We start from the raw sequence: 57,037 nt of genomic DNA, 5'->3' as shown, positions 1-57,037 counted from the left end.
CGACGAGGGCCGCGACCAGCTTCGCATGCTCGGTTTCAACGTCTGACCGGCCGACCGGGCCCGGTCCTGTCACCGCCCCGTGCGTCCGGGGCCTCACACCCCGGACGGACGCGTTCCGGCGGTCGTTCCCCGAGTGCTCACGACGCGGCTTTCGCGACGTGGCTTTCAGGACGCGGTGCTCGTGACATGATGCTCTCGACGCGGCGCATTCGCCGCCTTCCCTCCGCGGAACCGCCGTAGCGGTGCGGGAATGCCGTACAGTTGTTCTTTGCTTCGCTTTGCGCGACGTGAGTGTCGGGCGTCCGTGGGATGCCGCCACCCGGCGGCCTCCACTTCTGCGGGACGCGCTCACGGCATCACCCGGGCGCAGGCCGCTTCAATCTCCGGCCCGCGGCGCCCCGATCGGTACGGCTCGGCTGCCGTATGTGTTCAGGCTCGTCCTTTCGCAGAAGTGACGCGCCCACGTGTTCCGGCACGTTTCTTTCTACGAAAGGCACGATTTCGTGACCATGCTTGACCTCGGTGAGGGCACCGAGACCCGCGCCGAGTTCGCACTGCTGGGTCTGCCCAAGCCGCTCGTGGCGGGGCTGACCCGGCAGGGCATCAACGCGCCGTTCCCCATCCAGCGGGCGGCCATTCCCGACATCCTCGCCGGGCACGACGTCCTCGGCCGGGGCCAGACCGGCTCCGGCAAGACGCTCGCCTTCGGCCTGCCGACCCTGACCAGGATCGCGGGGGAGAAGGCACGCCCCGGACGGCCCCGGGCCCTCGTCCTGGTGCCCACCCGTGAACTGGCCCTGCAGGTGGCCGACGCCCTCGAACCGCTCGGCCGCGGGCTGTCGCTGCGCACCCGCACGGTCGTCGGCGGCATGTCCATGGGCCGCCAGATCGAGGACCTGCGCCGGGGGGTCGACCTCGTCGTCGCCACGCCCGGCCGCCTCGTCGACCTCATCGAGCAGGGCGAGTGCGCGCTGGACGACGTCCAGATCACCGTCCTTGACGAGGCCGACCACATGTGCGACCTCGGGTTCCTGCCCGTGGTCAGCGCGCTTCTTGCCCGCACGCCCGCGGACGGGCAGCGCCTGCTGTTCTCCGCGACGCTCGACGGCGACGTGGACACGCTCGTCAAGCGCTTCCTGACCGACCCGGTGATCCACTCCCTGGACCCGGCCACCTCCTCCGTGGAGACGATGGAGCACCATCTGCTCCAGGTGCACCGCGACGACAAGGCGGACGTGACGGCGGAGATCGCCAACCGGGCCGGCCGTACGATCATGTTCGTGCGTACCCAGCACGGCGTGGACCGCGTAGTGAAGCAGCTCGCCCGGTCGGGGGTCCGCGCGGGCGGTCTGCACGGCGGCAAGCGGCAGAACCAGCGCACCCGCATCCTCGACGGGTTCCGCGAGGGCACCATCGGGGTGCTCGTCTGCACGGACGTCGCCGCCCGCGGCATCCACGTCGACGACGTGAGCCTCGTGCTGCACGTGGACCCGCCGGCCGACCACAAGAGCTATCTGCACCGGGGCGGCCGTACGGCCCGCGCGGGCGAGCGCGGCGTGGTGCTGACGCTGGTCCTGCCGAGCGAGCGCCGCGCCACCGACTCGATGACCCGTAAGGCGGGGGTGACCCCGTCCCGTCACCGGGTGACGCCGGGCGACCCGGTCCTGGCCGAGATCGCCGGGGCCCGGCGGCCGAGCGGCGCGGCCGTGCCGGTGTGGGAGCCCGACGTGCGCAGGCCGCTGCGGCCCGCGCGGGACGACCGGGCGCCCGGCCGCCGACGGCACAACGGGGAGCGTCATCGCGGCGACAGCCGCACCGAGCCCGGCGCCGGCCACCGCCGTGGCCGCGCGGGCGGGCACAGCGGCCAGGCCGGGCACGGTCAGGCCGGATTCGGGAGCCAGGGCGGCGGTCAGGCCGGGCACGGTCAGGCCGGGTACGGGAGCCAGGGCGGCGGTCAGGCCGAATACGGAAGCCAGGCCGGCCGCGGAGGTTACGGCGGCGACGGCGGCCAGGGCGGCCGCGGAGGTTACAGCGGGCGCCGCGGGCGCGGAAGCCGCTTCACCGGCCGCTGAGTCCTCCTCGCCACATCGTCTTGAGCACCACTTCCACCGGGCCGTCCGTACGGGCGGCCCGGTGGCATGTGGGGGGCCGGCTTTGCCGTTCGGCCCTTCAGGTCAGCCGCCCAGATCAGCCCCCCAGGTCAGCCCCTCAGACCGCTCAGCGCGATCCCGCGGGTGTAGTAGCGCCGGCGCATCCCGCCGCGCGTCGAATTCGCGCAGAGACCGGCACTAAACCGGATCAGTTTCTAGAGGCTGTTTCATCCTGCCGGTTCGGAGGCCGCGCCGTACGGGGCATGTTGCCCCAGTTCAACTGGGTGAACGGTGATGAGGTGGATCGAGTGGATGGCCCTTAACCGGGTCAGAAGTCTGAAACAAGGCACTTGTGTAACCTTGCGGCGTAACACGAGCCAGGCCCACCACTTCACGGGAGCCCCCATGTTCGTCGATCTGCCCCTCGACCAGCTGCGTGCGTACCTGCCCGAGCGCCGGGAGCCCGCCGACTTCGACGCCTTCTGGGACCGCACGCTCGCCGAGGCGCGTGTGCACGACCTGAACCCCGTCTTCGAGCCGTACGAGGCCGACCTCGCGCTGGTTGACGTGGCCGACGTGACGTTCGCGGGGTTCGGCGGGCATCCGATCAAGGGGTGGTTCATCGCGCCCGCGGGCGCGTCGGGCCCGCTGCCGTGCGTGATGGAGTTCATCGGGTACGGCGGCGGCCGCGGCCGGCCGCACGACTGGCTGCTGTGGCCGGCCGCCGGATACGCGACGTTCGTGATGGACACCCGTGGGCAGGGCGGCACCTGGCGCTCGGGCGACACACCCGACCCGGTGGGCGGCAACGGCGCGCAGATCCCCGGCAAGCTCACCCAGGGGGTGTTCGACCGGGACGACTACTACTACCGGCGGCTCTACACCGACGTCGTGCGTGCGGTCGAGGCGGCCAGGTCGCATCCCCTGGTGGACGCCGGGCGGGTCGTGGTGACCGGCGGCAGCCAGGGCGGCGGCATGGCGCTGGCCGCCGCCGCGCTCGTGCCGGACCTCGCCTACGCGTTCGTCAACGTGCCGTTCATGTGCGACATCCGGCGCGCGGTCGAGATCACCGACGAGGACCCGTACGGCGAGCTGGGCCGGTTCTGCGGGATCCACAGGACCCGGGTCGAGGACATCTTCGCGACCCTCGACTACTTCGACGGCCTGCACTTCGCGGCGCGGGCCCGCACGCCCGCCCGGTTCTCCGTCGCCCTGCGCGACGGCGTCACCCCGGCCTCGACCGTGTTCGGGGCCTACAACCACTACGCCGGCCCCAAGGACATCACGGTCTGGCCGTTCAACGGCCACGAGGGCGGGGAGTCCCAGCAGGCGCTGGAGCAGCTCAGGCTGGCCAGGAAGATCCTCGGCTGACCCCTGATCCCGCCGCGTCCGGGCAGGTGCCGATCTCGCAGGGTGGACGCGGGGCGCGGCGGCCCGCCCCCCGCGACTACCCTGGGGCCGATACCCTGAACGCGCAGGCCCACGACCTGAGAGAGACCATGAAGACCTTCGAAGAGCTGTACGCCGAGCTGGCAGAGAAGGCGCGCACCCGGCCCGCGGGGTCCGGCACCGTGGCCGCCCTGGACGCCGGCGTCCATGCCATCGGCAAGAAGGTCGTCGAAGAGGCCGCGGAGAGCTGGATGGCGGCCGAGCACGAGTCGGCGGACCGGGCGGCCGAGGAGATCTCGCAGCTGCTCTACCACGTCCAGGTCCTGATGCTGGCGCGTGGAATCGGGCTGGACGAGGTCTACAAGCATCTGTAGCCGCCGCGGCGGCCGCAGATCGACCAACGACCTCGTTCTTCCCGAAAGGATCTTCCACTCATGCTGCGCATCGCCGTACCGAACAAGGGCGCGCTCTCCGAGGCCGCCCAGACCATGCTGAAGGAGGCGGGCTACCGCCGGCGCAGGGACAGCAAGGAACTCGTGCTCGTCGACTCCGAGAACTCCTGTGAGCTGTTCTTCCTCCGCCCGCGCGACATCGCCGTCTACGTCGGCGAGGGCACCCTGGACGCCGGAATCACCGGGCGCGACATGCTGTTCGACTCCGGCGCCCCGGCCGAGGAGGTCGTGCCCCTCGGATTCGGCCAGTCGACGTTCCGCTTCGCCTCCACGCCGGGCGCCTACTCCGGCGTCGCCGGCCTGTCCGGGCTGCGCATCGCCACCTCCTACCCCGGGCTGCTCGGCAAGTACCTCGCAGACCAGGGCGTGGACGCCCGGGTCATCAAGCTCGACGGCGCGGTCGAGACGGCGATCAGGCTCGGCGTCGCCGACGCGGTCGCCGATGTGGTGGAGACCGGCACGACGCTGCGCAACGTCGGCCTTGAGGTGTTCGGCGACCCGATCGCGCACTCCGAGGCCATCTTGATCAAGCGGGCCGGCGCCCCCGAGGCCAACGGGTTCCAGCAGCTCATCCGCCGTCTGCAGGGCGTGATCGTGGCTCGCGACTTCGTGATGATCGATTACGACATCCGGGCCGAGCGCATCGACGAGGCCATCGCCATCACCCCCGGCATGGAGGGGCCGACCGTCTCCCCGCTCCACCGCGAGGGCTGGGTGGCCGTGCGGGCGATGGTCCCGCGTAAGGGCCACCAGTTGGTGATGGACCAGCTCTGGGAGATCGGCGCCAAGGCGATCCTCGTCACCGCCATCTTCGCCTGCCGCCTCTGACCTGCCGCCTCTGACCTGCCGCGTCTGAGCCGCCGCCTCTGACCTGCCGCCTCTGAGCCGCCGAGCCGGCCGGGTGAGGTCACCCGGCGGGGCCGGGGAGCCGCCCGCGCCTTCCGGCCGGGCGGTGGCGGCCGTCTCCGCCCGCCTGTCCGTCCCTTCGTTTCCACTCGGTTCCACGCGTGAACCCGTGGCCTCCCTGTGCGGGAGGTCCCGGGCGGGGACCGTTTGACACTTCTAATGGCTAACCGCTATCCATTGGATAACCGTTAGAGGGGGTCGCATGCAGGACGCGGTGCTGGCGATGCTCGCCAAAGAGCCGTCGCACGGGTACGACCTGCGTGCCCGGCTGCGGCGCAGTCTCGGCCCGCTCGGCGAGTCGATGAACCCCGGCCAGATCTACGTGACCTTGACCCGGCTGGAGAAGGCCGGGCTCATCGTCTCCGAGCGGGCGAGCGGCCTGCCCGAGCGGCCGGAGCGGAAGGTCTACGCGCTGACGCCGGCCGGGCAGGAGCGGGTGGCCGCCTGGCTGACCGAGGTGGGCTGGCCGAAACCGGACCTGGCGGAGTTTCATCTCAAGCTCGTTGTGGCGGCCGCGGCCAGGCTCGCCGACCCGGTCGAGCTCGTGGCGGCGCAGCGCCGTGAGCTGCTGCGCCGTCTGCGTGAGGCGCAGCACGCCGCTCTGGCCGAGCCGGAGGGCTCTGCCGCCGTCCTGCTGCTGGAGGGGGTCGTGCTGCGGCTGCAGGCTGACCTGCGCTGGCTGGAGGCCTGTGAGCGGGCCTGGTCCCCGGTGTCCGCGGTCGACGACGAAGCTGAGGATGCATGAACGCGCTGATCGGGGTTCGCGGCCTGGTGAAGGAGCACGGCGAGGGACGGAGCCGGGTCCGCGCGGTCGACGCGGTCGACCTGGAGGTCCCCGAAGGGCAGACGCTGGCGGTGATGGGGCCCAGCGGCTGCGGGAAGTCGACTCTGCTGCATCTACTGGGCGGCCTTGAGCGGCCGACCGACGGGGAGGTGTGGCTGGCCGGGCGGCGCGTCGACACTCTGAGCGAGCGGGCTCTGGCGCGGCTGCGGCGCCGGTCGGTGGGATTCGTCTTCCAGGCCTTCCACCTCATGGAGGAGCTGTCGGCGGCCGAGAACGTGGAGTTGCCCGCGTTGCTGGCCGGGCGCTCACGGCGCGAGGCGAGGCGGCGCGCGAGCCTGCTGCTGGAGCGGGTCGGGCTCACCGGCCGCGCCCGGCATCTGCCTTCGCAGCTGTCCGGCGGACAACGCCAGCGGGTCGCCATCGCCCGCGCGCTGGCCAACGATCCCTTGGTCGTCCTGGCCGACGAGCCGACCGGAAACCTCGACACCGCGGCGACGCACGACGTGCTGAGGATCTTCGAGGAACTGCGCTCCGCGGGGCAGACCCTCGTGATCGTCACGCACGACGAGCGAGTCGCGGCCACCGCGGACCGGCTCGTGTCCATGCGCGACGGGATGTTCGTCGACGACACCCGGCTGGCCGGCACCGGCACCGGGTGGCTCGGCGGCCTGATCGGGCTGGACGGCTGACCGCGATGGGCAGCGCCGTGATCGTGTTCCGGCTCGTCCTGGCCGACATCCGCCGGCACCGGGCCCAGGCCGCGATGCTCCTGCTCGCGGTGACCGTGGCCACCGCCGCCTACGCCCTGGGCCTGTCGCTGCAGGGGGTGAGCCAGGCCTTGTACCAGCAGACCCGGGAGGCCACCGCCGGCCCCGACGTGGTGGCGCTCGCCCCCGATCCCGGTCCCGCCGTCGCCCCCACCCTGACCTCGCTGGCGCGCGCCCCCGAGGTCGTCGCCCACAACGGTCCCTACCGCATCGTCTACGCCACTCTCGTCGCGGGCGACGCCACCTCCAAGGTGGTGGTGCACGGCGCCGCGAACAAGCCCGGCGCGGTCGACCGCCCGCTGGTGACCTCGGGCCGCTGGGTGCGTTCCGGCGGCGCGGTGCTCGAACGGGGTTTCGCCGCCGCGCTCGGTGTGCGCGTCGGCGACCGGGTGACCATCGAGGGCCGCGCGTACCCCGTCGTCGGAATCGCCGTCACCGCGGCCACCTCCATCTATCCGTGGGCGGCGCAGATCGGCCCTGGCGGCGGCCCCAGCGACCCGACCGGACTGGCCTGGCTCACCCGATCGGACGCCCGCGCACTGGCCGCCGGAAACGATCTGCCGGTGACCACGGCCATGGACCTCAAGCTGCGCGACCCCGACGCCACCCAGGCCTTCGTCGACGCCCACCACCACCCCACCGTCAGGGTCACCTTCCACACCTGGCAGTTCAAGGCCGAGCAGGACGCCGTCATGCTCCGCGACAGTCAGCCGATCCTGGTCGTCGGCAGCTGGCTGCTCGGGTTCCTGGCCGTCACCGGAGTGGCGGCTCTGGCCGCGGGACGCGCCGGGGAGCAGTCACGGCGGGCGGGACTGCTCAAGGCCGTCGGCGCCGGCCCCGGCCTGATCGCCGCGGTCCTGCTCACCGAATATCTGGCGCTGGCGCTGCTGGCCGAAGCGCTGGGTCTGGTGCTCGCCCGCCTGGCCGAGCCCGCCATCGCGAGCCCCACCGCCAGCCGGATCGGCGACGTCGCCGGCCCGGCCGGAGCCACCGTCGTCGCGACGACCGCTCTCGCCGTGGCGGTGGCGGGGCTGTCCACCCTGCGTCCCACGCTGCGCGCACTGCGCACCGCGACCGTCACCGCACTGGGCGGCGCCGCCCGCCGCCCCCGTCACCACCCCCTGCTGACTGCGCTGTCCGGGCTGCTGCCCGCCCCGCTTCTGCTCGGGCTACGGCTGACCGCACGGCGGCCCGGCCGCGCCGTGCTGCAGGCGTGTTCCACGGCCACCACGCTGATCGCGGTCGTCGCCTTGCTGGCCGTCCACGCCCAGCCCGCGCGGGAGTACGGCCTGGGCTCCTCCGCCCTGCCCAACCTGCGAGACGTCCACGACCGCCGGCTGCTGCTGGCGGTCACCGTCCTGCTGATCGCGCTCGCCGCCGTGAACACCCTCGCGCTCACCTGGACCACCGCGACGGAGGCCCGGGTGAACATGGCCGTCGCGCGTACGCTCGGCGCCACCCCGGGGCAGGTCTGCGCGGGGCTGTCCACCGCCCAGCTTCTGCCCGCCCTGCTCGGCGCCGTCGCCGGCGTACCCCTGGGCGTCTTCGTGTACTGGCTGTTCAGCGCCGGGGAGACGACCGCGCCTCCCATGTCCTGGATGATCTCCGCCGCGCTCGCGGTCCTCCTGGCGACGGCGGCGCTCACCGCCCTCCCCGCACGCCTGGCGGCCCGCCGTCCCGTGGCGCCGACCCTCAGTGCCGAGGCGGCCTGACCCCCGGGGCCCGTGGATGACAAATGTCACCGCGAAGGCCGGAGACGCGGCACTGATGACCGGACCCGCCCGATCCCTACCGTGAGGGCATGAACGCCATCGCCTTCACCGACGTCACCAAGAGATACGGGGACGTGCTCGCGGTCGACGGCCTCGACCTGGAGATCCCGGCCGGCGCCACGGTCGCCCTCCTCGGGCCGAACGGGGCCGGGAAGTCCACCTCGCTCAACATGCTGCTGGGCCTGCTGCGGCCCAGCTCCGGCGAGATCCGGGTCTTCGGCGAGGCGCCGGAGACGGCGGTCGCCAACGGGGAGATCGGCGCGATGCTCCAGGAGGGCGCGCTGATCCCCGAGCTGACCGTGGCCGAGACCGTGGACTTCGTCCGGCGGCTCTACCCGCGTCCGCTGCCGCTGGAGGAGATCCTCCGGCTCGCCGACCTCACCGAACTCGCCCGGCGGCGGGCCGACCGGCTGTCCGGCGGCCAGACCCAGCGGGTCCGGTTCGCGCTGGCCGTCGCGGGCGGGCCGAGGCTGCTGTTGCTCGACGAGCCCACCGCGGCCATGGACGTCGAGTCCCGCCGTACGTTCTGGGACAACATGCGGGCGTACGCCGCAGGGGGCCGGACGATCCTGTTCGCCACCCACTATCTGGAGGAGGCCGACGAGAACGCCGACCGGGTCGTCGTGATCGCCCGCGGCCGGGTCGTCGCCGACGGCAGCGCCGCCGAGATCAAGGCCGGGGTCGCCGGCCAGGCGGTGAGCTTCCTGCTGGGCGACCAGCCGGTCGCCGGGCTCGACGCCCTGCCCGGCACGACCGGCGTGGAACTCCAGGGCGGCCGGGTCACGCTGCGCACCACCGACCTCGACGCCACCGTCGCCGCCCTGTATCGCAAGACCACCCTCGACATCCGCGACCTCCAGGTCCACGGGGCCGACCTGGAGGACGCCTTCCTCGCCCTCACCAAGGAGGCCTGACGATGCGGCACTACATCAAGGTCGAAATGCTGCGGATGCTGCGCAACAAGCGCTACATCATCTTCGTGGTCGCCTTCCCCGTCGGGTTCTACCTCCTCTACTCCAACCTCTGGGGGGCGGAGTCCGACCAGGCGACCGGGCTGCGCGGCAGCGTCCTGCTGATGGTCTCGATGGCCGCGTACGGCGCGCTGGCCGCCGCCATGATGTCGACGGCCGTGCCCTGGTCGCAGGAGCGGCACAGCGGCTGGCTGCGGCAGCTCCAGATCACTCCGCTGCCGGGCCGGGCGATCATCCTGACGAAGCTGGCCTCCTCGATGCTGCTGGTGCTGCCGTCGCTGCTGCTGGTCGGCCTGGCCGCGGTGCTGACCCAGCACGTCTCGCTGCCGCCGTTGCAGTGGGTGGAGCTGATCCTGGCGATGTGGGCAGGCACGATCCCCTTCGCCGCGCTGGGCCTGGCGATCGGGTCCCTGCTGCCGCCGGACACCGCGCAGCCCGTCGCGATGATCGGCATGTTCGGGCTGGCCCTGCTCGGCGGGCTCTGGTTCCCCGAGAGCATGATGCCCGCGGCCATGAAGAGCATCGCCCACGTGACCCCGTCGTACGACTACGCGCGCGTGGGATGGCAGATCGCGGCGGGCGAGGCCCCGCACGCGGCCGACGCGGCCGGCATCCTCGCCTGGGGGGTGGCCCTGGTGGCGCTGGCACTCGTCGCCTACCGTCGTGCCACGGTGCGCGCCTGATCGGACACGGCGCCACGGTGCGCGCCTGATCGGACACGGCGCCACGGTGCGCGCCTGATATCCGCCACGTTCGGAGGGACAGAGAGATGAGCCGGCTGGCCAGCGTGTTCACCTTCGGCGGGATGGACGACCGTCCCCTCCGCCTGAGGCGCCTGATGGGCATGTCGCTGGGTCTGACCTACCTCTTCTACCCGGTGTCCGAGGTGACCGACGGCACGGTGAGCGGCGCGCGGGCGGTCTGGTGGATGGTCTCGCTCGCGGCCTTCGTGGCCGTCTACCTGGCGGTCGTGCTGGGGCCGCGCGATCTCGAGCACCATCCAAGGTGGATGTTCCCCCTGCTCGGCGTCGCGACGGTGATGGGGGCCGTCTTCCCGTTGATCTTCCAGAGCACTTCCTGGCTGGCCCTGCCGGTCTACCTGGTGGTCGTCTATGCGATGGGTCTGCCGCCCCGCCGCGCCCTGCTGGGTCTCGCGACCATGGCCGTGCTCGTCGTCGCCGAGGGCAAGCTCATGGGCGCCGACGACGGCACGGTGTGGGCGCTCGTGCTGCAGATCGCCACACTCGGCGTGCTGTTCATGAGCGTCCGCAACACTCGCGTCCTCGTCGTCCAGCTCAGGCAGGCGCAGAGCGAGGTCGCCAGGCTGGCCGCCACGGAGGAGCGGCTGCGGATCGCCCGAGACCTGCACGACCTGCTGGGACACAGCCTCTCGCTCATCGTGCTCAAGAGCGAGCTGGCCCGCCGCCTGGGCGAGCAGGGCTCGCCGAAGGCGGCCGGGGAGGTGGCCGACATCGAGTCGGTGGCGCGGCAGGCGCTGGCCCAGGTGCGCGAGGCCGTCAGCGGATACCGCCGGCGCCGCCTGTCGGAGGAGATCGACGGCGCCAGGTCGGCGCTGGGCGCCGCCGGCGTCGCCCTCACCGTGCGCACCCGCGGCACCCCGCTGCCCGAGGACCTCGACGGCCTGTTCGCCTGGGCCGTACGCGAGGCCACCACCAACGTCGTCCGGCACTCCGGGGCCACCCACTGCGAGATCGACGTGGTGTACGGCGAGGAGGGCGCGGTGCTGGAGATCGCCGACAACGGCGGCGGCGCGTACGAGCCGGGCAACGGCCTCACCGGGCTCGGCGAGCGGGTGCGTGCGGCGGGCGGGAGCCTGGAGGTCGAGGCCGGCAAGTGGGGGTTCAGGGTGCGGGTCGCGGTTCCGCCGCCCCTGGGCCGTACGGCGGAGCTGATCGCGGATAGGTTGGGCGAGTGATCAGGGTCGTACTGGCGGAGGACCAGAGCATGGTGCGGGGAGCGCTCGCCTCCCTGCTCGGCCTGGAGCCCGACATCGAGGTGGTCGGAGAGGCGGCGGACGGGGACGAGGTGATCGCCGTCGCCGAGGCGACCCGGCCGGACATCGCGCTGCTCGACATCGAGATGCCCGGCAGGGACGGAATCTCCGCCGCGCAGGAGCTGCGCCGCCGGGTCCCCGGGTGCCGGGTGGTGATCCTCACGACGTTCGGCAGGCCCGGTTACCTACGCCGCGCGATGGAGGCCGGGGCGGTGGCCTTCCTGGTGAAGGACAGTCCCGCGAGCGAACTGGCCGCCGCGATCAGGCGGGTGCTGCGGGGCGAGCGCGTGATCGACCCGGGTCTGGCCGCTGCCGCGCTCAGCGCCGGGCCGAACCCGCTGTCGACACGCGAGCGCGACGTGCTGTCCGCGGCCGCGGACGGCTCCACGATCAACGACATCTCGCTGCGGCTGCACCTGTCGGAGGGCACGGTGCGCAACTACCTCTCGGCGGCCATCCACAAGACCGATGCGCGCAACCGGATCGAGGCGGTCCAGAAGGCCCAGGCGCAGGGCTGGCTCTGACCGGCGAGGCGGGCTCAGCGGGCCGGCTGCGCCTGGAGGGCGGCGGCGTGTCGCAGCAGGTCGCCGACCCGCACCACGCCCATGCACCTGCCGACTTCGTCGACCACCACGAGGTCGTCGTACACGCGGGCGTTGTCCTGCCCCGCCACCTGCATGGCCGCGATCACCGGGGTCGTCTTCGCCACGATCTTCGCGGTGTCCGCCAGACGGGCGGCGGACTTCTTCGCGTGCAGCGCGTGGCCGTACGCCCCGGCCATGAAGAGCAGGAACCGGCTGCGGTCGATGCTGCCCTGCGGCCGCTGGTATTCGTCCACCAGGATCACGCTCGTGATCGAGGGCTCGGCGCTCAGCACGGCGACCACCTCCTCGGCCGTCGACCCGGCCGGCAGCGTCACCGCGGGAAGCAGGAGCTCCTGCACCCTGGGGCCCAGCGACGCGGTGACCGCGGCCGCCTCCGGCACCGGCAGCGGCACGTGGACACGGTTGTAGCCGTGGGAGGGCCGCCAGTCGGACGGCGCGAGCAGGGGGCCCTGCGTGAGCCTGATGCCCCAGCCGCGTATGGCCGCCAGCTCCGTCTCGTCCCGCACGCCCGGGGCGAGCACGTGCGCGCCGACGCCGCGCGCGAGCCGGACCAGCGATTCCGCGAGCGCGCCGCGCCGGGGGTCGCGTGGCCCCCGCCTCACCAGGTCGGAGGACAGCGCGATCACGTACGGCGAGGCGTCGGCGAGCAGGTCGAGCGGCAGCGCGGTGGTGCCGACCCCGCCGAACGCGATGAGGTAGCCCACCGCGCGCAGGCCGTCGATCCCGGACAGCAGGGCCGTGCGCTCCACGGGCCCGGGATCGCCCTCGATCACGAGGATGACCTCGCGGGGACGCCGGTTGCACACGCGCATGGCCTCGTGCAGGGGTGCGAGGCCGGCCGTGCCCCCGGCGACGGCGGCGGCGGAGATCGGCAGGACCAGCGGCAGCAGGGCCTCCTCGCGGGCGGCGGCCAGCAGGCCGTTCACCGTGCCCGCGACGCCCGCGACGCCCGGGCCACCCGGGCCGCCGGAGGAGGCCCGCTCGGCGGTCACCTCGATGGCCACGGCGCCGCCGGTGTCGAGGTCGACCACCGGGAGGAAGCGCGGAGTGGCCGGGCCGGGGAGGCCGGGCTGGTGACCCTCGGGCGGGTACACGCGCTGGTCGTATGGCGGGGCGGCCGCCGCCGGGGTGTATCTGCGCACCATGGTGGCCGGGTCGTGGTCCCCCGTCATGTCCGCGGGGCCGTGTTCTCGCACGCTGTCCCGGGGGAACGGGGTCGCCGGGGCCGGACCGGACGCCGGGGTGCGTTGCGAAGCCGCGGCGAGCGGCGCCGTCGGAGGGGAGGGGAGCGACACAATTGAATTGTGGGACGCCCAATCCCCGCACTTGCCGTCTACGGGGGGAAATTCACCTATATTTCCTCGTCAGTTGGACGGAATCCTACAGACGGGGCACGAGTAGGCTGATCAGCCATGACGGCAGGGCCCGCCGCTGGAGGCGGCAGATGGATCTCGGTCGCCCCTGAGAGGCTCGCCCGATGGATCGCGAGCTTCGCCGGGCGGCACGGCACGATCGAGGCCGTCGTCCTGCCCGACCTGGTCCGTCTCGACGCCGCCGACGGCGCGATCGCCGAGTGCCACATGCCGTTCCCGCCGCTGCGCCCCTCCCGCGACGGTGAAGGTGACGGTGGGCACGAGGACGAGCCGCGCCTGCCCCCGCCCGCGGCGGCGCTGGTGGCCCACGTGCGCCGTGAGCGGACCGTCGGCGTGCTGCTGGCCCGGCTCGGCGGGCACGCCGCCGGCGTCTTCACCGGCGCCCGCCTCGTCACGGGCAAGGTCGGCTCGCGCCAGGTCCACGGGCGCAGCGCGGCCGGCGGGTGGTCGCAGCAGCGCTTCGCGCGGCGCAGGGACAAGCAGTCGGCCGAGGCGCTGGGGGCCGCCGCCGAGGTGGCCGCCCGCGTCCTCCTGCCGAGGCTCGCGGACCTGGAGGCCGTCGTCCTCGGCGGGGACCGGCGCTCGATCGACGAGATCAGGCGCGACCGGCGCCTCGCGCCGCTGTTCGCCCTGGAGACCGGCCCCTTCCTCACCGTCCCCGATCCCCGGCTGGCGGTCCTGGAGGGCGCCCCCGCGTTGTTCCGCGCCGTACGGATCCGCCTGATCGACCCCTGACCGGCCGTGCGGCGGCGGGGCGGCGGCGGAGCGAGGGCGGGGTTTCACCGCAGACGGCGGTGGACACGGCGGCACTACACTTGAGCCCATGCGCGCTCCCGACTGATCGCTCCCGGTGCCGACGCCGACCTCATCACCTACGGGAGTGTCCCCTTAACCATGATCATCGCTACCGACATCGAACTTCGCGCCGGCTCGCGCCTGCTCATCGAGGGCGCCTCGTTCCGGGTGAACCCGGGCGACAAGATCGGCCTGGTGGGCCGCAACGGAGCCGGCAAGACCACCCTCACCAAGGTCCTGGCGGGAGAGGGCCTGTCCGCCGCGGGCACGGTCACGATCTCCGGCAGCGTGGGCTACCTGCCGCAGGACCCCCGCACCGGCGACCTGAGCGTGCTGGCGCGCGACCGCATCCTGGCGGCCCGCGGCCTCGACGAGGTGCTCCGCGAGCTGCGCGAGGCCGAGGCCGGGATGGCGTCCGACGACCAGCGCGTACGCGACCGCGCGGTGCGCGCCTACGGCCGCCTGGAGGACCGCCTGCACGTCCTCGGAGGCTACGCGGCGGAGTCGGAGGCGGCCTCGATCGCCTCCAGCCTCGGGCTGCCCGACCGCGTCCTCGGCCAGCCGCTGCAGACCCTGTCCGGCGGCCAGCGACGGCGGGTGGAACTTGCCCGGATTTTGTTCTCCGGAGCGGAGACTCTCCTGCTTGACGAGCCGACAAACCACCTCGATGCGGACTCGATCGGCTGGCTTCGTGAGTTTTTGCGCTCGCACCAGGGCGGCTTGGTGATCATCAGCCATGATGTGAACCTTCTTGAAGCGACGGTAAACCGGGTGCTCCACCTCGACGCGAACCGCTGCGTGATCGACACCTACAACGTCGGCTGGAAGGCCTACCTCGCCCAGCGGGAGACCGACGAGAAGCGGCGCAAGCGTGAGCGGGCCAACGCCGAGCGGCAGGCGTCGGCCCTGCTGACCCAGGCCGACCGCATGCGGGCGAAGGCCACCAAGGCCAAGGCGGCCCAGGACATGGAGCGGCGCGCCCGGCGGCTGCTGTCCGGCGTCGAGGGCGAGCGGCGCTCCGACCGCGTCGCCAAGCTGCGCTTCCCCGACCCCGCACCCTGCGGGAAGACCCCGCTGACGGCCCGCGGCCTGTCCAAGTCGTACGGCTCGCTGGAGGTGTTCACCGACGTCGACGCCGCGGTCGACCGGGGCTCGCGGATCGTCATCCTGGGCCTGAACGGCGCGGGCAAGACCACCCTGCTGCGGCTGTTCGGGGGCATCGAGAAGCCCGACACGGGCGAGGTGATGCCCGGTCACGGGCTCAAGCTCGGCTACTACGCGCAGGAGCACGAGACGCTCGACCCCGGGCGTACGGTCCTGGAGAACATGCGCTCGGCCGGGCCCGACCTGGCCGACGTCGACCTGCGCAAGGTGCTGGGGTCGTTCCTGTTCACCGGCGACGACGTGGACAAGCCCGCCGGGGTCCTTTCCGGCGGCGAGAAGACCCGTCTCGCCCTCGCGACGCTGGTGCTGTCGAGCGCCAACGTGCTGCTGCTCGACGAGCCCACCAACAACCTCGATCCGGCCTCCCGCGATCAGGTGCTGGCGGCCCTCGGCTCCTACACGGGCGCGATCGTGCTGGTCACGCACGACGAGGGGGCCGTGGAGGCGCTGCAGCCCGATAGGGTGATTCTGTTGCCAGACGGAGTAGAAGACGCATGGAGTGACGAATTTTCCGATCTTGTGGCGCTTGCCTGATCTTAATTTGAGCGGGTAGGGATCTTTTCCCGCGGAGTAGGTAGCCGATCCCGTCGAAATGACTGATCATGGGCTGAAGTAACGCTGCGGAAGTCTGGCACTACAGGAGGTACTCGTGGCCGAGACTCTGAAGAAGGGCACCCGGGTGACCGGGGCCGACCGGGAAAAGCTGGCCGCCGATCTCAAGAAGCGCTATTCCGCGGGTGAGAGCATCCGCGCCCTGGCTGCTTCCACCGGCCGCTCGTACGGGTTCATCCACCGCATCCTGAGCGAGTCCGGGGTGACTCTGCGCGGGCGCGGCGGCGCGACCCGGGGCAAGTCCAAGCGCTAGAGATCCACCTCAAGACGCGCGACCGCAGCCGCTCGTTCCTGCAGGAGGGGCGGTCGTGTCCGATCAGCCAGAACGATATTCGGTAAGCTCGGGCGCGACCGCGAGATGAACAGGAGGGCGGACGCCCGGCACGGACGGTGCGCCGCACCGGACCGGCCGTGCGAGGCGACGTCTTCCGCACTGAAGCAGGAGCGGGGCATGGCGGAAGCGGCAATGGGGGGATATCCGGAGCACGCCCGTGTGACGGGCGACGGCTCCGATGCGTCGACGATCTCGGCGGCCGCGCCGGCCGGGGTCGGACTGCGTTTCGAGGTGGACGGCGAGATCGCGACCGTCACTTTGGACCGGCCGGACAAGCGCAACGCTCAGACGTTCGCGACATGGTCGGCCCTGGCCCGGATCGGGGAGACCCTTCCGGAGCAGGTGAGAGTGGTCGTGGTCAGAGGCGAGGGGCCGTCCTTCTCAGCCGGGATCGACCTGCGCATGTTCACGCCCGAGGGGGTGCCCGGACAGGAATCGTTCGCGAGCGCCGCGGCGCTCGCCGACACCGAGTTCGAGCAGCGCATCGCCGAGGCTCAGAAGGGTTTTCTGTGGCTGCGCAGGCCGGAGATCGTGTCGATCGCGGCCGTGCAGGGCCACGCGATCGGGGCGGGCTTCCAGCTCGCACTCGCGTGCGACCTGCGTGTCGTCGCGGACGATGTGAAGTTCTGCATGAAAGAGCCCGCGCTGGGGCTGGTTCCCGACCTGACCGGGACCAAGCCCCTGGCCGACATCGTGGGGGTTCCCCGGGCCATCGAGATGTGCCTGACCGCGCGTACCGTTGGTGCCGCCGAGGCCGTACGCCTCGGTCTGGCCGAGATCGCGGTGCCCGCGTCCGAGCTGGCCCAGGCCGTAGAGGACCTGGCCGCGGCGCTGCTGGGGACCGACCGCGCCGCCGCGGCCGCCACGAAGCGGCTGCTGCAGGCCGCGCCGGGACGCACACTGGAGGAGCAGGCGGCCGCCGAGCGGGCCGAGCAGGTGGTGCGCATCCGGGCGCTGTTCGGGGCGAACGGATAGGTGCTGCCGGAGTCGGACGGACAAATGCTGTTCGCTTCGAGCTGACCGGGGAATCGGGGGAGTCCTCTCACTGCTGCACGGCTGGGAGGATGTACGACATATGTCGATGATGAACGGGGGCTACGGCCTTCAGGTGATGCGGTCCTTACGGCGTGACAGCTCCGTGACGAAGGAGCGGATCGCGCCGGGGACCGTCCGGCGCATCGCCGGATACGCCCGGCCGTTCCGCACACAGATCGCCGGTTTCCTCGCGCTGGTCATGGTCGACGCGGTCATCGTGGTCGCCAACCCGCTGTTGATGAAGGCGATCATCGACTACGGCATCACCCCTGGGCGGGTCGACGTCGTGATGTGGCTCGCCGTGGTGATCGGGGGGCTGGCGGTGCTGGACGCCGGGCTCGGCCTGCTCCAGCGGTGGTATTCCGCCCGGATCGGCGAGGGCCTGATCTACAACCTGCGCACCGAGGTCTTCGACCACGTGCAGCGGATGCCGGTCGCGTTCTTCATGCGCGCCCAGACCGGCGCGCTGGTGTCCCGGCTGAACACCGACGTCATCGGGGCGCAGCGCGCCCTCACCAGCACGCTGTCGTCGGTGGTGTCCAACGTCATCAGCCTGGTCATGGTGCTCGTCACCATGCTCGTGCTGTCGTGGCAGGTCACGCTGGTCGCGCTGGTCCTGTTGCCGATCTTCGTCTTCCCGGCGAAGTGGGTCGGCCGCCGAATGTCCACGCTGACCCGCGAGCAGATGCAGCTCGACGCCGAGATGAGCTCGGTGATGACCGAGCGGTTCAACGTGGCCGGCGCCATGGTCGCCAAGCTGTACGGCAGGCCGGACGACGAGGCGGCCCACTTCGCGGACCGCGCGGGACGGGTCCGCGACGTGGGCGTGATCGTCGCCATGTACGGCGCGGTGTTCCGCATCGCGCTCGGCCTGGTCGCCGCGCTGGCGACCGCCCTCGTCTACGGTCTCGGCGGCGTGCTCGCGATCTCCGGGGCCTTCGCGCTCGGCACCCTGGTCGCCCAGTCGTCCCTGCTGATGCGGCTCTACGGCCCGCTGACCAGCCTGTCGAACGTCCACGTGGACGTGATGACCGCGCTGGTGAGCTTCGACCGCGTCTTCGAGGTGCTCGACCTCAAGCCGATGGTGGCCGAGAAGCCGGACGCGGGACCGATCCCCGAAGGACCGGTCACGATCGAGTTCGACGACGTCCGCTTCCGCTACCCGGCCGCCTCCGATGTCTCGCTGGCGTCGCTGGAGTCGGTGGCCCGCCCGGACACCGGGCCCTCGCAGGAGGTGCTCAAGGGCGTGTCGTTCACCGCGCACCCGGGCGAGCTGGTGGCGCTCGTCGGTCACTCGGGCGCGGGCAAGACGACCATCACCTCACTGGTGTCCCGGCTGTACGACGTGGACGAGGGGGCCGTCCGGATCAACGGCGTCGACGTCCGCGACGCCACCCTGGACGGCATCAGGGACACGGTGGGAGTGGTCATGCAGGACGCCCACCTGTTCCACGACACGATCGGCAGCAACCTCCGCTACGCCCGTCCCGAGGCGACCGACGAGGAGATCTGGGAGGCCCTGCGCGCGGCCCAGATCGCCGACCTGGTGAAGAACCTGCCGGAGGAACTGGAGACGGTCGTCGGCGACCGCGGCTACCGGCTGTCGGGAGGGGAGAAGCAGCGCATCGCGCTGGCGCGGCTCCTGCTGAAGGCGCCGCGGGTGGTGGTGCTGGACGAGGCGACCGCCCATCTGGACTCGGAGTCCGAGGCCGCGGTGCAGCAGGCGCTCAAGACCGCCCTGCGGGGGAGGACGTCGCTGGTGATCGCCCACCGGCTGTCGACCATCCGCGAGGCCGACACGATCCTGGTGGTCGACGACGGCCGGGTCGTCGAACGCGGCCGGCACGAGGAGTTGCTGGAGCGGGCCGGCGCCTACGCCGAGCTGTACCGCACGCAGTTCACCGGCTCCGGCCCGGGCGGCGCCTGAGGCGCACCCGAGACGCCTGGCCTGACACACAGCTCGGCGTCAGCGGCGCCTCAGATACGGCTCGGCGTCAGCGGCGCCTGAGACACGGCTCAGCGGTAGCCGAGGCGGGCGAGCTCGTCCCTGGTTACTTTCTCCACCAGTTCGGCGTCCTCGGCCGACAGCCGCCTGCGCCAGCTTCCCGGCCGGGGGATCGTCCTGCCGTACAGCGCGATCGTGGAGATCTTCGATTCCAGGAAGGACGACACCGCGTCGATCGCCTCTCCCGGCGAGGCCACCATGTCCTCGTACCGCAGGGTGAGCAGATGCTCGCCGGGCAGTTCGCGGCGCAGGGCGGCGCTCAGCCGCACGGCGCCGCGCCAGCGCAGGGCGCACTTGCCCGCGGGCGGCATGCCGGCCCAGCGCTCGCGGTGCTCGGCCGAGCGCACGCCGAGGAACGGGTTGGGAAACTCGGCGTCCTCGCTCAGCATGTGGGGCTTGACCCAGGTCATGCAGGCGGGGTCGGCGAGCATGTCGGCAACGACGTCGCGGCCGTCGCGGATGATCTGGATGAGCCGGGCGTCGGGGAACGCCCGCAGCAGCACCGGCACGCTGTAGAGCAGGTCGGGGCTGGCGTCGCCGAAGCGAGACAGCGCGCCCGGCCCGACGCACGGCCCCGCGCCGACGATGCCGCCCGCCTCCCGGCAGGTGGCCGTGCACTCCGCGCACGCCGCCGGCACCACCTGCCACGCCTCGGCCAGCACGTCGCGCAGCACCTGCGGGGCGCCGCCGCTGCGGGCGATCGACGGCCTCCTGGCGAAGGCGTGGACGACCCGTGCCACCGGGCCCCTGCCCATGGTCACGTGGAAACCCGGCGAGCGCTTGAGGGCACGGCTCAGCAGGTCCGCGCCGGAGTGCGGCGCCGCGACAACGAACACCGGACGACGGACCTTGACACCGTTGACCACGAGGATGTGCGTCGGAGGTCGCATAGATACCGCTAAGTCTGACACCCTTTGAAGGGTGAGCGAGCGCTTCCGCGGCGGGGCGGACGGTGACGCCTCGGTAACGGTCCCGAGCCTGCCCCGGCGGCTGCGGCCCGGCGACACCGTCGCGCTGGTCGCGCCGGCCGGCCCCGTCGATCCCGTACGGCTCGAGCGCGGCACGGAGGTCCTGTCCGGGCTCGGACTGCGGGTCGTGCACGGGGCGTCGATCCTCGCGCGGGAGGGCTACCTGGCCGGGCCGGACGCCGCACGGGCGGCCGACCTCCAGGACGCGTGGTGCGATCCCGGGGTGGCGGCGGTCATCTGCGCCAGGGGCGGCTACGGCACCACCCGGCTGCTGGGGTTGCTCGACTGGGACGCCATGACGGCGGCCGGTCCGAAGATCCTGCTCGGGTCGAGCGACATCACCGCGCTGCACCGGGCCTTCGCCGACCGGCTGGGCCTGGCGACGCTGTTCGGGCCGATGCCGGCGGGCGCGACGATCAGCGACCCGGAGGGGCCCGAGCCGGTCACCTTCGCCCACCTGCGCGAGGCCCTGTTCGAAGGCGGCACGCCCGCGCCGGTCACGGGCGACCGGGTGATCGTGCCCGGCCGGGCCGAGGGCCGGCTCACCGGGGGAAACCTCGCTCTGCTGGCCGCCCTGTGCGGCACGCCGTACGCGCTGCGTGCGCGGGACCGCATCGTCCTGCTGGAGGACGTCACCGAGGAGCCGTATCGGATCGACCGCATGGTGACGCAACTGCTGCAGGCCGGGTGTCTCGACGGCGCGGCGGGCATCGTGCTGGGATCGTGGGTCGACTGCGGCGACCCGCTGCCCGTGCTGACGGAACTCCTGGTCCCGCTGGGCGTCCCGGTCGTCGCGGGCCTGCCTGTCGGCCATGGCACACCACAGATGGCGATGTGGTTAGAGACGAATGTGGCTATTGTGACCGAATCGTGCTCTGTCGCGGGCACCTTCCGCGACTCTGACGCGGCAACCTGAGACGCGCCCGGATATGCCCGGGCCGTGGTGAAGGGATGGTGCGTTGGGACTCCTGCGGCGACTGCTTAGCCGGACGCGACCGGACCATCCCGCTCTGAGAGCCGTCGAGGACGTCGATCTCGACTCCCTGCTGGCCCTGGTCGCCGAGACCATGGGCTACACCTGCGCGTTCGCGGCCGACGGCACGTCGCTGACCCTGACCTCGCCTGAGCGTGAGCGGGCGGTGAACCTCGTCGGCCTGCGCAGAGAGGCCGGTCGCCGCGCCCGCGAGGACTGGCCGATGCTGGTCTCCGAGCACCTGGCCCACGCGGTGTCGGGCGAGCCGTTCGACGCCTGCAACCTCACGCCCATCAAGCCGCTGCTGCGCACGCGGGTCCACGCCGCGGACGACCCCGCCTTCCCCGACCCCTCCCGGATCATCGGCCGCCACCTCAGCGCCGACCTGATCGAGGTGCTGACCATCGGCGCTCGTCCGGTGCGCCCGGAGGAGGCCTTCTGCTGGCCGATCCCGCCGGCCGAGGCGCTCGACGTGGCGATCGGCAACGCCCTGACCGACGAGCGGCCGACCGTGTCGCAGCTCGACCTCGCGGGGACCGAGGTCTCGCTGCTGTCCGCGCCAAGCGCGGCGGCCCACCTGCGCCGCCTCACGGCGTACATGGACGTGCCCGAGGACGGCACGCTCGCCGTGCTGCCGCATCGAGGCATGGTCGCGGTGCACCCGGTGGCCGGCATCGGCGTGGTCCGCGCGATCGAGCGCCTGCGCATCTTCGCCCACCGGGAGCACGCCGGCCGGACCGACGGGCTCAGCCCCCACGTGTACTGGTGGCGCCGGGGCAAGCTGACCCGCATCCAGGCCGACCTCATCAGTCACGACGGGCAGACCCGGCTGGTCGTCGCGCCGCCGCCGGAGTTCGCCCGGCTGCTCGCCCGCATCGCCGGCCAGTCGTAGCCGGCGAGCCGTGAACCGGGTGCGGGGGCACGCCGGCCGGGAGCACGAGTGGCCCACCATGCTCTGGGACGCCGGCGGCGTGAGCCCGCGCGGCGACGACGCCTATCCGGTGCCCACCCGGCTGTATCGGTCGCTCGGGTTCCGTGAGTGCGCGAGGAGCCTTGGCTACCGCTGCCCGGCGTAGCCCGCAAGCGCCTGGGCGGTGCGGATGAGGTGGATGTGGGTGAAGGCCTGGGGGAAGTTGCCGAGTTGGCGGCCTGTTCTGGGGTCGTATTCCTCGGCGAGGAGGCCGACGTCGTTGGTGAGGGCGATGAGGCGTTCGAAGAGTTCGACGGCGTCGTCGTGGCGGCCGATCATGGCTCTGGCCTCGGCGAGCCAGAAGCTGCAGGCGAGGAAGGCGCCTTCGCCGCCGGGGAGGCCGTCGACGGGGTTGTCTTCGGCGAGGGGGTAGCGCAGGACGAAGCCGTCGGTCATGAGTTCGCGTTCGATGGCCTCGACGGTGCCGATGACGCGGGGGTCGTCGGATGGGAGGAAGCCGACGATGGGGATCTGCAGCAGGGCGGCGTCGAGTTCGCGGGAGCCGTAGGACTGGGTGAAGGTGTTGCGTTCGGGGTCGTAGCCCTTGTCGCAGACCTCGGCGTGGATGCGGTCGCGCAGGGCACGCCAGCGCTCCACGTCGCCCCTCCGGCCCAGCTCCTCGATGACACGGACCATGCGGTCGGCCGCGACCCAGGCCATAACCTTGGAGTGGACGAAGTGCCGGCGGGGGCCGCGCACCTCCCACAGTCCCTCGTCCGGCTGGTCCCAGTTGTGCTCGAAGAACTCCATGATCTTCGTGACCAGGGCCCAGGCGTGGTCGTCCGGCGGCATGCCCTGCTTGCGCGCCTGAAAGAGGGCGTCGACGAACTCCCCGTAGATGTCGAGCTGGAGCTGGGTCGCCGCGCCGTTGCCGATCCGCACCGGCGTCGAGTTCTCGTAGCCCGACAGCCAGTCGAGGGTCATCTCCGGCAGGCGGCGTTCGCCGGCCACGCCGTACAGGACCTGGACGTCCTCGGGGCGGCCGGCGATGGCGCGCAGCAGCCAGGAACGCCAGGCGTCCGCCTCCTCGACGTAACCGGCGCCGGTCAGCGCGTCGAGCGTCATGGAGGCGTCGCGCAGCCAGCAGTAGCGGTAGTCCCAGTTGCGCACCCCGCCCAGGTGCTCGGGCAGCGACGTGGTCGGCGCGGCCACGATGCCGCCGGTCGGGCTGTAGGTGAGCGCCTTGAGTGTGATCAGCGAGCGGACCACGGCGTCGCGCCAGCGACCCCGGTGACCGCATCGGGAGACCCACTCCTCCCACAGGAGCCTCGTCTCCGCTAGCTGCTCCAGCGGGTCGATCCGCTCCGGCTGCGGCTGGTGGGAGGGGTGCCAGGTGAACACGAACGGCAATCGCTGCCCGGCGGTGACGGTGAACGTCGCCTCGTGCCGGTAGTCGCCGCCGCGCAGCGGGACGGGTGAGTGGATCCAGACCGAGTCGGGGCCGCCGATGGCGTGCAGGTGCCCGTTCCTGCGGCGCACCCAGGGGACGATGCGGCCGTAGTCGAAGCGGATGCGGATCTCCGTCGTCATCTCCACGGTGCCGGACAGGCCCTCCACGATCCGGACGAGATCGGGGTTGGCGTGCCGCGGCGGCATGAAGTCGATGACCTTGACCGCGCCCGTGGGCGTCTCCCAGACGGTCTCGAGGATGAGCGTGTCCTCGACGTACGCGCGGCGCGTGGCCTGCTCGTGTCCGGCGGGGGCCAGGCGCCAGAAGCCGTTGTGCTCGTCGCCGAGCAGCCGGGTGAAGCAGGAGGGGGAGTCGAACCGCGGCAGGCACAACCAGTCGATCGAACCGTCCCGGCCGACGAGGGCGGCCGACTGCATGTCACCCACCAGGGCGTAGTCCTCGATCCGCATGCCCGTCACGCTACCGGGCGCGGGCCGTCCGCTCATCCGCGGGCGGATTGCCCTGTCGATCGGATGGATTCACTGATGCAGGACGCGAACGGATCCTGCGTCTGCCACTTGGCGCCGATCGTGCTGGAGTCCGCTGTTCTCATGATCGCGGTGGTCGTGAGAGTCGGTGTAGCGGTCATGGCCGAGCGTACGACTGTGCTTCGGTCCGTCCAAAAATGAGTGCTTCCTGGCCGCATGGAGGCGGCATGGGGTGCCGCCGGTCGGGCAAATTGGAGGCGGACATAAAGGCCATAACAGACATATATCGGCGCGCCGGTGGACTGGCGTCGCTGCGACCACGGGTCCGCGTACCCCGGGAAGCCCGGCCGGAGTTCCTCGCCTCGGTCCCCGCCATCGTCGCGGGGTGGTCCGTGATGGCGGGGGCCGGGGGCCACGGCCTGCCTCTACATCGCGTTCGCGGAGTGCTCTCCGTGATCGCCGGAGTTGACGCCGGGCGTCCGCGGGCTCACGAGCGCACCCGCGACGGGCGGTCCGCGACCTCGGCGGTGGGGAGCCGTCACCACCAGCGCACAGGCGGACCCAGTCGCGCCACAGGCGGACCCCCGTATTGAGCCGCCCGCAACCAATCCGGGACGAAAGGATCAAAGATGCGAGCAATCACCGTGCGTGATCGTGACGCTGATGTCGGCGGTCTCACCCTGACCGACATGCCGTACCCGCACGCCGCGGAGAACGACGTCATCGTGCGCGTGCACGCCGCGGGCTTCACCCCCGGAGAGCTCGACTGGCCGGCGACGTGGACCGATCGCGCCGGCCGCGACCGGACACCCACCATTCCGGGGCACGAGCTGTCCGGAGTCGTGGTCGAGCTCGGCTACGGAACCACGGGCCTGACCGTGGGCCAGCGGGTCTTCGGACTGACCGACTGGGCTCGCAACGGATCCCTGGCGGAATACACCGCGGTGGAGGCGCGCAACCTCGCCCCCCTCGCGGCCGACGTCGACCACACCGTGGCCGCCGCGCTGCCCATTTCCGGACTGACCGCGTGGCAGGCCCTGTTCGACCACGCCCACCTCACGACCGGCCAGACCGTCCTGATCCATGGCGCCGCGGGCGGCGTCGGCTCGATCGCCGTCCAACTCGCGCGAGAGGTAGGCGCCCGGGTGATCGGCGCCGGCCGGGCCGACGACCGCGATGTCGTGCTCGGCCTCGGCGCGCGGACCTTCCTCGACCTGGACGCCGACGACCTGCGGGGCGTCGGCGAGGTGGACGTGGTGCTCGACGTGATCGGCGGCGACATCCTCGCACGATCGACCGAGCTGGTACGTCCGGGCGGCACCCTCGTCACCATCGCCATGCCGCCCACCGTGCAGCCCAAGGACGGGCGAGCCGTCTTCTTCGTCGTCGAGCCCGACCGCGCCCGGCTGACCGACCTGGCCGAGCGCCTGCGGGCCGGACGACTCAACCCCATCGTCGGCGACGTGCGACCGCTGGCCGAAACGGCCGCGGCGTTCGCCCGTCACCGCCGCACACCAGGCAAGACCATCATCCAGGTCACGGACGAACAAGGAGCACAACACTCATGATCAGAGAGCGAATCGCCGGCGGAGTGCTGATCGCCGGCGCTGCTGCCGCGATCCTCGGTTGCGCCCCCGGGACGGAGCAACCGGCCGCGCAGGCCATCCGGGCGTCACAGGCCCAGGTCACCACCGTCACCCAGGCGACACACGCGACACAGGAACACGCCGGCGCGGCGATGGCTACGGGACACCCTTCGGAGAGCCTCAAAGTCCTGATCCAGAAGGCGCTCCCGAACGTCCCCGGCAAGACCTTCACCTCGGCGATCGTGACCCTGCCGCCGGACGCCCGAGCCATGCCGCACCGGCACGGCGACGCGTTCGTCTACGCCTATGTGCTCAAGGGCACGGTACGCAGCCGGCTTGACGGCGCACCGATGCGGACATACCACCAGGGCGAGAACTGGACCGAGCAGCCAGGAGCCCACCACGTCGCCACGGAGAACGTCAGCAACAAGGAGCCGGCCGAGCTCCTCGTCGTCTTCGTCTCCACAACCGGGGATCCGCTCAAGGTCGACGACCCGCACAAGTAGCCCGTCGCGACACTCCCCGGTGCATGAGTCACCGACGCCCGGGCCGGTTGTCCTGGCTGGGGCGGACTCCTGACCGGCACTCTTCGCCGGTGCTGCTCGGCCACCGTCGGCTTGGAGGTGTGGGTCGACGGGCAGCGCCGCGCGAGCAGGGTCGATGCCGCTTCAGGACCTCCCGAGAACGACGTCCTTGAGCTCACCGCGCGCTGGTGCGGGTGCGGGCCACGGCCGGTGCGGGTGGTGCCGATGTTCGTGCTCCGCTCAGCGCCTGGGCGGTGTGGATCAGGTGGACGTGGCTGAAGGCCTGGGGGAAGTTGCCGAGTTGGCGGCCTGTTCTGGGGTCGTATTCCTCGGCGAGGAGGCCGACGTCATTCGACAGGGCGATGAGGCGTTCGAACAGCTCGACGGCGTCGTCGTGGCGGCCGATCATGGCTCTGGCCTCGGCGAGCCAGAAGCTGCAGGCGAGGAAGGCGCCTTCGCCGCCGGGAAGGCCGTCGACGGGGTTGTCTTCGGCGAGGGGGTAGCGCAGGACCAAGCCGTCGGTCATGAGTTCGCGTTCGATGGCCTCGACGGTGCCGATGACGCGGGGGTCGTCGGGGGGCAGGAAGCCGACGATGGGGATCCGCAGCAGGGCGGCGTCCAGTTCACGGGAGCCGTAGGACTGGGTGAAGGTGTTGCGTTCGGGGTCGTAGCCCTTGTCGCAGACCTGCGCGTGGATGCGGTCGCGCAGGGCGCTCCACCGGTCGAACGGCCCGGTGCGGCCCAGCTCCGCGGCCCCCCGGGTCACGCGGTCCAGAGCGAGCCACGCCATGATCTTGGAGTGGACGAAGTGCCGGCGGGGGCCGCGCACCTCCCACAGTCCCTCGTCGGGCCGGTCCCAGTTGTGTTCGAGGAACTCGGCCCCTTTCATCACCAGTGACCAGGTGTAGTCGTCGGGCGGCATGCCCTGCTTGCGCGCCCTGTAGAGGGCGTTGACCACCTGACCGTAGACGTCGAGCTGGAACTGGCCGGCGGCGCCGTTGCCGATCCGGACGGGGCGTGAGCCCTCGTAGCCGGACAGCCAGTCGAGCGTCGTCTCCGGCAGGCGGCGCTCGCCGGCCACGCCGTACATGATCTGGTGGTCCTCGGGGCGGCCGGCGATGGCGCGCAGCAGCCACACGCGCCAGGCGTCCGCCTCCTCGACGTATCCGCATCGCAGGAGCGCGTCGAGTGCCATCGCCGCGTCGCGCAGCCAGCAGTAGCGGTAGTCCCAGTTGCGCACTCCGCCGAGGTGCTCGGGCAGCGAGGTGGTCGGCGCCGCGATGATCCCGCCGGTCGGGCTGTAGGTGAGCGCCTTGAGCGTGATCAGCGATCGGACGACGGCGTCCCGCCAGGGACCCCGGTAACCGCAACGGGAGATCCACTCCCGCCACACGGCGACGGTGAGGCCGAGCTCGCGCAAAGGGTCGATGCGCTCCGGCTGGGGCCGGTGGGAGGGGTGCCAGGTGAAGACGAACGGCACCCGCTCGCCGGCGGCGACCGTGAACGTCGCCTCGTGCCGGTAGTCGCCGCCCTCCAGGCAGATCGGGGAGTGCACCCAGACCGAGTCCGGGCCGCCTACGGCGTGCAGGTGACCGCCGATCCGGCGGGCCCACGGCACGATGCGGCCGTAGTCGAATCGGATGCGGATCTCGGTCGTCATCTCCACGGCGCCGGACAGGCCCTCCACGATCCGCACGAGGTCGGGATTGCCGGAGCGGGGCGGCATGAAGTCGACGACCCTGGCCGTCCCGGTGGAGGTCTCCCAGTCGGTCGCGAGCACCAGCGAGTCCTCGACGTACGCCCGCCGGGTGGCCCTGTCGCGTTCCGCGGCGGCCAGCCGCCAGAAGCCGTTGTGTTCGTCGCCGAGCAGCCGGGAGAAGCAGGAGGGAGAGTCGAACCTCGGCAGGCACAGCCAGTCGATCGAGCCGTCCATGCCGATGAGGGCGGCCGACTGCGTGTCCCCGATCAGGGCGTAGTCCTCGATCCGCACCCGCTCGCCTCCCCGCGCTCGCCTCCCCCTGCGTACGGCGTGTCCCCCTCAGCGCCGGGTGTGGGCCTCCTCCCTCGGCAGCGGGCCCACGCCGGCCCGCCGGCCCGGGCGCATCCGTGCGTGCCGTTGCCCGGGGCCCGGTCCGGTACGGCCGGCCAGGGCGTCGGCCACGACCCCGGTGGCGAAGGCGTATACGGCCTTGTGGAGCACATCAACGCCGAGTTCGAGACGGGGCCAGGTGGGGGGCGGCGCGCCGACCCCGGTGGCGTTCTCCAGGATCTGGTCGTTGGTGAGCCGCACCACGGCGAACTTGGCCGACGACCACGGGCCCCTCAGCCCGGCGTGGGCCATGACGGAGCGCAGGACCCCCAGCAGCGCGCCCTCGCCGTAGTGCATGGCCCAGTTCACGGCGTCGGACGCGCGACCGGACCGCTCGGCCATGCCGGTCAGGCGTTCCAGGACCCGCGCCGGGACGTAGGAGCCGGGCCGCCCGGTCAGGCGCTGCTCCACCTTCTCGCCGAGGGTCATCACCGCCGCCCCGGCCGCTCCGGCGACCAGGCCTTCCCAGAGCGCTCGCCTCATCATGACCGCTACGTACCCGGTGGCCGGGCGGTGTCCCCGGCGGGAGCCCACAGCTTCATGAAGACCTGCGTCACCGGGCCGATCGTCACCGCGAACACCACCGTGCCGATCCCGACCGTGCCGCCGAGCAGCCAGCCCACGGCGAGCACGCCGATCTCGACGACCGTGCGGGCGAGCCGGATGGACAGCCCGAGCCGGTTGAGGCCCGTCATCAGGCCGTCGCGCGGCCCCGGACCGAAGCCGGCGTGGATGTAGAGGCCCGAGGCGGCGGCGATGGCGACGATGCCGCCCAGGAGGAAGGCCCACTGGACCGGCCAGGCCGTGGGCGCGGGCACCAGCGCCATCACCCCGTCGGCGCTGGTGCCGACCACCAGGACGTTGCTGATCGTGCCGAGGCCGGGGCGTTGCCGCAGGGGGATCCACAGCAGCAGCACCAGCGCGCCCACCAGGTTGATGCACAGGCCGATCGACCACCCGGTGCGCACCGACATGCCCTGGTGGAAGACCTCCCAGGGGTCGAGGCCCAGCCCGGACCTGACGAGCAGGGCGATTCCGGCGCCGTACAGCGCCAGGCCGGTGTAGAGGCGGATGAGCCGCAACGGGAGCGAACGGGGGCTGGGGAGGGAGAGTTCGGTCATAGTCGGCCCATCGTGTACGCGGCCGGGGTTGCGGGAAAAGGGCCAATCAGAGAAATTGGCCTTTATGGACCGGCACCTCAGCGCTCCCCAACTGGCCAGGCTCGTCCGGAGCGGCATCGGCGACGGCACAGGGAAAGGCATCGGGAAAGGCGCGGGCGACGCGCGGGAAGCCCGGCCCTACTACCGGGCGCTCGCGGAGGCCGTACGCGGCCTGGTCCTCGACGGCAGGCTCGCCGTGGGGGTGCGGCTGCCGGCCGAGCGGCACCTGGCCGAGTGCCTCGGAGTGAGCCGCACCACCGTGACCGCCGCGTACGACCGGCTGCGCGAGCAGGGCTATCTGGAGAGCCGGCAGGGGTCCGGCAGCCGGGCGGCCCTGCCCGACGCGGGCGCGCTCGGGACCGACAATCCGTGGCTGGCGTCGGACGACGGGCTGCTGCCGCTGCACGCGGCCGCGCCCGCGGCGACCGCGCTGCTCGGCGAGGCCATCGAGGAGGCGGGCCGGGCCTACCATCGGTACGCGCTGGGGATGGGTTACCACCCGGCGGGGCTCGCGCCGCTGCGCGAGGCGATCGCCCGCAGGTACGGCGAGCGGGGGCTGCCGACCCGGCCCGAGCAGATCCTCGTCACGGCCGGGGCCCAGCAGGCGATTCACCTGCTGATGTCGGTGTTCGCCGGGCCGGGGGACCCGGTGCTGGTCGAGTCGCCGACCTATCCGCACGCGCTCGACGCGGCCCGGATGCGGGCAGCCCGGCTGGTGCCGGTCGGCGTGGAGGAGGACGGCTGGTATCTCGACCTGGTGAGCGGCGCGATGCGCCAGTCGGCGGCCCGCCTGGCCTACGTCATCCCCGACTTCCAGAACCCGACCGGCCACCTCATGGCCGACGGCACCCGCGCCGAACTGGTGGAGGCGGCCCGCCGGCACGGCGTCACGCTGATCGCCGACGAGAGCTGGGCGGAGATCGTGCTGGACGAGACGGCGCGTGCGGCGCCGCTCGCCGCCTTCGACACCGACGGCCGGGTGATCAGCGTGGGCTCGGCCTCGAAGCTGTGGTGGGGCGGCCTGCGGGTCGGCTGGATCCGGGCGAGCGCCGCGACCGTCCGCCGCCTGGCCGTGCTGCGGGCCGCCGTGGACATCGCGGGCGCGGTCTTCGAGCAGCTCGTGGTCGCGCGCCTGTTCGAGCGGATCGAGGAGGCGCGTGCGGAGCGCCGCCGCACCCTCGGCGCCTCGTGCGCGGCGCTCGCCGCGGTCCTGCGCGAGGAACTGCCCGGCTGGGCGTTCAGGGTGCCGCGCGGCGGCGGCTCGCTGTGGGTGCGGCTCGACGGGCCGGTGGCGAGCTCGGTCGCCGGGGCCGCCGCCGCCCGTGGCGTACGGCTGGCTCCCGGACCGTGGTTCGGGGTGGACGGCACGCTGGAGGGCTACCTGCGGCTGCCGTTCACCCAGCCGCCGGCCGTGCTGGAGGAGGCGGTGCGCCGCATCGCCCGCGACCCCGCCGGCTATCGCCCGTCCGAGCCGCTCACGCCGACCCTGTGAGCGCCGCGTTCAGCCCTGTCTCCCGTTCAGTGCTGTCTCCGCTTCAGCCGGGCGCGGGCACCGACGGCATGTGGTGCTCGGCCATCAGGGTGCGGAGCCTGCGCACGAACAGCAGCATGACGAGCCCTGCCGCTATCGCGGCGAGCGCGAGGACGAGGTAGTAGACGGGCATCGGCACGACCGTGGTCAGCCGGTAGGCCTGGCCGCCGACGGAGTCGCCGAGGGCCATGGAGAGGAACCACAGGCCCATGAGCTGGTTCTCGAACGCCCGGGGGGCGAGCTTGTTGGTGACCGACAGCCCGGCCGGGCTGAGAAACAGCTCGCCGACGGTCTGGATCAGGTAGACCGACAGCAGCCACATGATCGAGACCTTCACCCCGCCGGAGGCGGCGCCGGCCGCGACCGACATGACGACGAAGCTCACCCCGACGCACACCAGGCCGACCGCGAACTTGAGCGGCGTGCTGATGCGGGTGCCCGCCTTGAGGAACATCTCCGCGAAGAGGGGGGCGACGAGGATGATCGCCAGCGAGTTGACGTTGCCCACCCAGCCCGGGGGGATCGTGAAGCCCAGCACGTTCAGGTCGGTGTCGTTCTTCGCGAACAGCAGCAGGGCGCTGCCTGCCTGGTCGTAGACGAGCCAGAAGATCGCGGCGGCCAGGAACAGCCAGACGTACGCGAACAGCCCCCTCCGCTCCTGCTCGGTGACCTCCCGCGAGGAGAACAGGAAGGCGAAGTACGCCACCGGCACGGCCGCCGTCACGACCGTGAGCACGAGGGCGAAGCGGTCCACGGTGAGCGTGCCGCTGAGCGCCCACAGGGCCAGCGCCCCCGCGCCGGCGGCGAGGCAGACGCCCGCGACGACCTTGAAACGCCGCTCCTCGTCCGGGGTCAGGCGGTGGTCCGGCTCCTCGCCGGCGCCGCACAGGGTGGCCCGGCCCCGGACGTACTGCGTCAGGCCCACGGCCATGCCCAGCGCCGCCGCGCCGAAGGCGAGGTGCCAGCGGTCGCCCGTCTGGAGCCAGGGCACGATCATGATGCCGAGGAACGCGCCCAGGTTGATGCCCATGTAGAAGATCGTGTAGCCGGAATCGCGCCGGGCGTCGTCCTCGTGCCGGTACAGCTCGCCCACCAGCGCCGACATGTTCGGCTTGAGCAGCCCGCTGCCCAGCGCGATCAGCACGAGGCCGAGCCAGACGAACCCGCCGCCCATGGGCATCGCCATGCTGACGTGGCCGCCCATGATGACCAGGGCGCCGCACAGCACGGTCCTGCGCGCCCCGAGCAGCCGGTCGGCGAGCCAGCCGCCCGCGATGGCGAGCAGGTAGACCGAGGCGATGTAGACGCCGTAGATGCCGACCGCGGTGGTCTCGGGCAGGCCCATGCCGCCGCGCGTGACGGGCGCGGTCAGGAACAGCACGAGGACGGCGCGCATGCCGTAGTAGCTGAAGCGCTCCCACATCTCCGTGCCGAACAGCGTGGCCAGCCCCCGTGGATGGCCGAAGAACGTCTGCTCGCCCGGCGGCGGGCCCGATCTTCCGGATGCCATGCGATCCCCCCGATCACGCACCATCCTGTGTACCTTACCTGGCTTTATGTCCCTTTTGTCCGATTGTGATGGCGTCGTGAGGGGCACGGCAGCAGCGGGGTCACACCAGGATCGCACCGCCGTCCACGGTGAGGACCGTGCCGGTGACCCACCCCTGGGTCATGCAGTAGAGGTAGGCGGGCGCGACGTCGCCCACCTCGCCGACCCGTCCCGCGGGGACGGCCGCGCCGACACCCTCATACATCGCCTGCCGGTCGGTCTCGCTCATCGACGCCCACAGGGGCGACCGTACGACCCCGGGCGAGACGGCGTTGACGCGGACGGGGGCGAGCTCGACGGCGAGGGCGCGGACCAGCGACTCGATCGCCCCGCAGATGCTCGCCGCGACGGCCCAGCCGGGGCCGGGCCGGTCCTTGGCGACGCCGGTGGTGAGGGTGATCGAGCCGCCGGCGCGGATCAGGGGGACGGCGGCCTGGACGGCGGCCAGGGCGCCGAAGTAGCGCACGGCGAAGAAGTCCCGGGCCGCGGCCAGGTCGAGCGTGGCGACAGGCATGAGGTCCAGTGCCTCCCCGGCGGTGAACACCAGGTGGTCGAGCTCGCCGATCTCCTGGAGCACCGCCCGCACGCGGGAGGGGTCTGCGAGGTCGGCGACCTTGCCCACGGTCCCGCCGGGGAGGGCGGCCAGCGCCCGGTCGACGCCGGCACGCCTGCTGGACACCACCGCGACCTCCGCGCCCCGGGCGGCGGCGGCCTCGGCGGTGGCGAAGCCGATGCCGGAGGTGCCGCCGAGGACGACGACGCGCTGTCCCTTGAGGTTCATGAGACGGGCCTTTCCATAAGTGCCGTTCTGTCCCCTTCACGATGCCGCCGCACCGGCCCCGCCGTCCAAGACCCTTCCGGGCCGCTGTAATACCCTGAGGGCATCACGGAGCGGAGGAGATGCCGGTGGACGTCGACCTGCGCAAGCTGCGCTACTTCGTCGAGGTCGCCGAGCGGCTGCACTTCGGCCGCGCCGCGCAGGCGCTGCACATCGCGCAGCCCGTGCTGTCCCGGCAGATCCGCGCACTGGAGAGCGAGCTCGGGGCTCAGCTGTTCGTCCGGGACAGGCGGGCGAGCGAGCTGACCCCGGCGGGCCGGCAGCTGCTGGAGGACGCCCGGCCCTTGCTGGCCTCCGCCGAGGCGCTGCGCCGTCGCGTGGGCCGGGCCGCCCGCGGCCCGCGCGTGTTCGCCGTGGGGTTCATGCCGGGCCTGATCGTGACGCCCGCGGTCCGCGCGCTGTCGGCCCGCCACCCCGGCCTGACCGTCGAGGTGCTGCGCATGAGCTGGGACGACCAGGCCGAGCTGATCCGCGACGGCCATGTTGACGTGGGCTACGTCCGCCTGCCGATCGATCGACGGGGCCTTCGGACGCGCCACCTGCTGTCCGAGCCCCGCGTCGTCAGCCTGCCCGCCGACCACCGCCTCGCGGGCAAGGACGTGATCAACGCGGCCGACCTCGCCGACGAGCACCTGCTGCAGGACCCGGACGCCGTCCCCGAGTGGCGGGACGTCGCCACCGAGATGGCCACCGGTTCCCGCGGCGCGGGGCCGCAGATCCGCACGGTCGAGGAGAAGCTCGAACACGTCGCGGCCGGACGCGGGATCGTCATCCTCCCGCTGTCCACGGCGACCTTCTACACCCGTCCCGACGTCGTCCACGTCTCCGTGTGCGACCTTCCGCCCAACCAGGTGCACCTGGCCTGGGACGCCACCCGCCGCAGTCCGCTGATCCAGGAGTTCGTCGGCGTGGCCGTCGCTTCACAGGGCTGAATCTCGCTCGCGCCGGCTCTCCGCCGGGGTCTTGCCGACGGTGATCTCATGTGGTGCGATGCATGCCACGCGTGCGAAATGCCCGTTGGGAGGCGCGATGACCGGCGTGCTGGAAGAACGGGCCGCGATCGAGCGGGAGATAGCGGGCAGGACGATCTGCGAGCAGCTCAGGTGGGCCGCGCAGGGGCATCCGGACTCGCCGGCCTACTCCGATCCGGCCGGGGACGGCTGGACGACCCTGACCTACGCCGAGGCGCGCAGGAGGGTGCTGCAGATCGCCGCGGGCTACGCCGCGCTGGGCGTGCGGCCGGGCGACGCCGTCGCGCTGATGCTGGTCAACCGCAGCGAGCACGTGCTGGCCGACCTCGGGGCCGTCCACGCGGGCGCCGTCCCCTGCTCGATCTACGCGACCTTCGCCCCCGAGCAGGTCGCGTACGTCGCCCGCGACGTGGGGGCGCGCATCGCGGTGCTCGGCGGCCCGGCCGACCTGGCCCGCTGGGAGCCGGTCCTCGGTGAGCTGCCCGCGCTCACGAAGGTCGTCATGCTGGAGGGCGCGCCCGAAGGCGACGAGCGCTTCCTGAGCTGGGAGGCGTTCTTGAAGCTCGGCGCCGGCGCGCTGGCCGCCGACCCGGCCGCGGTGGACGCGCGCTGGCGCGCGGTGACCGCGGAGGACACGCTGACCGTCCTGTACACCTCGGGGACGACGGGCACCCCCAAGGGCGTCCCGCTGACGCACGCCAACGTGCTGTTCGAGATCGCCTCCACCCAGCGGATGATCCAACTGCCCACCCACGGCACGCAAATCTCCTACCTCACCTACGCCCACATCGCCGAGCGGGTGCTCAGCCTGTACCTGCCGCTGGTCAAGGTCAACCACGTCCACTTCTGCACGGACATGGCGAACCTCGGCGCCACGCTCGGCCGGGTGCGTCCCGTGCTGTTCTTCGGCGTTCCCCGCGTCTGGGAGAAGATGACGTCCCGTCTGCAGGCGCTGCTGGCCACCCAGCCGCCCGAGCAGCAGGAGAGCGTGCGCGCGGCGATGGCCGCCGGGCTCGCGTACGTCGAGGGGCTGCAGCACGGCCGCACGGTCACCCCCGAGGTGCGCGAGGCGTACGAGCGGGCCGACGCCGCGCTGCTGTCGGTCGTGCGCGGCCTGATCGGGCTCGACCAGGCCCGCTGGTGCGCGACCGCCGCCGCGCCGATGCCGGTCGAGGTGCAGCGGTTCTTCGCCGGCCTCGGCCTGAAGGTCATCGACGTATACGGCATGACCGAGACGACCGGCGCCTTCACCGTCAACTCGCCGGACGTCTTCAAACTCGGCACGGTGGGCCGGGCCGAGCCGGGCGTCGAGGTGCGGATCGCCGAGGACGGCGAGATCCTCACCCGCAGCCCGCTCAACACCCGGGGCTACCTCGGCCTGCCCGAGGCGACCGCCGAGCTCCTCGACGACGACGGCTGGCTGCACACCGGCGACGTGGGGTCGGTCGACGAGGACGGCTTCGTCCGCATCGTCGACCGCAAGAAGGAGCTGTTCATCACCTCGGGCGGCGAGAACGTCTCCCCGGCCGCCATCGAGGGCCATCTGACGGAGCATCCGCTCATCGGGCAGGCCCTCGCGTACGGGGACCGCCGGCCCTACCCGGTGGCGATCCTCACCCTGGACGGCGAGGTGGCGCCCGAGTGGGCGCGGGCGCGCGGCATCGCCTTCGGCTCCCTGGCCGACCTGGCCGCGCATCCGGACGTGCTCAAGGAGGTCGAGGCGGCGGTCGAGTCCGCGAACCGCAAGCTCGCCCGGGTGCAGCAGGTCAAACGGTGGCGGCTGCTGCCCGTCGAGTGGACGGCCGAGACCGCCGAGCTCACCCCCAGCCTGAAGCTCAAGCGCCGGGTCGTCCACGCCAGGTACGCCGAGGTGATCGAGGAGCTGTACGCGACCGGCTGATCCCGGGGCGGGCTCTCCCCGGGGCGAATCTTTACCGGCCCGGGAGTGTGTCGGGGGCCGGGGGCCCGGCGGGTGTGCGTACGGTCACGGGGCATGATGAGACCTCTGCTCGCGACGCTGGTCCTCGCGACCGCGACGACGGCGGCGGCCGCGCCGGCCCCCGCCTCCGGTGACCTGGCCGTCCGCTCGGTCGAAGTGCGCCCGTCCAACCCCGTGGTCGGCCCGAGCGGGTCGGTGCGGCTGGTCGTCGACGTGGTGGCGCGCGGAGCGGACCGCGTCTCCGTCGTCCTGGAACCGGGCCGCGCCCCCTCGGAAGGCGACGAGCCCGGAGGAGAGCCAGGCAAGGAGCCGGAGCCGGCCGTGACGCCCTCGCCGCCGTCCGGCGACGCGGTGCCGGTGCCGGTGCCGGTGCCGCCCGCCTCACCGGACCCGGTGGTCCCCCCGGGTGCCGCCCTGCCCGCGACCGTGCCCCTGCCGGGCCTGGGCGGGCTGGCGTCCGCCGCGATGCCCCGCGTGATGGGCGCGTCGCGGGACGGCCGGCCGGTCCGCCGGATCTCGTCGGGGGAGTGGGAAACCTGGCGGTTCCTCCCGGACAAGCCGCTGTCGCGGTGGTATCCGAACGGCCCGTGGACGGTCACGGCGACCGCGGTCAACGCGCAGGGCGAGCGGGCCGTCGCCCGGGGGGAGTTCAACCTGCGCCGGACGACCGAGATCGAGGGGCTCAAGGTGGTGCGCGACGGAGACGACGTGCGCGTCACCGGGACGCTGCTGCGGGTGGACCCGGTCGGGAAGGTCGACTACCGGCCCTTCGCCGGGCAGCGGGTCAGGATCCAGTTCCGTCCCGCGGGGTCGTCCCACTGGATGACCGTCGAGGAGGCGGTCACCCGCAGGGACGGCTGGTTCTCCGCCCGCGTCCGTGCGGACGGCGAGGGCGCGTGGCGTGCCGAATATCCAGGGACATCTCGGTATGCCGCCGACGCCAGCCCGCGCCGAGAAGTGTGAACGGGCCGCCGACGCCTCAGGTGCTCCCCACGCGTCCATAACGCGAATATCGGGAAAGTTATCGTTCCGAGACCTATTTTCCGAAGATGTGAAGCAACTTTTCTCTCCCTTGTGACGTCTATGACGTAGGCGTGCCCCAAACCGGGGGCGCGTTCCTGAACGGGGAGAGGATCACCCTCATGGTGAAACGAGCTGCTACCACCCTGGTAGCGGTCGCCATGGGCGCCACGGCGCTCGCGACTGCGCCCGCCTTCGCGGACACTGTCGTGCCCACGCCGTCGCCCACGCCGAGCCCCACCGTTGGGCACAACTTCCTTAAGCCGCACACGCCGAGCCACTCCACCGGGCACAACTCGCACAAGCCGTACACGCCGCACCCGAGCATCGTGTCGGTCGACGTCGACCCGAACGTGGTCGTGGTGAGCAAGGGCCGGTCCACCCAGGTCACCGCTCGCGTCACGGCCAAGGACGTCAAGAGCGTGGACATCGACCTGTGGGGCCAGAGGAGCCACGGCGACCACGGCGGCGACCACTGGTTCGGCAACGAGAAGGGCGGTCACAACGACGGTCCGAAGTTCGACCGCGCCTCGCGTTCGTTCAGCTTCGACTGGAGTGACCGGGCGGGCACCTACCGGGTGCACGTCGAGGCGATCGGCCTCGACGGCAAGAAGTACACGGCCGACCGCGCCTTCACGGTGAAGCGCAAGGAGTGGCACGCGCCGCACCCGTCGGGCCCGAAGGCGACGCGGATCGCCGGCTTCGACGCCACGCCCGAGCCGGTCCGCAAGGGCCGCGCGCTGACCCTCAAGGGCAAGCTGCAGGTCGCGCAGTGCTGGGGTGACTGGTACTACGACGGCTGGAACAACCTGTCCGGCCGTCCCGGCGGTGACCGCTACTGCTCCGACAGCCACAACTACTGGAACAACTGGCACTGGCTGGGCTCGCAGAACGTCAAGGTCTACTTCCAGTCCTCGGGCTCCCACAAGTGGCAGTACGTGGACACGATCAAGACCGACGGCGACGGCGACTTCGCCACCAAGGTCCGGGCCTACCGGTCCGGCACCTGGGCGGTGCGGTTCGACGCCGGCCATGGGCTCAAGGGTTCCGAGGCGACCGACTACGTGAAGGTCGTGCGTCACTAGGAAACCCGACCGTGACGCCCGGCTCCCTTGGGGGCCGGGCGTCCGGCTTTCTCGGACGCGGTTCCTGATTAAAGCTGACAGTTCGGGTAGAGAGGTCCCGGCGTGCGCGCGGAACCTGCATAGTGAGTGAAGCGCTGCGGTCACCAACGGCGAGCACCCGCTCGCACCGCGTGTAGGGGGTCTGGGTTGATCCGACTGATGCTCGCCGAGGACATGCACCTGATCCGCAAGGCGCTGGTCGCTCTGTTGTCGAGCGAGGACGACCTCGAGGTGGTGGCCGAGGCGGACAAGGGCGAGGACATCGTCCGGCTCGGCTGCCTGCGGCGCCCCGACGTCGCGGTGCTCGACATCGGGATGCCCGGTGTCGACGGCCTCACCGCGGCGGCCGAGCTGCACCGCCGGTTACCCTCCTGCAGGACCGTCGTCCTCACCGGGCTCGGGACGCCCATGGCGCTGCGCAAGGCGCTGGACGCCAACGTGCGCGGCTTCGTCGTGAAGGACGCCTCACCGGGCCACCTCGTGGACTGCATCCGCCGCGTGGCGAAGGGAGAGCGGGTCATCGACCCCGAGCTCGCGGTGGCCGCGCTCGACGCCGACAGCAACCCGCTGACCGCCCGCGAGCTCGACGTCCTGGAGACCGCGGCCGGCGGCGCCACCGTCGGCGAGATCGCCGACCGCCTGTCGCTGTCGCGGGGCACGGTCCGCAACTACCTGTCCCGCATCCTCACCAAGGTCGGCGCCCGCTCACGCGTCGAGGCGATCCAGATCGCCTCCGAGTGCGGCTGGCTGTGGCCCGCCGTCGGCCGTGACATCGGCATCCTGCGCTACCGCTCCCGCCGGTAGCCTCCCCGGGCCCTCCCAGTGACCCACCAGGTCGGCGTACAGCGGTGAGGACGCCGCCATCTCCTCGTGCGTGCCGAGCAGGACGCGGGTGCCGTCCATGACCAGCACCCGCCGGGCCCGCAGGGCCGAGGAGATCCGGTGCGCCACGACGATCACCGTGCCCCCGCGCGCCGCGAAGGCCGCCTCCGCCCGCGCCTCCGCCGCCGGGTCGAGATGGCAGGTCGCCTCGTCGAGCACGACCAGCCGGGCGGGGGACAGGTAGGTCCTGGCCAGCGCGACGAGCTGCCGCTCGCCCGCGGACAGCTCGGCCGGGTCGAGCGGGCCGCCCGCGGTGCGCTGTGCGAGCTCCGCCAGCCCGAACGCCGCCACCGCCTCGTCCACCCGCTCGGGAGGCGTCCCCGGCGCGAGGTACGTGAGGTTGTCCGCCAGGGTGGCGGGGAAGACGTACGCCTCCTGGGGGATCAGCGCGCGGGCGGCCGGGTGGACCCGCGCGGCCGGGACGCCGCCGACGAGGACCTCGCCGTCATCCGGAGTCAGCAGGCCGGCGACGAGCGCGGCCAGCGTGGACTTGCCGATCCCGCTCGGGCCGACGACGGCCAGATGGTCGCCCTCGGGCACGTCGAGGTCCAGGCCGTCGATGACCGGCTCGGGGGCCTTGCGTCCCGGCGTGCCGTACGCGAAGCGCACCCCGCGCAGCTCCAGCCGGACCCCGCCGGGCTCCCGGTCGCCGTGCGGCACGGGCGGGCCGGGCGCGTGCAGGATGCGCTCCAGCGTGACGGCCAGACGGACGCCGCTGACGCCGAGCCCCTGGACCAGGCCGCCGAGCGCGGGGGACAGCGACTGCATGACATAGGTCAGCGAGCCGAGGATCACCCCGCCGGTGACCCCCTGGCGCACCAGCCAGGGCGCGCCCGCGAGCAGGAGCACCACCGGCAGCCACGCCCCCACCGCCAGCGACAGCGTCCGCGACGCCGTCACCCGGGCCAGCGCCCGCGCGGCCCGCGCCTGCCGGGAGACCTCCCGCCCGACGCTCGCCGCGACGCGCGCCTCGCCGCCGCAGGCGGTCACGTCCCGCAGGCCGCCCGCCATCGCGGCCACCGCGGCGGCCGTGCGCTCGTCGGCGACGATGAACTCGCGCTGACGCCGCGCCAGGGCGGGCAGGGAGAGGAGGAATAGGCCGAGCCCCAGGGCCACCGGCGTCAGCACGAGCGGGACGACCTCCGGGGCCAGCGTCGTCAGCCCGGCCGCCACGCCGGCCACCGTGAACACGAAGGTCCTGACCGCCGTGATGATCGCGCCGAAGGCGTCCCTGGCCAGCTCGACCTGGTGGTTCATCCGGGCGACCGCCGCGCTGTCGCCGCCCCGCCCGGCCCGCAGCGCCCCGGTCACCACGCGCCGCAGCAGGTCGTCGCGGAACGGCTCGACGATCCCGGCGATGAGCAGCAGCACCTGCCGGGCGGCCACCGCGGCCACCGCCCATGCGACGGCGAGCACCGCCAGCCACATCAGGCCGGCGCCGGGCCGCCCCGCGGCGAAGCCGTCGTCCACGGCCCGCGCGATCGCGTACCCGCCGCTCAGCGCGGGCAGGGTCTCCGCCACCGACCAGCAGGCCAGCCGCAGCAGCCGGGAGGGCTCGCGCCGCAGGGCCCGCACGACCACCCGCCCGGCGGCCGCTCCCGGCCGCCCTCCCGCGGGTGCGCGGCGCTTCACGAGGCCTCCTCGGCCCGGAAGACCGCGCGGTAGCCGGGGTCGTCCCACAGCCGCTCGTGCGTGCCGGTCGCGCGCACCCGCCCGTTGTCCAGCCACACGACCTGGTCGGCCTGCGCCGCCGTCGTCACGCGATGGGCCACCACCAGGCGGGTGCGGTCGGACAGGCTCCCGGTGAGCGCCCGCCCCACCTGCCGCTCGGTCACGGTGTCCAGGCTGGACATGGCGTCGTCCAGGATCAGCAGCCGGCCGGCCTGGGCGAACGCGCGGGCCAGGCCGACCCGCTGGATCTCGCCCCCGGACATCGGCGCCTCGCCGGCCGGGGTGGCGTAGCCGAGCGGCAGCCGCCGGATGAAGGCGTCGGCGCGGGCGGCGCCCGCGGCCGCCCGCACCGCGTCCTCGCTGCGCGCCGCGTCTACGCTTCGCACCGTGTCCTCGCTTCGCTTACCGGCGTCGTCCCGTGCGGCGAGGCCGAACGCGACGGCCTCGCCCAGCGTGTCGCCGAACAGCGCGGGCCGCTCGAACGCGTATCCGACGGCCCGGCGCAGCGGCTCGTGGCCGATCTCACGCAGCGGCACGCCGTCCAGCAGCACCGTGCCGCGCTCGGGATCGACGAGCCGGCCGGCGACGGCGGCCAGCGACGACTTGCCCGAGCCCGAACGGCCCACCACCGCCGTGCACGTGCCGCCGGGCACGACCAGGCTGACACCGCTCAGCAGGCGCACACCGTCGGCCCGCACGGTCACGTCGCGCAGCTCCAGGGTGCCCGGGCCCGGCGGCAGCGGCCGGTCCCCGTACGCCGGGGGCGGCACGGCGAACAGCTGCTCCAGGCGCAGGGCGGCCGACCGGGCACGGGCGATGCGCGCCGCGTACCCGAGCGCCGACCCCAGGCCCGCCCCGAGCACGACGTAGCGCGCGGCGGCGAGTAGCTCCCCGACGGTGAGGCCGCCGGCCGACAGGCGTAGCCCGCCGACGGCGAGCACGGCGATCTCCAGAAGCGGGATGACGACGGCGGCCTGGACACCCGCCCGCGCCTGCAGGCGCCACAGCGCCAGGCCGTGGGCGCGCAGGCGGGGGAGCGGGGCGAGCACGCGCGCCGCCTCAAGGTCCTCGGTGCCGGCCGCGGTGATGGTGCGGGCCCCGGCGAGCGCGCCCACCAGCATGGCCGCGATCTCCCCCTGAGCCTGCTGGTAGCCGCCGGAGGCCGCCGTGGTCCTGCGCATGAACGCGCGCAGCACGGCCACGATCAGGAGCAGACCGGCCACGAGCGTGACCGCGAGCCACGGGTCGATCAGCGCGAGGGCGACGACGCTGCCGGCCGCAGGAATGATCAGCGTGGCGGCGGTGACCACCGCCTCGGGGGTCCGTCCGGCCTCCTCCACGTTCACCCCGGCGCGGGTGACGATCTCACCCGCGGTGAAGTGGCGGGTCATGCCGGCGCCGACGGACAGGGTGTGGGCCACCACCCGGGAGCGCAGCCACTGCGCCGCCCGCGCCCCGCTCACCCCGGCCGCGAGCACGCCCAGCGCGTCGCACGCGACGACCAGCGCGACCAGCAGCGCGGCGGTCGTGAGCGGGCCGGTGAGCCCGGACCCGGCCTCGGGCCCCGCTCCATCCCGCGCCTGGATCCGCACCACGGCGTCGACGGCGCGGCCGAGCGCCGCCGGGAGCATGAGGTCGGCCGCGGCGCCCAGCAGCGCCGTCGCCGTCAGCGCCGCGAGCCACGGGCCGCCGCGCCGTACGGCCCGTGCGATCAGCAGGTCCGCCGGACGAGAGCTCACCGGGTCCTCCAGAAGGGAAAGGCCGGACAGGACGGGGCACGGGAACGCTTCCGCGTTTCCGGCCGGGGCCGGAAACGCGGAAGCCTGGGCGGCCGCGACGACCGCCCAGGACTCCCTCAGCGTGCTATCAGCCGCAGATCAGGCTGAGGCTGCTGTTCTCGTGCGGGGTGCAGGCCAGGAGGCTCAGGTTGCTGCCGCCGCCGCCACCACCGCTGTGGCCGCCGGGAACCTCGAGGGTCTGCAGGTCGAGAAGCGCCATCTGGATCATCTCCTTGTATGGGTTCCATCAGCCGGATGCGGCTGAAGTTCGTGTTCTTGGGAGGGTCGTCAGCCGCAGATGATGCTGAGGCTGCTGTTCTCGTGCGGGGTGCACCCGAGCAGGCTCAGGTTGCTGCCGCCACCGCCGCCACCGCTGTGGCCGCCGGGGACCTCGAGGGTCTGCAGGTCGAGGAGCGCCATGTGCGTTCACCTCCTTCCGGGGCTGGTCGGGACGTTCGACCCGGCGGCGGTGCGCAGGGGCCCCTGCGCCTGAGACCGTCCGGGGGGCTCGAGAAACGGGAGGTGGACCGGCTCGTCGTGCAGCGCGGTGCCGAGCGCGAGCAGCACGCCGGCGCTCCCGGTGGACAGATCCATGGACAGGCGGAGCAACTGGGCTCCGGGGAAGGCCAGCCCGTCCTGGTGGGGAAGCTCGTGCCAGGTCAGCCGGGCGATCTGCGCCGCGGCGGCCTCCGGGTCGGGGCGGGAGCCGGACGACAGGCAGGCGATCATGCCGGCCCGGCCCGCGAACAGCCCCGACTGGACGTAGTAGTGCAGGGTCGTGACCGGCCGGATGGCGGCCAGCGACTCGGCGAAGATCTCGTCGTGCCGATGGGTCAGGTAGCGGTCCAGCACCAGGCCGATGCCGGCCGACCCCTCGTCGAGGTAGGGATTGGTCCGCCAGCCCTGCTGCACCTGGAGCTGACCGTCCTCGCGGCCGACGCACCGGCGCAGGTCCTGCCGCAGCGCGGTGGCCGCGAGGTCGAGCAGCCCGGGATCGCCGGTGCGCTCGTAGGCGTGCAGGAACATCAGGGCGGGTCCCGACGAGCCGTACATCAGCCCCGCGTGCGGGTGCCGCCCGCCGCTGATCTCGGGCACGTCGTCCGGGCCGCCGAGCCGGTCGGCCACCACCGCCACGACCTGCGCGGCCCGCTCGCGCAGCTCCGGCTCGCCGGTCGCGTCGTGCAGGTGCATCAGGGCGAGGGCGACGCCCGACAGGCCGCGGTAGAGGCTCAGATCCAGCCCCTCACTGAGCTCCCGCGCGCATCGCCGCGCCACGTCGAGCGCCTCCTCGCGGCGGCCGAGGGCCTCCAGCGCGTACGCCACCCCGTGCAGGCCGTCGTAGAAGCCGGGCCCGATGCCGGGTCTGGCGGCCTGCCTGAGCAGCCACTCCTCGTGCTCGGGGAAGCGCCCCGACCCGGTCGCCGCGAGCGCGTACAGCACGCCGGCCGCGCCGTTGGCGAGGCTGACCCCGCCGCCGGGCTGGAACTGGACGATGTCGCCCGGGAACAGCCGGTCCTCGCGGTCCGGTGTCGCCGAGGCGAGGATCGCCTTCGCCAGCGCGTCCCGGACGGCGGGCCACCCCTCGGTGAGCCGGTCCGGCCGGGGCAGCCGGCTCGGCTGCGGCGCGGGCGGATCCTCGCCGAGGATCGTCCGTACGGCTCCCTCGATCAGCGCGGGGGGCACGGGGAACGTCTCGACGATCAGCCGGCCGAGCTGGGCGGCCTTGGGCCGGTGGAGCTGCAGCAGCATGGTGGTCATCGGGGCGAACACCCCCAGGTGCAGGCAGGCCAGCGCGTACTCGTCGGCCTCGACGCCGGCCAGCTCGCGCGGCGGCACGAAGCCGGGATTGGCGAGCGTGGGCCGTCTGCGCTCCTCGACGGGAGAGGAGACCTCGAAGTCGATCAGGACCACGCGGTCGCCGTCCACCAGGATGTTGAAGGGGTGCAGGTCGCCGAACACCACGCCGCGCTCGTGCAGCGCCGAGACCGCGGCGCGCACCTTGGCGAGCATCCCGATGGCCCACTCGGTGTAGTCCGCGTCCAGCTCCGGGGTGCGGTCGGCCCGCGTGAGGGGGTGCCGCTGGGCGATGAGCTGGCTGAGCGAGGTGCCGTCGACGTACTCCTGCACCAGGAAGTGGTGCTCGCCGGCCGTGAAGTAGTCGCGCAGCGCCGGCACGACGTCGAGGCCGGCCAGGCGCTCCATGATGGCGGCCTCGTGCCGCAGGCGGGTGACGGCGTCGCGTCCCTCGACGTCGAGCCCGGCGTGCGGGCGGCCCTCCTTGAGCACCACCTTCTCGCCGGTGCGCCTGTCGCGGCCCAGGTAGACGCCGCCGCCGTTGGAGAAGTGCAGGACGCTCTCCACGTCGTACGGCACGCCTTCGAGGGTCACCGCGTTGCGCGCGGCCAGGTGCGGTTCGAGGAACGCCGGCAGGGTCACCCAGGAGGGCAGGGCGAACGCCGGACCGCGCACGTCGGGGACGAGGTTCCCGTCGGCGTCCTCGATCGCCAGCACCCGCTCGCCGTTGTCGTCGAGGCAGTGGCGCTCGGCGAACCCGCCGTACCGGACGAACAGGGGGCCGTCGCCGTACCGCAGGTCGCTGAGGATGTACGGGCCCTCGACGCCGTCGAGGATCTCGGCGAGCTCCTTGAGCGTCAGCTCCAGCTGCGCCTCGTCCACGGGATAAATGGTGACCAGCTTGCCGCTCGACCCGCGGAAGGCGTACTTGGAGTTCTGCATCGTCATCACGCGCCGGCCGCGCAGGAACTTGAAGGCCAGCCCGCGGGGTACGCAGTAGTCCCAGGCAGCCGCGATCACCCGCTCCGCCTCCGGCACGGAGGAGGAGATGTGGATCTTCCAGCCCTGAGTGGGCAGACCGGCACCGACCGGCGCGTAGTGCAGCCAGGTCTCGCTCTCGGCGTGCGCCCATCCGTCGGGGGTGGGGCGGGCCGCGATGGTGAAGTCGGGATGCTCCGCGCGCTTGGTGTCGAGGGTGTCGTAGAACAAGGGATCTGCGAGGCAGTAAATCTCGTACTTACTAATCACAAGATGTCCCCTTAGGCCGGTCACGTCAAAGAATTCCGGAAATAAGGAGAAGGGCCAAGTTACGCCCGTCAACTGTGCCTTGTGAAATCTGCATATAACGAACCGTGACGCAGTCATGGGTCGACGGGTGATGCCGCTCGCGGCTATCTCCTCGATGCCACCCGGACTATTCGGTCAAGGGGCTGGTCAAACACGCCACGCCGCTGTGCGGGGCCTTACGCGTGGCCTCAAACGGGCCCTTGTGCGGAACCTCGTGCGGGGCCTTGTGCGGGGCCTGGTGTGCGGCGGCGAGAGGGATGGGGGCGGTGCGCGAGGCACACGCGTGCGGCCGGCCGGCGCTCAGAACGCGTGGAGGGCCACATGAAGGCGCGGGTGTCGCACCCTGGACGCCGGGTCGTGGCAGGTGAGCGTGGCCGGTGTCAGCGGCGGTCCCCGCCCCTGCGGGGGATTTCGGCGATGAGACGGAACCAGCCGTCGGGGTCGAGGACCGTTCCCACGGTGCCGGCGAGCGCCGCCGCCCGGTTGCGGAGGTTGTCCAGCCCGGTGCCGTCGCCGGGTCGTACGGAGGGGTCGACGCCGTCATTGGCGACGGTGAGCGTCGCCACGCCGCCACGCACGACGATTTCGATCGTGCACAGGGTCGCCCTGCTGTGGCGCAGGACGTTGGTCACCGCCTCCCGCACCATGATGGCAAGCACCGCGCTCACCTCGTCGCCCAGCTCCGCCTCGGTCGCCTCGACCTTGCAGTCGGTTCCGTAGGCATGGAGCACGGCCCGCGCGTTGGCCAGTTCCGAGGCGAGCGAGACGTCCCGGAAGGAGCGGGTCACGTTGCGGATGTCGGCGGACGCCTGGCGGATGGACTGCACCACGTCGGCCAGCGCGGGTCGCAGGGGGCTGTCGTCGTCCGCGAGCCGGTAGGCGAGTTCGCTGCGCAGGCTGGCCAGCCACAGGCGGCTGCTCACGAGGTCGTGCACATCACGGCCGAACTGCTCGCGCGCCTCGGCCGCCGCCTGCCGTGCGGCCTCGGCCTGCATCACGCGCAGCCGGCGCAGGCGCATCACGAGGACGACCAGCCCGGCGATCAGGAGCGTACCGAGCAGGGCCAGCGGTGCGAGCAGGGCCAGCGGTGTGACCAGGGCGATATGCGGCAAGTGAGGCAAACGACGACCCTCCAGTCATCCTTGCCGTAACATCGGCCTCGCCATTCGGTACACACGTCAGATCTTTGCATACCGGTCCTGAAATATGGCTACTTCATTCATGCCGAAGTAGGTTCTATTACTGCCGCGTATATGAGGCCTCTGGGGCACCCTAAAAACGGGCGTTCATGAACTGTGAATCCGGCTGTAACAATTCACGGATCCGTGCCTGTTTCGCGTGGGAAGGGCCCCGGGATCCCGTCAGGCGAGGGGCCCGGGATTCCCGGAAGTCGAGGGGCCCCGAGGGCGTGGGGGCCCGGAGGGCATGGGGCCTGAGCGTGTGGTCTCGGAGCGTGTGGGGTCTCGGAGGGTGTGGGGTTCTGAGGGCGCGGGGTCCTGGAGGGGGCGGCGCTCAGGCGAGCGACCGCACCGCCGCCCCGAACACCGCGGGGAGGCGTCGCGCGGCGGGCACGATCATCCTGGCCGCGGGAGGGTGCCGCCGGGCCCGCACCAGCGCGGCCGTCAGCAGGCGGGATCGCCACGACAGGCGCCGCCAGGCGTTCTCGTACTCCTCGGGGCGGCCCGCCCGCAGGCACCCGACGAGGGCGCGGGCCGACAGCAGCGCCAGCGAGATCCCCTCGCCGGTGAGCGCGTCCACATAGCCCGCGGCGTCGCCGACGAGCAGGATCCTCCCCGCCACCCGCCGCCGCACCCGCTGGCGCAGCGGCCCGGCCCCGCGCACGGGGGTGGCGGGCGGGCCGTCCAACCGGGCGAGCAGGTCGGGGAACCGCGCCAGGTGCTCGTCGTAGGTCCGCCGCTCGCTGCTCAGCACGGCCACGCCGACCAGGTCGTCGCCCACCGGCGTGACGTACGCCTCGCCGCCGGGGGCCCAGTGCACCTCCACGAAGTCCGTCCACGGCGCGATCCGGTAGTGGCGGCGCAGGCCGTACCTGCGGGGGCCGCCGGACGGCAGGTCGAGTCCGAGCCGCGCCCTGATCGGCGAGTGCAGCCCGTCGGCCGCGACCAGCCACCGCGCGTCAATTTCCCGGCCACACAGTTCGGGGCCAGACAGTTCCGGCCCAGACAGTGCAGACCCGCCCAGTTCCGGCCGGCCCAGTTCCGGAGTACACAGTTCCGGAGCAGACAGGTCCGGCCCGCCCGTCACGTGGGCGCGTACGCCCTCGCCGGCGGCGTGCACCGCGTCCACCCGGCCAGGCACCACGCGGACGCCGAGGTCCCGGGCGCGGAGGGCGAGCGCGGTGTGCAGGGCCGTCCGGCGCACGCCCAGTCCCGGGCCGTCCCGGAACTCCGCCTGCACCCGGTGCGGCCCGTCCACGTAACGGATGCCGCAAAACGGCCTGCCGTCCGGCACCGCCACCCCGAGGTCCGCCAGCGCCGCCGCGCCGGTGGGCATCAGACCCTCCCCGCACGCCTTGTCGACCGGACCCGGCCGCGGCTCGACCACGACCGCCTCCATGCCGGCCAGCGCCGCGTTGATGGCCGTGGCCAGCCCGGCGGGCCCGCCGCCGGCCACCAGCACGTCGATCACGCCGCGGTCCCCGCTCCGGCGTCGCGCGCGGCGGATCCGGGGGCCGCGGTGGCGAGCGCCGCGTTCTCGCAGCGCAGTCGCACGACCATGAGCGGCACGTTGAGCAGGGTGAAGGCCAGCGCGGTCAGCCAGGCGGAGTGCACGAGCGGAAGCGCCGCGCCCTCCACCGCCACCGCGACGTAGTTGGGGTGGCGCAGCCACCCGAACCGGTACGGCCCACGCGCCACGAGCGGCAGGCCGGGCACGACGATGACCTGGGTGTTCCACTGGGGACCGAGTGTGGTGACGCACCACCATCGCAGCGCCTGCGCGGCCAGGACCAGCCCGAGCATGGGCCAGCCGAGGCCGGGGACGAACGGCCGGCCCGCCAGCCACACCTCAAGCAGGCATCCGGCCAGCAGCCCGGTGTGCAGGGCGACCATCCAGGGATAGTGGCCCCCGCCGTACACCACGCCGCCCCGGCCGAGGCTCCAGCGGGCGTTGCGGCGCGCGACGACGAGTTCGGCAAGGCGCTCCATCGCGACCAGCGCGACGAGCAGCACATACCACGGTGACACGGGCATGGGCGGCACGGCTCCTTCTACCAGCGCAGCAGGACGAGTTCGGAGCAGAACCCCGGGCCCATCGCCAGCAGCAGGCCCGGCGTGCCCGGCGGCGGGGGCCGCAGGGCGAGGGTGTCGCGCAGCACGTGCAGCACCGAGGCCGACGACAGGTTTCCGTTGGCGGCCAGCGAACGCCAGGTGAGGTCGAGCGCGCCGTCCGGGAGCGCGAGTGTCTCCGCGACGGCCTCCAGCACCTTGGGGCCGCCGGGGTGGCAGACCCAGGCGGTGACGTCGCCCGCGGTCAGGCCGTGGTCGGCGAGGAACCCGTGCACGTCGTCGCCCAGATAGGTGCGGACCACATCGGGCACCCCGGCGTCCAGCACGACCCGGAAGCCGCTGTCGCGGACGTCCCAGCCCATCACGCGTTCCGATCCGGGATACAGGTGCCCACGCGTGGCCACCACCGAGGCCCGCGCCGCGTCCACGGGGGGCGGCTCGCGCTCGTCCCCGTACGCGACCACCGCGGCGGCGCCGTCGCCGAACAGGGCGCCCGCCACGAGGTTGGCCGTGGAGGCGTCGTCGCGCTGCAACGTGAGAGAGCACAGCTCGACCGAGAGCAGCACCGCCACGTGTCCGGGCCAGCCGCGCAGGTAGTCGTGCAGCCGGGAGATTCCCGCCGCGCCGGCCACGCACCCGAGGCCGAACACCGGCACCCGCTTCACGTCCGGGCGCAGCCCGATCCGGTTGGCCAACCGGGCGTCCAGCGACGGCGCGGCGACGCCGGTGACCGACGTGCACATGATCATGTCGACGTCCGCAGGGGTGAGGCCGGCCGCCTCCAGCGCCCCCGTGACGGCCTTCGCGCCCAGGTCGAGGGCGGCCTCGATGAACAGGTCGTTGGCCGCGCCGAAGCCGTCGAGCTTGCCGTACTCGTCGAGCGGCAGCACCAGGTTGCGGTGCTCCACCCGGGCACTGGCGTGCAGCCGGTCGAGAAGCCGGCGATCGGCGCCCGGCGGAAGGCAGACTCTCGCCAGCGCATCCGCGACCTCCGCCTGCGAGTGGCGATGCGGGGGAACGACACCATGGACGGCCGCGATCCGCGTCATCTCACATCCCCGTGCAGGCGAAAACCGTGACAAGTCTCTCTTGCCCATTGGCGGCCGCCGCATACCTTCCGACGCCGATCGTGATCTGTATCCGGGGTGCCCGGTTACGCTCAGGATCGTGACCGGTTCAGGGGAGCTGCCCGACGAAACGGCGGCGATCGGCGGCGAGGGCGCCGCCGGGCCGGTTCGCCGCGCGGGCCTCGCTCCGGCGGACTTCACGGGCGAGGCGGACGGGCGCCGCCGGGCGGCGCGGACGGTGGCGCAGGCGGTGGCGCAGGCGGTGCCGCGGAGGGTGCCGCGGACGGTGGCCGGGCTGGCCCGGGCGTGCCACCCGGGTCCGGCCGCCGCGGTGACGATCCTGGTCGCGGCGCTCGTGGCCGTCGCGGGGTGGGGCCCGGCGGGGACGGCGCTGACGGCCCTCGCCGTGCTGACCGGTCAGCTGTCCGTGGGCTGGTGCAACGACGCCGCGGACGCCGCCGTGGACGCCGCGGCCGGGAGGACCGCCAAACCGATCGTCGCGGGCCTGGTGTCCGCGCGTACGGTGCGCGTCGCGGCGTTCTCCGCGCTGGCGGCCTGCGTGCCGCTCTCGCTGGCCTGCGGCGTGGTGGCCGGGGTGACGCATCTGTCGGCCGTCGCCGCGGCCTGGGTCTACAACCTGTGGCTCAAGGGCACGGCGGCCTCGTGGGCGCCGTACGCGGCCGGGTTCGGCGCGGTGCCCGTGTTCGTGGCGGCCGGGACGCCGGGCCACGCCCTGCCGGCGTGGTGGGCCGTGCTCGCCGCGGCGCTGCTCGGCTGCGCGGCGCACCTCGCCAACGTGCTGCCCGACATCGAGACGGACGTGGCGACGGGGGTGCGGGGCTGGCCGCAGCGTCTCGGCTCCGCCCGGGTGCGGGTTCTGCTGCCGCTGCCGCTGCTGGCCGCGTCCGCGCTGCTGGTGGTCGCGCCTCCGGGGCCGGCCGGCCCGGTCCGATGGCTCGCGCTCGCCGGGGTGGCCGGGTGCGCCGCGGCCGGGCTGCTGCTCGGCCGGCGGGTGCCCGTGGCGCCCTTCGCCGCCGCGATCGGCGCCGCCGGGATCGACGTCCTGCTGCTCGCGGTCACGCCGGGCGTCGTCACCGCCGGCTGACTCTCCGCCGGCTGACTCCCGCCGCGGCCACGCTCGGCGTCATCCGGGGAAGTCACCTGCGGGGAAGGAACAGCCCCAGGCCCACGGCGGCGATCGGCACCAGGCAGAGGATCGTGAAGACGCCCTGCGGGCCGTACGCCTCCGCCGCGACGCCGAGCGCCGGCGCGGCGAGCCCGCCGACGCTCACGGCGAGTCCGAGCGTGACGCCGGCCGCGGTGCCCGGCCGGTTCGGCAGGTAGTCCTGGCCCAGCTTCACCAGCACGGCGAACGGGATGTTGATCGCGATGCCCGCCAGCACGGCGAACACCAGCGGCAGGGAGGGCCCCGGCAGCAGGCGCAGCCCGGCGAGCGCGGGGATGGCCAGCAAACCGCCGATCTGCACGGTGCGCACGAGCCCGATCCGGTCGGCGAGGCGCCCCCCGATCAGCGTGCCCGCGACTCCGCCGACCAGGAAGCAGGCCAGGGCCGTGCCCGCGAGGCCGCGGCCGGCGTCCAGGTGCCTGATCCAGAACAACTCGATGAAGGTGAGCACGCCGAAGAACGTCACCGACCTGACGACCTCGATGCCGGTGAGGACCATGAACGGCGCCCACCTGTCGGTGCCCGCGCGCGGGCCCGCCGTGGACGCCCGGGCCGAGGGCCGGCTCCTGAGCAGCGCGAACGCGACGAGCAGGGCCGGCGGGATGAACAGGACCGTCGCACCGACGCCCATCGCGATGAGCGCGGGCGTGGCCAGCACCGGCGCGAGGAAGAAGCCGACGCTCCCGCCGGCCGCGAAGACGCTCATCGCCGTGGCGCTGTCTCCCGCCGCCTCCCTGGCCCCCTTGCCCGCCGCCGGGTGGAACATGGCCACGCCGAGCCCGGACAGCAGGACGAGGGCCCAGACCGCGGGGTAGGGCTCCATCAGCCCGGACAGGCCGAGGCCGAGCCCGGCCAGCGCGACGCCGGCGGCGGCCAGCCAGCCCAGGCGGAAACGGTCGACCGCCAGGCCGATGAACGGCTGCGGGATCGAACTTCCCAGGGCCGCGGCCATGGTCAGCCCGGAGGCGGCCACGTAGCCGTAGTGCCGGTCGAGCACGAAATAGGGCACGCAGGCCGGCACCAGTCCCTGGTAGAGGTCGTCGACGGCGTGCGCGGCCGCCCACAGCCACATGCGCCGCCATGCGGACGCCGCCCGCGCCGCCGGCGCCCGAACGGATGTCTCTGTCACTGATCGTCTCCTTGAAAGGCTCCGTCGAGCATCCCGGACGACCGAGTCGGCGAACTAGCGATACTCTGCCGAGTCATGTCGGCAATCCGCCATTCCGAAAGCGGCGGCCCGTCCCGTGTGCCGCTGGCCCACCGCCAGCGCATCGGCTGGCACGACCACGCCTCGCACCAGCTCATCCATCCGCACCGCGGGGTGCTGCGGATCTCGACCCCGATCGGCGACTGGGTGGTGCCGCCGCACCGGGGCGTGTGGATACCGGCAGGGGTGGCGCACGCGCACGAGGCGTACGGGCCGACCGAGATGCGGGCGCTGGTCTTCGACCCCCCGGTCAACCCGCTGCGGCTGGACCGGCCCACGGTCCTGGCGATCACGCCGCTGCTGCGGGAGGTGGTGGTCGCCCTGACCGGCGACGACGAGCCGGCCGCGACGCAGCGGGCCAACCTGGAACGCGTGCTGCTCGACCAGCTCCGCAAGGTCGAGGCGCTCCCGCTGTGCCTGCCGGCGCCGTCCGACACCCGGCTGCGCGACGTGGCCGCGATCCTGGAGGCCGACCCGGCGGACGGCCGGACGCTCGCCGAACTGGGCGCGGCGGTGGGCGCCTCGGAACGCACGCTCAGCAGGCTGTTCCGTGCGGAGACCGGCATGAGCTTCCCGCAGTGGCGCACCCAGCTGCGGCTGCATCACGCGCTCATCCTGCTGGCCGGCGGCCGGTCGGTGACCTCGACGGCCGCGGCCTGCGGCTACAGCGGCCCCAGCGCGTTCATCCAGGCGTTCAGGCACGCCTTCGGCACGACCCCGCACGCGTACGTACGCTCGTGAGGCGGCCGGCTACGGGCGGGTGAGCACCACGTAGCCGGCCTCCTGGAACACCACCCGGTAGCCCTGCGCCAGCAGCGTCTCGACCCGGGCGATCTGCCGGTGGACCGAGCCGAACGGGAAGCTCCCTGCCCCCACGTCGGCGGCGACCCACGGCGCCCCGCGCGGCGTGCGGTCCCACAGCAGGGTCCGCGTACGCGGCGACAGGGCCGGGGCGAGGGAGCCGGCCGCCTCGACCAGCACGCCGTCGGGCACGGCCGCGACGGCGCGCCCGGCCGCGTGCGTCCGTGCCGTCTCGGCGTGGAAGGAGGGCGTGAACAGCGCCCCGAACGAGAAGAACGGCACGAGCGCGAGCGCGGCGGCGAGCACGAGCAGCGCCCATCCGCGCACGAGCCTTCCGGACCGTCCCGGAAAGCGGGCGGCCGCCCGCAGCGCCCCGTCGATCCCGGCGGCGAAGACGACCGCGACGACGAAGGCCGTGTAGTGGTATCTCGGGGTCCACCAGTTCGGATAGGTGCTGGCGAGCATCCGTTCCAGCAGCGGCGGCAGCAGAGCGAGGCCCAGCGGGGACAGCACGGCGGTGAACAGCACGGGAGCGAGCGTCAGCACGAGCGTGCGCAGCTTCAGCGGCGGATCGGCGAGCAGCGCGACGACGTCGCCGGGCCGGGTGACCGCGTGCACCGCGGCCCGGCGCAGGTCCGGGCCCAGCGTCCAGTACGCCCAGTAGTAGCCGGCCCTGCCGCCGAAGTGCGGGATGAGGAGCCGCGTCGTCACCAGGGTCGCGGCGACGCCGCCGACGACGAGCAGCGCGCCGAGTCTCCGGTCGCGGCGGCGGGCGAGGAGGTACAGCCCGAACCCGGCCAGGAGCAGACCCATGTCCTCCTTGACCAGCAGAAGCGCCAGCCCCGCGAGGACCGCCGCCCGGCTGCGCCCGGCCTGGTAACGCTCCAGCATGGCCGCCGTGAGCAGCGGCGCGAACGCCACCTCGTGGAAGTCGAAGGCCACGGCCTCGGTGATCGGCCACGACAGGGCGTAGGCGACCGCGACGGGATAGGCGACGCGCCGCCCGGCCGTGACCGCCGAGGAGGCGCGGAAGGCGTACGCCCACACGAATGGGATCGACAGCGCGAGCAGGACGGCCTGCGCGACGAGCAGGGTCACGGGCCCGTCGTGGATCCAGTACAGCGGTGCCAGCAGCGCGAGCGCCGGGGACCAGTGGTCGCCGAGCACGCTGAACCCCGGCCCGAACCCGTTGTGCACGCCCTTCAGCATCGACACCGGCGGCTGGAAGTGGGCATACGAGCGGATGGCCTGGTCGAATATCACCAGGTCGTACGCGCCCGCCCGGAACCGCGCCAGCGTCACGCACGAGTAGAACGCATACAGCGCCGCCGCCGCGACGGTGAGAACCGAGACGCAGGCGAGGTCCCTGCCGGCGAACATCCCGTGTCATCCGCTTCCGTCTGCTTTCCGCGCAGGTTATCGGCGGCGCCGCCGGGCGGACCGGGACCGCCGCCCCCGTTTCCCGTCATCGGCGGTCAAAGCTCCGGCCCGCCTCACCGGGGCCGGCTCAGGACGCAGAACCAGCGGCCGGCCTCGGTCCACACCTCCTCGGGGTGGAGGCCGGTGCGCCCGGCGAGCGGCCCGATATCGGAGACGCTGACCCGTGCCCAGGCGAACCACCCGGTGATCCTGCCCTCGCGGCGCAGCCGGACCCGTTCCGCGCGGGTCGCGGCGCCGGGGGGATCGAGCTCGGCGACGACCTCGCCGCCGGGCCGGAGCAGCTCGCGGACCCGCCGCAGCAGGGCGTCGGGGTCGCCGCCGATGCCGATGTTGCCGTCGGCCAGCAGCACGGTGCCCCAGCGGCCGGCGCCCGGCACGTGGCCGAACACGTCGCGGCACAGGGCCCGCCCGCCGGCCAGGCGGGTCAGCCGGACGGCCCTGGGGGTGACGTCGATGCCGAGCGCCCGCACCCCTCGCCTCGTCAGCGCCACGGTCAGCCGTCCCGGTCCCGAACCCACGTCGAGTGTGGGGTCGGCGCAGCGGGCGAGCATGGCCTCGTCCCCGGCGGAGTCGTGGAGCCAGCGCCACGACTCCAGCGGCCACGTCCTGCCGTCGGCCGACTCGACCTCGACCGGTGCGCCGTCCAGCGACTCGGCGTAGAGGGGGCCGATCACGCGGGGACGTCCGCGCCGAGGGCCGCCACCGCCGCCGCGAACCGCGAGGTGGGGACCCGCGCGGCCACCGCGTGCGCGTCGGCCGCGGTGTCCACGTCGGTCAGTTCGGGCAGCAGGGCGGCCCGCACGCCCGCGGCGCGGATCCGCTCCATCAGCAGAGCCCCGGTGTCGGGCCGCGACATCGGCAGCCCGGCCAGCAGGGCGGGGTCGGGCCTGCGCTGCCCGAGCAGCCAGAACCCGCCGTCGGCGGCCGGGCCGACGACGACCTCGTGCCCGCCCAGCAACCGCCCGGCCTCGGCCAGCAGGGCGGGGGTGACCTGCGGGGTGTCCATGCCGATCAGCACGACCGGCACGGGAAGGGCCGCCCACGCGTCGGCGAAGGCGGCGGTCAGCCGCGCGGCCAGATCGTCGCCCCGCTGCGCGACCACGTCGTACCCCGCGGGCAGCCAGGCCCCCGGCGCACCGAGCAGGGCCAGTACCCGGCGCGCGGCGGGGGTGGCGGCGACGGCCGACAGCGTGTCGCGCAGCGCCGCCTCCGCGAGCGTGGCGGCCTCCCGCGCGGTGTACGGCGGCGTGAGCCGGGTCTTGACGGCCCCCGGCACGGGCGTCTTGGCGATGACGACGAGCTGCGTCGCGTTCCCGCCCGTGGCCGGCGTCACGCCGCCCGCCACATGTCGCGGACCGTCCGCACGGTGCCGCCCACGGTGCCCGTCACCTTCGAATGGCCCACTCGCGGCAGGTAGTCGACCTCGACCTCGTCGATGCGCCAGCCCGCCTCGCTCGCCCGCAGCACCATCTCCAGGGGGTAGCCGAACCGCCGGTCCCGCAGGTCCAGGGCCAGCAGCGCTTCACGGCGGGCCGCGCGCATCGGGCCGAGATCGTGCAGCGGGGCGCCGGTGCGGCGGCGCAGCCGCCAGGCGAGCACCCGGTTGCCCAGCCGGGCGTGCGTGGGCCACGCCGATCGGGTGACGGGCATGCGGCGGCCGAGCACCAGGTCGGCCGTGCCGCTCACCACCCCCTCCGCGACGGACGGCACCTGCCGCGGGTCGAGGGAGGCGTCGGCGTCCATGAAGCACACGACGGGGGCGGTCGCGGCCGTCAGGCCCGCGTGGCAGGCGGCGCCGAAGCCCGGCCTGGGCTCGGTCACCACGAGCGCGCCGTGCCGGGCGGCGACCTCGGGCGACCCGTCGGTGGACCCGTTGTCCACCACGATGGCGCGGTAGCCGTCCGGCATCCGGCCGAGCACCCAGGGCAGCGCCGCCGCCTCGTCGAGGCAGGGAAGCACCACATCGATCTGCATGCCGCAGAAGCTAGGGCCGCGGGAGCCGCGAAGTTCTTACGAAGTGGCTACGGGGCCGCCCAGTTCTTACGAAGTGACTACGGGGCGGCCCAGGCGAGGGGTAGGCGTCCCCGGCGCGCCTACGGTGTCGGTCGTGACGGCACGGTCGATGACAGGGCGGCGGCGGGCGCTGGCGGCCTGGGCGGCGCTGGTGGCGGGCGCGTTCGCGGTGGGCGGTCTGCTGCACGCCCTCGGGGTGCTGCGCATCGACCACCTCCCGCCGCTGCACGCGCTGGCGCGCCTGCCCACGCTCGCGCTGATTCCGGCCGCGGCCTTCGCCGCGGTCGCGGTCCCCGTGCTGCCCAGGCTGACCGCGCACCTGCCGATGCGCGCGGCGCTGGCCGTGGCCTTCGCCGCGTCGCTCGCGTGGACGGTCCTGCTGGCCGTGTCGGGGGAGGGGCTGGCGTGGCCGTTCACCCACCCGCAGGAATACCTGGCCGGGCTCGGGGCCGTGGGCGACGACCCCCTCGGCTGG

The 57,037-nt window shown here is 73.0% G+C and carries 52 protein-coding genes and 1 pseudogene (2 of these 53 only partly in view); 31 read left to right on the top strand and 22 right to left on the bottom strand.

The genetic code is table 11. The features are described 5' to 3' along the window. The 12 genes from FLX07_RS20705 to FLX07_RS20650 all read left to right on the top strand — a co-directional run. Positions 1–46, top strand: partial view of a metal-sulfur cluster assembly factor gene (locus FLX07_RS20705; RefSeq protein WP_142572464.1) — the final stretch only. Its footprint begins 344 nt before the window's first position; only the last 46 of its 390 coding nucleotides appear in the window; the start codon falls outside the window, past its left edge; its stop codon occupies positions 44–46. 463 nt (positions 47–509) lie between these two features. Further along, positions 510–2,072, top strand: a complete 1,563-nt coding sequence (locus FLX07_RS20700) for a DEAD/DEAH box helicase (RefSeq protein WP_142572539.1) — start codon at positions 510–512, stop codon at positions 2,070–2,072. A 423-nt stretch (positions 2,073–2,495) separates the two neighbouring features. Beyond that, the gene (locus tag FLX07_RS20695; RefSeq protein ID WP_142572463.1) at positions 2,496–3,461 is read left to right on the top strand and encodes an acetylxylan esterase; all 966 of its coding nucleotides are present in this window, start codon (positions 2,496–2,498) and stop codon (positions 3,459–3,461) included. A 128-nt stretch (positions 3,462–3,589) separates the two neighbouring features. Next, positions 3,590–3,853, top strand: a complete 264-nt coding sequence (locus FLX07_RS20690) for a phosphoribosyl-ATP diphosphatase (protein WP_030507281.1) — start codon at positions 3,590–3,592, stop codon at positions 3,851–3,853. Between the two features lie 60 nt (positions 3,854–3,913). Continuing rightward, positions 3,914–4,759 (top strand): ATP phosphoribosyltransferase, encoded by an 846-nt coding sequence (gene hisG / locus FLX07_RS20685; protein ID WP_142572462.1) that lies wholly within the window; start codon positions 3,914–3,916, stop codon positions 4,757–4,759. 280 nt (positions 4,760–5,039) lie between these two features. Continuing rightward, positions 5,040–5,582, top strand: a complete 543-nt coding sequence (locus FLX07_RS20680) for a PadR family transcriptional regulator (RefSeq protein ID WP_142572461.1) — start codon at positions 5,040–5,042, stop codon at positions 5,580–5,582. Beyond that, the gene (locus FLX07_RS20675) at positions 5,579–6,310 is read left to right on the top strand and encodes an ABC transporter ATP-binding protein (RefSeq protein ID WP_142572460.1); all 732 of its coding nucleotides are present in this window, start codon (positions 5,579–5,581) and stop codon (positions 6,308–6,310) included. The genes FLX07_RS20680 and FLX07_RS20675 overlap by 4 nt, the downstream gene beginning before the upstream one ends. Positions 6,311–6,315: 5 nt before the next feature. Continuing rightward, entirely contained in the window at positions 6,316–8,100 is a 1,785-nt protein-coding gene (locus tag FLX07_RS20670; protein WP_142572459.1) for an FtsX-like permease family protein, read from the top strand. 89 nt (positions 8,101–8,189) lie between these two features. Next, positions 8,190–9,074: an ABC transporter ATP-binding protein gene (locus tag FLX07_RS20665; RefSeq protein ID WP_142572458.1), complete on the top strand. Its 885-nt coding sequence runs from the start codon at positions 8,190–8,192 to the stop codon at positions 9,072–9,074. Positions 9,075–9,076: 2 nt separating this feature from the next. After that, a complete protein-coding gene (locus tag FLX07_RS20660; protein WP_142572457.1) occupies positions 9,077–9,814 on the top strand; it encodes an ABC transporter permease in 738 nt (245 codons plus the stop codon). 86 nt (positions 9,815–9,900) lie between these two features. Then, positions 9,901–11,067, top strand: a complete 1,167-nt coding sequence (locus tag FLX07_RS20655) for a sensor histidine kinase (RefSeq protein WP_142572456.1) — start codon at positions 9,901–9,903, stop codon at positions 11,065–11,067. After that, entirely contained in the window at positions 11,064–11,669 is a 606-nt protein-coding gene (locus FLX07_RS20650; protein WP_142572455.1) for a response regulator transcription factor, read from the top strand. The genes FLX07_RS20655 and FLX07_RS20650 overlap by 4 nt, the downstream gene beginning before the upstream one ends. 14 nt (positions 11,670–11,683) lie before the next feature. On the opposite strand, the gene FLX07_RS20645 is transcribed toward FLX07_RS20650, so the two are convergent. Next, positions 11,684–12,922, bottom strand: coding sequence for an EAL domain-containing protein (locus FLX07_RS20645; RefSeq protein ID WP_263407676.1), 1,239 nt, complete (start codon positions 12,920–12,922; stop codon positions 11,684–11,686). 240 nt (positions 12,923–13,162) lie between these two features. Here FLX07_RS20645 and FLX07_RS20640 point away from each other — a divergent pair, with 240 nt between their 5' ends. The 5 genes from FLX07_RS20640 (at position 13,163) to FLX07_RS20620 (ending at position 18,990) form a co-directional block, all read left to right on the top strand. After that, on the top strand, positions 13,163–13,858 hold the full coding sequence (locus FLX07_RS20640) for an acVLRF1 family peptidyl-tRNA hydrolase (RefSeq protein ID WP_142572454.1): 696 nt from the start codon (positions 13,163–13,165) through the stop codon (positions 13,856–13,858). 159 nt (positions 13,859–14,017) lie between these two features. Further along, entirely contained in the window at positions 14,018–15,616 is a 1,599-nt protein-coding gene (locus FLX07_RS20635; RefSeq protein WP_142572453.1) for an ABC-F family ATP-binding cassette domain-containing protein, read from the top strand. Positions 15,617–15,731: 115 nt separating this feature from the next. After that, the gene (locus FLX07_RS20630; protein WP_030507271.1) at positions 15,732–15,947 is read left to right on the top strand and encodes a helix-turn-helix domain-containing protein; all 216 of its coding nucleotides are present in this window, start codon (positions 15,732–15,734) and stop codon (positions 15,945–15,947) included. Positions 15,948–16,145: 198 nt separating this feature from the next. Continuing rightward, a complete protein-coding gene (locus FLX07_RS20625; RefSeq protein WP_223853909.1) occupies positions 16,146–17,003 on the top strand; it encodes an enoyl-CoA hydratase/isomerase family protein in 858 nt (285 codons plus the stop codon). A 100-nt stretch (positions 17,004–17,103) separates the two neighbouring features. After that, entirely contained in the window at positions 17,104–18,990 is a 1,887-nt protein-coding gene (locus FLX07_RS20620; RefSeq protein ID WP_142572452.1) for an ABC transporter ATP-binding protein, read from the top strand. Between the two features lie 89 nt (positions 18,991–19,079). Here FLX07_RS20620 and FLX07_RS20615 read toward each other — a convergent pair whose 3' ends face one another. Beyond that, positions 19,080–19,958 (bottom strand): sulfotransferase family protein, encoded by an 879-nt coding sequence (locus tag FLX07_RS20615; RefSeq protein ID WP_142572451.1) that lies wholly within the window; start codon positions 19,956–19,958, stop codon positions 19,080–19,082. A 31-nt stretch (positions 19,959–19,989) separates the two neighbouring features. Here FLX07_RS20615 and FLX07_RS20610 point away from each other — a divergent pair, with 31 nt between their 5' ends. Genes FLX07_RS20610 through FLX07_RS36560 form a run of 3 tightly spaced genes read left to right on the top strand, consistent with a single transcriptional unit; the run spans position 19,990 to position 22,085 of the window. Continuing rightward, positions 19,990–20,952, top strand: a complete 963-nt coding sequence (locus FLX07_RS20610) for a S66 peptidase family protein (protein ID WP_142572450.1) — start codon at positions 19,990–19,992, stop codon at positions 20,950–20,952. A gap of 43 nt (positions 20,953–20,995) precedes the next feature. Then, positions 20,996–21,901, top strand: coding sequence for a hypothetical protein (locus tag FLX07_RS20605; RefSeq protein WP_223853910.1), 906 nt, complete (start codon positions 20,996–20,998; stop codon positions 21,899–21,901). A 10-nt stretch (positions 21,902–21,911) separates the two neighbouring features. Continuing rightward, entirely contained in the window at positions 21,912–22,085 is a 174-nt protein-coding gene (locus tag FLX07_RS36560) for a hypothetical protein (protein WP_167748326.1), read from the top strand. Here the strand turns inward: FLX07_RS36560 and FLX07_RS20600 are convergent. Then, complete coding sequence (locus FLX07_RS20600; RefSeq protein ID WP_142572449.1) at positions 22,067–23,839, bottom strand: glycoside hydrolase family 15 protein; 1,773 nt, start codon at positions 23,837–23,839, stop codon at positions 22,067–22,069. The two genes, FLX07_RS36560 and FLX07_RS20600, sit on opposite strands and share 19 nt — an antisense overlap. Before the next feature lie 647 nt (positions 23,840–24,486). Here FLX07_RS20600 and FLX07_RS20595 point away from each other — a divergent pair. Continuing rightward, a complete protein-coding gene (locus FLX07_RS20595) occupies positions 24,487–25,425 on the top strand; it encodes an NADP-dependent oxidoreductase (RefSeq protein WP_142572448.1) in 939 nt (312 codons plus the stop codon). After that, a complete protein-coding gene (locus FLX07_RS20590) occupies positions 25,422–25,949 on the top strand; it encodes a cupin domain-containing protein (RefSeq protein WP_142572447.1) in 528 nt (175 codons plus the stop codon). Before FLX07_RS20595 ends, FLX07_RS20590 begins: the two co-directional genes overlap by 4 nt. Before the next feature lie 193 nt (positions 25,950–26,142). Here the strand turns inward: FLX07_RS20590 and FLX07_RS20585 are convergent. The 3 genes and pseudogenes from FLX07_RS20585 to yczE form a co-directional block, all read right to left on the bottom strand. Beyond that, positions 26,143–27,966 (bottom strand): annotated as a pseudogene (locus tag FLX07_RS20585) (glycoside hydrolase family 15 protein); the annotation flags it as partial. Positions 27,967–28,005: 39 nt separating this feature from the next. Further along, the gene (locus tag FLX07_RS20580) at positions 28,006–28,542 is read right to left on the bottom strand and encodes a hypothetical protein (RefSeq protein WP_142572446.1); all 537 of its coding nucleotides are present in this window, start codon (positions 28,540–28,542) and stop codon (positions 28,006–28,008) included. 5 nt (positions 28,543–28,547) lie between these two features. Beyond that, positions 28,548–29,177, bottom strand: a complete 630-nt coding sequence (gene yczE, locus FLX07_RS20575) for a membrane protein YczE (RefSeq protein ID WP_142572445.1) — start codon at positions 29,175–29,177, stop codon at positions 28,548–28,550. Between the two features lie 64 nt (positions 29,178–29,241). Here yczE and yczR point away from each other — a divergent pair, with 64 nt between their 5' ends. Continuing rightward, positions 29,242–30,708, top strand: a complete 1,467-nt coding sequence (yczR, locus tag FLX07_RS20570) for a MocR-like transcription factor YczR (RefSeq protein ID WP_142572444.1) — start codon at positions 29,242–29,244, stop codon at positions 30,706–30,708. Positions 30,709–30,751: 43 nt separating this feature from the next. On the opposite strand, the gene FLX07_RS20565 is transcribed toward yczR, so the two are convergent. Then, entirely contained in the window at positions 30,752–32,257 is a 1,506-nt protein-coding gene (locus FLX07_RS20565; protein ID WP_142572443.1) for a peptide MFS transporter, read from the bottom strand. Positions 32,258–32,357: 100 nt separating this feature from the next. Further along, entirely contained in the window at positions 32,358–33,077 is a 720-nt protein-coding gene (locus tag FLX07_RS20560; protein ID WP_142572442.1) for an SDR family oxidoreductase, read from the bottom strand. A 125-nt stretch (positions 33,078–33,202) separates the two neighbouring features. On the opposite strand from FLX07_RS20560, the gene FLX07_RS20555 reads away from it, so the two are divergent. The 5 genes from FLX07_RS20555 to FLX07_RS20535 all read left to right on the top strand — a co-directional run bounded on the left by FLX07_RS20555 (position 33,203) and on the right by FLX07_RS20535 (position 38,992). Continuing rightward, on the top strand, positions 33,203–34,066 hold the full coding sequence (locus FLX07_RS20555) for a LysR family transcriptional regulator (RefSeq protein ID WP_142572441.1): 864 nt from the start codon (positions 33,203–33,205) through the stop codon (positions 34,064–34,066). 97 nt (positions 34,067–34,163) lie between these two features. Beyond that, positions 34,164–36,005: an AMP-dependent synthetase/ligase gene (locus FLX07_RS20550; RefSeq protein WP_142572440.1), complete on the top strand. Its 1,842-nt coding sequence runs from the start codon at positions 34,164–34,166 to the stop codon at positions 36,003–36,005. A 93-nt stretch (positions 36,006–36,098) separates the two neighbouring features. Continuing rightward, positions 36,099–37,007, top strand: coding sequence for a hypothetical protein (locus FLX07_RS20545; protein WP_142572439.1), 909 nt, complete (start codon positions 36,099–36,101; stop codon positions 37,005–37,007). 179 nt (positions 37,008–37,186) lie between these two features. Beyond that, positions 37,187–38,149, top strand: a complete 963-nt coding sequence (locus FLX07_RS20540; RefSeq protein WP_142572438.1) for a hypothetical protein — start codon at positions 37,187–37,189, stop codon at positions 38,147–38,149. A 186-nt stretch (positions 38,150–38,335) separates the two neighbouring features. Then, positions 38,336–38,992, top strand: coding sequence for a response regulator transcription factor (locus FLX07_RS20535; protein WP_142572437.1), 657 nt, complete (start codon positions 38,336–38,338; stop codon positions 38,990–38,992). Here the strand turns inward: FLX07_RS20535 and FLX07_RS20530 are convergent. The 9 genes from FLX07_RS20530 to FLX07_RS20490 all read right to left on the bottom strand — a co-directional run bounded on the left by FLX07_RS20530 (position 38,894) and on the right by FLX07_RS20490 (position 49,897). After that, positions 38,894–40,702 (bottom strand): ATP-binding cassette domain-containing protein, encoded by a 1,809-nt coding sequence (locus FLX07_RS20530; RefSeq protein WP_229689845.1) that lies wholly within the window; start codon positions 40,700–40,702, stop codon positions 38,894–38,896. The genes FLX07_RS20535 and FLX07_RS20530 overlap by 99 nt on opposite strands. Next, the gene (locus tag FLX07_RS20525) at positions 40,699–42,480 is read right to left on the bottom strand and encodes an ABC transporter ATP-binding protein (RefSeq protein ID WP_142572436.1); all 1,782 of its coding nucleotides are present in this window, start codon (positions 42,478–42,480) and stop codon (positions 40,699–40,701) included. The genes FLX07_RS20530 and FLX07_RS20525 overlap by 4 nt, the downstream gene beginning before the upstream one ends. 127 nt (positions 42,481–42,607) lie before the next feature. Continuing rightward, positions 42,608–42,748 (bottom strand): SapB/AmfS family lanthipeptide, encoded by a 141-nt coding sequence (locus FLX07_RS20520; protein ID WP_223853912.1) that lies wholly within the window; start codon positions 42,746–42,748, stop codon positions 42,608–42,610. Between the two features lie 59 nt (positions 42,749–42,807). Beyond that, positions 42,808–42,939, bottom strand: a complete 132-nt coding sequence (locus tag FLX07_RS20515; RefSeq protein ID WP_142572434.1) for a SapB/AmfS family lanthipeptide — start codon at positions 42,937–42,939, stop codon at positions 42,808–42,810. A 6-nt stretch (positions 42,940–42,945) separates the two neighbouring features. Next, positions 42,946–45,561 (bottom strand): class III lanthionine synthetase LanKC, encoded by a 2,616-nt coding sequence (gene lanKC / locus FLX07_RS20510; RefSeq protein ID WP_142572433.1) that lies wholly within the window; start codon positions 45,559–45,561, stop codon positions 42,946–42,948. Between the two features lie 419 nt (positions 45,562–45,980). Further along, positions 45,981–46,712 carry a sensor histidine kinase gene (locus FLX07_RS20505; RefSeq protein ID WP_142572432.1) on the bottom strand — a complete coding sequence of 244 codons (732 nt, stop codon included), beginning with the start codon at positions 46,710–46,712 and terminating at the stop codon, positions 45,981–45,983. Between the two features lie 400 nt (positions 46,713–47,112). Then, positions 47,113–48,249, bottom strand: coding sequence for an NAD(P)/FAD-dependent oxidoreductase (locus tag FLX07_RS20500; RefSeq protein ID WP_229689846.1), 1,137 nt, complete (start codon positions 48,247–48,249; stop codon positions 47,113–47,115). Next, positions 48,246–48,812, bottom strand: a complete 567-nt coding sequence (locus FLX07_RS20495; protein WP_142572431.1) for an isoprenylcysteine carboxyl methyltransferase family protein — start codon at positions 48,810–48,812, stop codon at positions 48,246–48,248. The genes FLX07_RS20500 and FLX07_RS20495 overlap by 4 nt, the downstream gene beginning before the upstream one ends. A 17-nt stretch (positions 48,813–48,829) precedes the next feature. Beyond that, entirely contained in the window at positions 48,830–49,897 is a 1,068-nt protein-coding gene (locus FLX07_RS20490; RefSeq protein WP_142572430.1) for a type III polyketide synthase, read from the bottom strand. A 118-nt stretch (positions 49,898–50,015) separates the two neighbouring features. Between FLX07_RS20490 and FLX07_RS20485 the strand changes: the two genes are divergently transcribed. Next, a complete protein-coding gene (locus FLX07_RS20485; RefSeq protein WP_229689847.1) occupies positions 50,016–51,020 on the top strand; it encodes a UbiA family prenyltransferase in 1,005 nt (334 codons plus the stop codon). A 52-nt stretch (positions 51,021–51,072) separates the two neighbouring features. Here the strand turns inward: FLX07_RS20485 and FLX07_RS20480 are convergent, their stop codons facing one another. After that, a complete protein-coding gene (locus FLX07_RS20480) occupies positions 51,073–52,230 on the bottom strand; it encodes an MFS transporter (RefSeq protein WP_229689848.1) in 1,158 nt (385 codons plus the stop codon). A gap of 75 nt (positions 52,231–52,305) precedes the next feature. Between FLX07_RS20480 and FLX07_RS20475 the strand changes: the two genes are divergently transcribed. Then, a complete protein-coding gene (locus FLX07_RS20475; protein ID WP_142572429.1) occupies positions 52,306–53,049 on the top strand; it encodes an AraC family transcriptional regulator in 744 nt (247 codons plus the stop codon). Positions 53,050–53,058: 9 nt separating this feature from the next. Here the strand turns inward: FLX07_RS20475 and FLX07_RS20470 are convergent, their stop codons facing one another. From FLX07_RS20470 to FLX07_RS20455, 4 genes are all read right to left on the bottom strand, one after another. Continuing rightward, the gene (locus FLX07_RS20470) at positions 53,059–54,489 is read right to left on the bottom strand and encodes a DUF2079 domain-containing protein (protein WP_142572428.1); all 1,431 of its coding nucleotides are present in this window, start codon (positions 54,487–54,489) and stop codon (positions 53,059–53,061) included. A 113-nt stretch (positions 54,490–54,602) separates the two neighbouring features. Next, the gene (locus FLX07_RS20465; RefSeq protein ID WP_208762308.1) at positions 54,603–55,223 is read right to left on the bottom strand and encodes a methyltransferase domain-containing protein; all 621 of its coding nucleotides are present in this window, start codon (positions 55,221–55,223) and stop codon (positions 54,603–54,605) included. Beyond that, the gene (locus FLX07_RS20460; RefSeq protein ID WP_142572427.1) at positions 55,220–55,882 is read right to left on the bottom strand and encodes a TIGR04282 family arsenosugar biosynthesis glycosyltransferase; all 663 of its coding nucleotides are present in this window, start codon (positions 55,880–55,882) and stop codon (positions 55,220–55,222) included. Before FLX07_RS20460 ends, FLX07_RS20465 begins: the two co-directional genes overlap by 4 nt. Further along, entirely contained in the window at positions 55,879–56,523 is a 645-nt protein-coding gene (locus tag FLX07_RS20455; protein ID WP_142572426.1) for a glycosyltransferase family 2 protein, read from the bottom strand. Before FLX07_RS20455 ends, FLX07_RS20460 begins: the two co-directional genes overlap by 4 nt. A gap of 133 nt (positions 56,524–56,656) precedes the next feature. Here FLX07_RS20455 and FLX07_RS20450 point away from each other — a divergent pair, with 133 nt between their 5' ends. Next, positions 56,657–57,037, top strand: partial view of a hypothetical protein gene (locus FLX07_RS20450; protein WP_142572425.1) — the 5' portion only. 915 nt of this gene lie beyond the right edge of the window; the window shows 381 of its 1,296 coding nt (coding positions 1–381); it begins with the start codon at positions 56,657–56,659; its stop codon lies beyond the right edge, outside the window.

The organism is Microbispora bryophytorum, from assembly GCF_006874465.1.
GTDB classification, from domain to species: domain Bacteria; phylum Actinomycetota; class Actinomycetes; order Streptosporangiales; family Streptosporangiaceae; genus Microbispora; species Microbispora bryophytorum.
The sequence above is the reverse complement of the archived record's forward strand: the minus strand, read 5'-3'. Positions and strand labels throughout refer to the sequence as shown.

Coding starts and splice junctions, on each gene's coding strand:
- FLX07_RS20560 (WP_142572442.1), bottom strand. CDS start 33,077: ATGAACCTCAAGGGACAGCGCGTCGTCGTCCTCGGCGGCACCTCCGGC.
- FLX07_RS20540 (WP_142572438.1), top strand. CDS start 37,187: ATGGTGAAACGAGCTGCTACCACCCTGGTAGCGGTCGCCATGGGCGCC.
- yczE (WP_142572445.1), bottom strand. CDS start 29,177: ATGACCGAACTCTCCCTCCCCAGCCCCCGTTCGCTCCCGTTGCGGCTC.
- FLX07_RS20495 (WP_142572431.1), bottom strand. CDS start 48,812: ATGCCCGTGTCACCGTGGTATGTGCTGCTCGTCGCGCTGGTCGCGATG.
- FLX07_RS20660 (WP_142572457.1), top strand. CDS start 9,077: ATGCGGCACTACATCAAGGTCGAAATGCTGCGGATGCTGCGCAACAAG.
- FLX07_RS20695 (WP_142572463.1), top strand. CDS start 2,496: ATGTTCGTCGATCTGCCCCTCGACCAGCTGCGTGCGTACCTGCCCGAG.
- FLX07_RS20490 (WP_142572430.1), bottom strand. CDS start 49,897: ATGACGCGGATCGCGGCCGTCCATGGTGTCGTTCCCCCGCATCGCCAC.
- FLX07_RS20565 (WP_142572443.1), bottom strand. CDS start 32,257: ATGGCATCCGGAAGATCGGGCCCGCCGCCGGGCGAGCAGACGTTCTTC.
- FLX07_RS20645 (WP_263407676.1), bottom strand. CDS start 12,922: ATGACGGGGGACCACGACCCGGCCACCATGGTGCGCAGATACACCCCG.
- FLX07_RS20515 (WP_142572434.1), bottom strand. CDS start 42,939: ATGGCGCTCCTCGACCTGCAGACCCTCGAGGTCCCCGGCGGCCACAGC.
- FLX07_RS20455 (WP_142572426.1), bottom strand. CDS start 56,523: ATGCAGATCGATGTGGTGCTTCCCTGCCTCGACGAGGCGGCGGCGCTG.
- FLX07_RS20680 (WP_142572461.1), top strand. CDS start 5,040: ATGCAGGACGCGGTGCTGGCGATGCTCGCCAAAGAGCCGTCGCACGGG.
- FLX07_RS20590 (WP_142572447.1), top strand. CDS start 25,422: ATGATCAGAGAGCGAATCGCCGGCGGAGTGCTGATCGCCGGCGCTGCT.
- FLX07_RS20625 (WP_223853909.1), top strand. CDS start 16,146: ATGGCGGAAGCGGCAATGGGGGGATATCCGGAGCACGCCCGTGTGACG.
- FLX07_RS20620 (WP_142572452.1), top strand. CDS start 17,104: ATGTCGATGATGAACGGGGGCTACGGCCTTCAGGTGATGCGGTCCTTA.
- FLX07_RS20635 (WP_142572453.1), top strand. CDS start 14,018: ATGATCATCGCTACCGACATCGAACTTCGCGCCGGCTCGCGCCTGCTC.
- hisG (WP_142572462.1), top strand. CDS start 3,914: ATGCTGCGCATCGCCGTACCGAACAAGGGCGCGCTCTCCGAGGCCGCC.
- FLX07_RS20665 (WP_142572458.1), top strand. CDS start 8,190: ATGAACGCCATCGCCTTCACCGACGTCACCAAGAGATACGGGGACGTG.
- FLX07_RS20615 (WP_142572451.1), bottom strand. CDS start 19,958: ATGCGACCTCCGACGCACATCCTCGTGGTCAACGGTGTCAAGGTCCGT.
- FLX07_RS20600 (WP_142572449.1), bottom strand. CDS start 23,839: ATGCGGATCGAGGACTACGCCCTGGTGGGTGACATGCAGTCGGCCGCC.
- FLX07_RS20670 (WP_142572459.1), top strand. CDS start 6,316: ATGGGCAGCGCCGTGATCGTGTTCCGGCTCGTCCTGGCCGACATCCGC.
- FLX07_RS20700 (WP_142572539.1), top strand. CDS start 510: ATGCTTGACCTCGGTGAGGGCACCGAGACCCGCGCCGAGTTCGCACTG.
- FLX07_RS20470 (WP_142572428.1), bottom strand. CDS start 54,489: ATGTTCGCCGGCAGGGACCTCGCCTGCGTCTCGGTTCTCACCGTCGCG.
- FLX07_RS20690 (WP_030507281.1), top strand. CDS start 3,590: ATGAAGACCTTCGAAGAGCTGTACGCCGAGCTGGCAGAGAAGGCGCGC.
- FLX07_RS20580 (WP_142572446.1), bottom strand. CDS start 28,542: ATGATGAGGCGAGCGCTCTGGGAAGGCCTGGTCGCCGGAGCGGCCGGG.
- FLX07_RS20595 (WP_142572448.1), top strand. CDS start 24,487: ATGCGAGCAATCACCGTGCGTGATCGTGACGCTGATGTCGGCGGTCTC.
- FLX07_RS20550 (WP_142572440.1), top strand. CDS start 34,164: ATGACCGGCGTGCTGGAAGAACGGGCCGCGATCGAGCGGGAGATAGCG.
- FLX07_RS20545 (WP_142572439.1), top strand. CDS start 36,099: ATGATGAGACCTCTGCTCGCGACGCTGGTCCTCGCGACCGCGACGACG.
- FLX07_RS20675 (WP_142572460.1), top strand. CDS start 5,579: ATGAACGCGCTGATCGGGGTTCGCGGCCTGGTGAAGGAGCACGGCGAG.
- yczR (WP_142572444.1), top strand. CDS start 29,242: ATGGACCGGCACCTCAGCGCTCCCCAACTGGCCAGGCTCGTCCGGAGC.
- FLX07_RS20520 (WP_223853912.1), bottom strand. CDS start 42,748: ATGATCCAGATGGCGCTTCTCGACCTGCAGACCCTCGAGGTTCCCGGC.
- FLX07_RS20655 (WP_142572456.1), top strand. CDS start 9,901: ATGAGCCGGCTGGCCAGCGTGTTCACCTTCGGCGGGATGGACGACCGT.
- FLX07_RS20640 (WP_142572454.1), top strand. CDS start 13,163: ATGACGGCAGGGCCCGCCGCTGGAGGCGGCAGATGGATCTCGGTCGCC.
- FLX07_RS20475 (WP_142572429.1), top strand. CDS start 52,306: ATGTCGGCAATCCGCCATTCCGAAAGCGGCGGCCCGTCCCGTGTGCCG.